General features: G+C 61.0%; 44 protein-coding genes and 1 pseudogene (1 of these 45 running past the window's edge). 26 read left to right on the top strand and 19 right to left on the bottom strand.

The window, feature by feature from the left end; all coding sequences use genetic code 11:
* The 4 genes from BMX78_RS14850 to BMX78_RS14835 all read right to left on the bottom strand — a co-directional run.
* Positions 1 to 415, bottom strand: partial view of a Pvc16 family protein gene (locus tag BMX78_RS14850; RefSeq protein ID WP_091420647.1) — the beginning only. Its footprint begins 776 nt before the window's first position; the window shows 415 of its 1191 coding nt (coding positions 1-415); the start codon lies at positions 413 to 415; its stop codon lies off the left edge, out of view.
* A gap of 787 nt (positions 416 to 1202) precedes the next feature.
* Entirely contained in the window at positions 1203 to 1844 is a 642-nt protein-coding gene (locus BMX78_RS14845; protein ID WP_139204969.1) for a hypothetical protein, read from the bottom strand.
* Between the two features lie 62 nt (positions 1845 to 1906).
* Positions 1907 to 2410, bottom strand: a complete 504-nt coding sequence (locus BMX78_RS14840; RefSeq protein WP_091420640.1) for a phage tail protein — start codon at positions 2408 to 2410, stop codon at positions 1907 to 1909.
* A gap of 1 nt (position 2411) precedes the next feature.
* Positions 2412 to 4310 carry a phage tail sheath subtilisin-like domain-containing protein gene (locus BMX78_RS14835; protein WP_091420638.1) on the bottom strand — a complete coding sequence of 633 codons (1899 nt, stop codon included), beginning with the start codon at positions 4308 to 4310 and terminating at the stop codon, positions 2412 to 2414.
* 182 nt (positions 4311 to 4492) lie between these two features.
* On the opposite strand from BMX78_RS14835, the gene BMX78_RS14830 reads away from it, so the two are divergent.
* The 7 genes from BMX78_RS14830 (at position 4493) to BMX78_RS14800 (ending at position 16500) form a co-directional block, all read left to right on the top strand.
* On the top strand, positions 4493 to 4909 hold the full coding sequence (locus BMX78_RS14830; RefSeq protein ID WP_139204967.1) for a Het-E N-terminal domain-containing protein: 417 nt from the start codon (positions 4493 to 4495) through the stop codon (positions 4907 to 4909).
* Between the two features lie 83 nt (positions 4910 to 4992).
* A complete protein-coding gene (locus BMX78_RS14825) occupies positions 4993 to 8082 on the top strand; it encodes a tetratricopeptide repeat protein (RefSeq protein ID WP_091420634.1) in 3090 nt (1029 codons plus the stop codon).
* Positions 8083 to 8537: 455 nt separating this feature from the next.
* Entirely contained in the window at positions 8538 to 9350 is an 813-nt protein-coding gene (locus tag BMX78_RS14820; RefSeq protein WP_091420631.1) for an LGFP repeat-containing protein, read from the top strand.
* A 784-nt stretch (positions 9351 to 10134) separates the two neighbouring features.
* Entirely contained in the window at positions 10135 to 13458 is a 3324-nt protein-coding gene (locus tag BMX78_RS14815; RefSeq protein WP_091420628.1) for a CHAT domain-containing protein, read from the top strand.
* Between the two features lies 1 nt (position 13459).
* Entirely contained in the window at positions 13460 to 14149 is a 690-nt protein-coding gene (locus tag BMX78_RS14810; RefSeq protein WP_091420625.1) for a hypothetical protein, read from the top strand.
* A 420-nt stretch (positions 14150 to 14569) separates the two neighbouring features.
* Positions 14570 to 15814, top strand: a complete 1245-nt coding sequence (locus BMX78_RS14805; protein WP_170850832.1) for an aminotransferase-like domain-containing protein — start codon at positions 14570 to 14572, stop codon at positions 15812 to 15814.
* Positions 15811 to 16500, top strand: coding sequence for a M20/M25/M40 family metallo-hydrolase (locus BMX78_RS14800; RefSeq protein ID WP_091420621.1), 690 nt, complete (start codon positions 15811 to 15813; stop codon positions 16498 to 16500). The genes BMX78_RS14805 and BMX78_RS14800 overlap by 4 nt, the downstream gene beginning before the upstream one ends.
* A 429-nt stretch (positions 16501 to 16929) precedes the next feature.
* Here BMX78_RS14800 and BMX78_RS23695 read toward each other — a convergent pair whose 3' ends face one another.
* Positions 16930 to 17301, bottom strand: a complete 372-nt coding sequence (locus tag BMX78_RS23695) for a DUF4192 family protein (protein WP_091420617.1) — start codon at positions 17299 to 17301, stop codon at positions 16930 to 16932.
* A gap of 890 nt (positions 17302 to 18191) precedes the next feature.
* Here BMX78_RS23695 and BMX78_RS14785 point away from each other — a divergent pair.
* From BMX78_RS14785 to BMX78_RS14760, 6 genes are all read left to right on the top strand, one after another.
* The gene (locus BMX78_RS14785) at positions 18192 to 18395 is read left to right on the top strand and encodes a hypothetical protein (protein WP_091420614.1); all 204 of its coding nucleotides are present in this window, start codon (positions 18192 to 18194) and stop codon (positions 18393 to 18395) included.
* A gap of 1132 nt (positions 18396 to 19527) precedes the next feature.
* A complete protein-coding gene (locus tag BMX78_RS23275; protein WP_211482578.1) occupies positions 19528 to 19839 on the top strand; it encodes a hypothetical protein in 312 nt (103 codons plus the stop codon).
* Positions 19840 to 20019: 180 nt separating this feature from the next.
* Positions 20020 to 21279 (top strand): hypothetical protein, encoded by a 1260-nt coding sequence (locus BMX78_RS14775; RefSeq protein ID WP_091420612.1) that lies wholly within the window; start codon positions 20020 to 20022, stop codon positions 21277 to 21279.
* 58 nt (positions 21280 to 21337) lie between these two features.
* The gene (locus BMX78_RS14770) at positions 21338 to 24055 is read left to right on the top strand and encodes a hypothetical protein (RefSeq protein WP_091420610.1); all 2718 of its coding nucleotides are present in this window, start codon (positions 21338 to 21340) and stop codon (positions 24053 to 24055) included.
* A gap of 260 nt (positions 24056 to 24315) precedes the next feature.
* A complete protein-coding gene (locus tag BMX78_RS14765; RefSeq protein WP_139204965.1) occupies positions 24316 to 25137 on the top strand; it encodes a hypothetical protein in 822 nt (273 codons plus the stop codon).
* 560 nt (positions 25138 to 25697) lie between these two features.
* A complete protein-coding gene (locus tag BMX78_RS14760) occupies positions 25698 to 26258 on the top strand; it encodes an AfsR/SARP family transcriptional regulator (RefSeq protein WP_139204963.1) in 561 nt (186 codons plus the stop codon).
* 494 nt (positions 26259 to 26752) lie between these two features.
* On the opposite strand, the gene BMX78_RS23150 is transcribed toward BMX78_RS14760, so the two are convergent.
* The gene (locus BMX78_RS23150; RefSeq protein WP_170850831.1) at positions 26753 to 26890 is read right to left on the bottom strand and encodes a hypothetical protein; all 138 of its coding nucleotides are present in this window, start codon (positions 26888 to 26890) and stop codon (positions 26753 to 26755) included.
* A 62-nt stretch (positions 26891 to 26952) separates the two neighbouring features.
* Between BMX78_RS23150 and BMX78_RS14755 the strand changes: the two genes are divergently transcribed.
* Positions 26953 to 27207 carry a hypothetical protein gene (locus tag BMX78_RS14755; RefSeq protein WP_091420602.1) on the top strand — a complete coding sequence of 85 codons (255 nt, stop codon included), beginning with the start codon at positions 26953 to 26955 and terminating at the stop codon, positions 27205 to 27207.
* A 332-nt stretch (positions 27208 to 27539) separates the two neighbouring features.
* On the top strand, positions 27540 to 28664 hold the full coding sequence (locus BMX78_RS23690; protein ID WP_091420599.1) for an FHA domain-containing protein: 1125 nt from the start codon (positions 27540 to 27542) through the stop codon (positions 28662 to 28664).
* 337 nt (positions 28665 to 29001) lie between these two features.
* Here BMX78_RS23690 and BMX78_RS14745 read toward each other — a convergent pair whose 3' ends face one another.
* From BMX78_RS14745 to BMX78_RS14730, 4 genes are all read right to left on the bottom strand, one after another.
* The gene (locus BMX78_RS14745; protein WP_091420596.1) at positions 29002 to 29517 is read right to left on the bottom strand and encodes a hypothetical protein; all 516 of its coding nucleotides are present in this window, start codon (positions 29515 to 29517) and stop codon (positions 29002 to 29004) included.
* Between the two features lie 4 nt (positions 29518 to 29521).
* A complete protein-coding gene (locus BMX78_RS14740; protein ID WP_502686299.1) occupies positions 29522 to 30184 on the bottom strand; it encodes a hypothetical protein in 663 nt (220 codons plus the stop codon).
* A gap of 49 nt (positions 30185 to 30233) precedes the next feature.
* The gene (locus BMX78_RS14735) at positions 30234 to 30443 is read right to left on the bottom strand and encodes a hypothetical protein (RefSeq protein WP_211482577.1); all 210 of its coding nucleotides are present in this window, start codon (positions 30441 to 30443) and stop codon (positions 30234 to 30236) included.
* Between the two features lie 103 nt (positions 30444 to 30546).
* Positions 30547 to 30750 carry a hypothetical protein gene (locus tag BMX78_RS14730; protein WP_091420591.1) on the bottom strand — a complete coding sequence of 68 codons (204 nt, stop codon included), beginning with the start codon at positions 30748 to 30750 and terminating at the stop codon, positions 30547 to 30549.
* A 220-nt stretch (positions 30751 to 30970) separates the two neighbouring features.
* On the opposite strand from BMX78_RS14730, the gene BMX78_RS23145 reads away from it, so the two are divergent.
* From BMX78_RS23145 to BMX78_RS14700, 5 genes and pseudogenes are all read left to right on the top strand, one after another.
* On the top strand, positions 30971 to 31144 hold the full coding sequence (locus BMX78_RS23145) for a hypothetical protein (RefSeq protein WP_170850830.1): 174 nt from the start codon (positions 30971 to 30973) through the stop codon (positions 31142 to 31144).
* 128 nt (positions 31145 to 31272) lie between these two features.
* Positions 31273 to 31770, top strand: a complete 498-nt coding sequence (locus tag BMX78_RS14720; protein ID WP_091420587.1) for a Gmad2 immunoglobulin-like domain-containing protein — start codon at positions 31273 to 31275, stop codon at positions 31768 to 31770.
* Between the two features lie 106 nt (positions 31771 to 31876).
* Positions 31877 to 32947, top strand: a pseudogene (locus tag BMX78_RS23685) (DUF3616 domain-containing protein).
* Between the two features lie 302 nt (positions 32948 to 33249).
* Positions 33250 to 35088 carry a sensor histidine kinase gene (locus tag BMX78_RS14705; RefSeq protein WP_091420580.1) on the top strand — a complete coding sequence of 613 codons (1839 nt, stop codon included), beginning with the start codon at positions 33250 to 33252 and terminating at the stop codon, positions 35086 to 35088.
* An 11-nt stretch (positions 35089 to 35099) separates the two neighbouring features.
* Positions 35100 to 35756 (top strand): response regulator, encoded by a 657-nt coding sequence (locus tag BMX78_RS14700; protein ID WP_353615443.1) that lies wholly within the window; start codon positions 35100 to 35102, stop codon positions 35754 to 35756.
* A 31-nt stretch (positions 35757 to 35787) separates the two neighbouring features.
* Here BMX78_RS14700 and BMX78_RS14695 read toward each other — a convergent pair whose 3' ends face one another.
* Positions 35788 to 36498, bottom strand: a complete 711-nt coding sequence (locus tag BMX78_RS14695; protein WP_091420576.1) for an AfsR/SARP family transcriptional regulator — start codon at positions 36496 to 36498, stop codon at positions 35788 to 35790.
* Positions 36499 to 37163: 665 nt separating this feature from the next.
* The gene (locus tag BMX78_RS14690; RefSeq protein WP_091420573.1) at positions 37164 to 37868 is read right to left on the bottom strand and encodes a hypothetical protein; all 705 of its coding nucleotides are present in this window, start codon (positions 37866 to 37868) and stop codon (positions 37164 to 37166) included.
* Positions 37869 to 38560: 692 nt separating this feature from the next.
* Between BMX78_RS14690 and BMX78_RS14685 the strand changes: the two genes are divergently transcribed.
* Together BMX78_RS14685 and BMX78_RS14680 are read left to right on the top strand one after the other, a co-directional pair.
* Complete coding sequence (locus BMX78_RS14685) at positions 38561 to 39130, top strand: hypothetical protein (RefSeq protein WP_091420572.1); 570 nt, start codon at positions 38561 to 38563, stop codon at positions 39128 to 39130.
* A 267-nt stretch (positions 39131 to 39397) separates the two neighbouring features.
* Positions 39398 to 40189: an AfsR/SARP family transcriptional regulator gene (locus BMX78_RS14680; protein ID WP_091420569.1), complete on the top strand. Its 792-nt coding sequence runs from the start codon at positions 39398 to 39400 to the stop codon at positions 40187 to 40189.
* Positions 40190 to 41647: 1458 nt separating this feature from the next.
* Here the strand turns inward: BMX78_RS14680 and BMX78_RS14675 are convergent.
* The 4 genes from BMX78_RS14675 to BMX78_RS14660 form a co-directional block, all read right to left on the bottom strand.
* Positions 41648 to 44383 (bottom strand): hypothetical protein, encoded by a 2736-nt coding sequence (locus BMX78_RS14675; protein WP_139204958.1) that lies wholly within the window; start codon positions 44381 to 44383, stop codon positions 41648 to 41650.
* Between the two features lie 903 nt (positions 44384 to 45286).
* The gene (locus BMX78_RS14670; RefSeq protein WP_139204957.1) at positions 45287 to 45664 is read right to left on the bottom strand and encodes an amidase; all 378 of its coding nucleotides are present in this window, start codon (positions 45662 to 45664) and stop codon (positions 45287 to 45289) included.
* A 6-nt stretch (positions 45665 to 45670) separates the two neighbouring features.
* Positions 45671 to 46339 (bottom strand): hypothetical protein, encoded by a 669-nt coding sequence (locus BMX78_RS14665; protein ID WP_091420562.1) that lies wholly within the window; start codon positions 46337 to 46339, stop codon positions 45671 to 45673.
* Positions 46340 to 46360: 21 nt separating this feature from the next.
* Entirely contained in the window at positions 46361 to 47077 is a 717-nt protein-coding gene (locus BMX78_RS14660) for a hypothetical protein (RefSeq protein ID WP_091420559.1), read from the bottom strand.
* Positions 47078 to 48032: 955 nt separating this feature from the next.
* Between BMX78_RS14660 and BMX78_RS14655 the strand changes: the two genes are divergently transcribed.
* The gene (locus BMX78_RS14655) at positions 48033 to 48374 is read left to right on the top strand and encodes a hypothetical protein (RefSeq protein WP_139204955.1); all 342 of its coding nucleotides are present in this window, start codon (positions 48033 to 48035) and stop codon (positions 48372 to 48374) included.
* 206 nt (positions 48375 to 48580) lie between these two features.
* On the opposite strand, the gene BMX78_RS22780 is transcribed toward BMX78_RS14655, so the two are convergent.
* The 3 genes from BMX78_RS22780 to BMX78_RS14640 all read right to left on the bottom strand — a co-directional run bounded on the left by BMX78_RS22780 (position 48581) and on the right by BMX78_RS14640 (position 53893).
* Positions 48581 to 49168, bottom strand: coding sequence for a hypothetical protein (locus BMX78_RS22780; protein ID WP_139204953.1), 588 nt, complete (start codon positions 49166 to 49168; stop codon positions 48581 to 48583).
* A 789-nt stretch (positions 49169 to 49957) separates the two neighbouring features.
* The gene (locus BMX78_RS23680) at positions 49958 to 50962 is read right to left on the bottom strand and encodes a serine/threonine-protein kinase (RefSeq protein ID WP_353615445.1); all 1005 of its coding nucleotides are present in this window, start codon (positions 50960 to 50962) and stop codon (positions 49958 to 49960) included.
* A gap of 1605 nt (positions 50963 to 52567) precedes the next feature.
* Positions 52568 to 53893, bottom strand: coding sequence for a hypothetical protein (locus BMX78_RS14640; RefSeq protein ID WP_091420550.1), 1326 nt, complete (start codon positions 53891 to 53893; stop codon positions 52568 to 52570).
* Positions 53894 to 54081: 188 nt separating this feature from the next.
* Between BMX78_RS14640 and BMX78_RS14635 the strand changes: the two genes are divergently transcribed.
* The 3 genes from BMX78_RS14635 to BMX78_RS14625 all read left to right on the top strand — a co-directional run bounded on the left by BMX78_RS14635 (position 54082) and on the right by BMX78_RS14625 (position 57465).
* The gene (locus BMX78_RS14635) at positions 54082 to 54963 is read left to right on the top strand and encodes a hypothetical protein (RefSeq protein WP_139204950.1); all 882 of its coding nucleotides are present in this window, start codon (positions 54082 to 54084) and stop codon (positions 54961 to 54963) included.
* A gap of 513 nt (positions 54964 to 55476) precedes the next feature.
* Positions 55477 to 56574, top strand: a complete 1098-nt coding sequence (locus BMX78_RS14630; RefSeq protein ID WP_170850827.1) for a DUF4238 domain-containing protein — start codon at positions 55477 to 55479, stop codon at positions 56572 to 56574.
* Positions 56575 to 57189: 615 nt separating this feature from the next.
* A complete protein-coding gene (locus tag BMX78_RS14625; RefSeq protein WP_139204948.1) occupies positions 57190 to 57465 on the top strand; it encodes a hypothetical protein in 276 nt (91 codons plus the stop codon).
* Positions 57466 to 57671 lie beyond the last annotated feature (206 nt).

Raw genomic sequence — 57671 nt, 5'->3', positions numbered from 1 at the left:
CAAGGGTGCGGTCTGGACCGGTGGCGACGGGGGTCGCGGTGCCAAAGATGCCGTTCTCGTGCAGCGCGGACATCAGCGCCGAAAGACCCGCGTGGACCACCTCGTCTTCGGCTCCGGTCTCGGAGAGCTCGCCCGCGTCGGCGGTGAGCAGGTAGTGCAACGCCAGTGCCAAGGGCGGGCGTCCGCGCCGGGTGATCCAGCCGCTCGGCGGGGCCTCCATGTTGGCGTACGCCGGGGCCGGCTCGAGCCTGTAGAGGAACCAGTTGAGGCGGGCATCGTCCCCCGGCCGGTCCAGCGGTCCGACGGTCACGCCGACCGGTGACGCGACGCCCTTAAGGGCCTCCGTGGTAAGCACGCGCAGTAGCTCGTCCACCCCGGCGATGACCGGTGGTCCGGGTGTGAAGAGGCTCACCATCCACCTCCCCGCCTTGTGGCGGACGCGGCCTCGAGGATGTGGCAGCCCGCGAACGGGTCGGGTGCCGTCTCGGGTGCTGTAACCACGACCTCGATACGGCCGATTTGGACAGGAGGCGCCGCCGGGACGGCGGGCCGCTCGGCCGGACGCTCAGACCCCTGAGGGGCCGGAACAAACGCGGAGGCAGGTGTCTGCCGCGGAGCGGCCGCCGGAGGATCTGCCGGCCCGGACCAGGGATGCGGGTCCGGGGTGTCGACCTCGTCTGGGGCCTCCGGCTGGAGGGTGCGCACGGGGCGCGTTGGCACCGGCTCGCGGAGCCCTCGGGGCGTGGCGGGCGCACTAGGGGTGCTGGGGGTCGTTGATGCCGTGCCGGTCGGCTCGGAGGTGCTCCTAGTCGCGTGGACCCTTATGCCGGTCGTTGAGCGGGCCGCGGTGACCGTCGGTCCCGGTACGGGCACGTTGTCCTCCGAAGCCCACGGAGGGGATGTTCGAGCCGGGGCGACCGTCGGTCCCGGTACGAGCGCGATGGCCTCCGAGGCCCTCGGAGGGGATGTTCGAGCCGGGGCGATGGGGACGGAGGACACCCCAGCCAGGTCGGGCGCGTCCCTTTCTACCTCTGGGCCGGGGTCTGCGTCCGTGTCGCGAGGCGGCACCGATCGAGGGACGGCCGCAGCGACAGCCCATGTGTCGTGCACGCGCGCCGGCGGGAGAACGGCACGCGCGACCAGGCGGGCGATTGACCGGGGGACAGCGGGAGGCGCTGCGGGGTGCGACGCCGGCTCGGCGCTCATGGCAAGGACCATGCCAGGGTCGCGAGCCGCCGCCGACGGTGGTCCGGGAGGGCCTCGATCATGGCCAGGTCCCAGCCGTATCGCGAGGCCAGGACGTGGACGTCGCGGTCGAGGTCGGCCGGCACCGCGCCGAGGGCACGCAGGACGAGCTCTATCACGTCGACGTCGAGCTCGAAGTGAGTCCCGCAGCCGGTGCACTTCGCGTGCAGCGGGCCACTGAGGGATCCCTCGACCCGGGCGAGGTCCTCAAGCGTTCCGCCCGCGGTGACGGTGCACCGGTTCAGGAGGGCGACGGCGTCGTCCCCCGATGCCAGGAGGTCCCGCCACGTAGGTTCCCGCACCCTGGAGCCCGGCCCAGTAAGGGCGCCGGGCGGGTGGTGCTCGGGGATGTCGTCGCGGGCCAGGGTGAGTGTCGTCAGCTCGCCGCAACGGTCACAGGCCACGGAGTGCTCTAGCGGCACGCCGAGGACCTGCTCGCTCACCGTGAGCAGGGCGCGGTCGGCCAGGCCGACGGGCAGGTCCGCAGGGTCATCGACCCCGGCCAGGGCGAGGTCCGCGGCCGGCGGCCAAGTGCGCAGCACCGCGACGGCCTGCTCGAGGAGGGTCGGCGCGTCGTCGAGGACGGTAGCCAGCGCCACCGCACGACTGAGCGGCGCAACCTCCCTCGAGACCAAGACCACAGGCGCGCCCTCCTCAAGCATCAGACGGCCTGCTCGGCCGGCTCGGTCACTGCGACGTCGCGCTCCCAGCCTTCGAGCTCAATCTTGATGCTCTGGATCGCGGTCGCGGCGGTGGCCGCGTCGAGGGCTGGCAGGGCCTGGTACTCCGAGACCCAGCACCGGTAGAGCTTGTAGCTGAGGACCTTCTGCCCGGCCTCGTTGAAGACGTCGACGATGAGGTCCTTGCGGAAGTCCTTGAGCGAGATCCCGGGCTGGGACAGGCTCGAGACCTTGGTCGCCCATGCCTCGAACGCGAGGTCATGGGTGACTCCGCGCTCAAGGGTCACCGCGTCGTAGGTGGTCAGTCCCGGGCTCTTGCGGTCGTGGCTGGGGTCCCCGCCCACGCGGTGCGAGACCGGAGCCGTGGACCGCTTGAGCGGCGACATCTTCGAGAGCCCGGCCACGTACACCCCGTCCCACTTCACCCGGAACATGTGGCTCTTGTAGGGGTCGAACCGCGTGGCGTTTATGCTGAACTCGGCCATGTCACTCTCCCGCCTGGCTGAGCTGTGTGATGGTGATCAGGACGAACTCGGCGGGCTTGAGCGGCGCGAAGCCAACGACGACATTGACCCTGCCGCTGTCGATCTCGGTCTGCGGGTTCACCGACGAGTCGCAGATGACGAAGAAGCTGTCCGACTCCGCGCGGCGCTCGGACTGCTGGAAGGCGCCCTGGCGAAACAGGCCGCGCATGAACCCGCCGACGGCGAGTCGGAGCTGGGCCCACAGATCCGGGTCGTTCGGTTCGAAGACGGCGAACTGCGTGCCGAGGTACAGGCTCGCGGAGAGGTAGTCGGTCAGGCGCCGCACAGGGACGTACTTGGAGTCGCTCTGCAGAACGTCGCTGCCCGCGAGGGTCCGGGCGCCCCACACTACAGTCCCCACGCCTGGGAACGTCCGCAGCACATCGATGCCGAGCGGGTTGAGGTCGCCCGACACGTCGTCGTCAGTCGGTGCGGTGAGCCCGAGGATGCCGCCCACGCCCGCCTCGACGCCAGCCGGCGCCTTCCAGATGCCGCGGGTGGCGTCCGTGCGGGCCATCACGCCCGTCACGGCGCCGCTGGCCCCGAAGCCGTCCGGGCCGGCCTCGGCGGTGACGAGGCGCGGCCAGTAGACGGCACCGTGCGCGCCCTGCGCCCGCAGCAGGTTCGACGCCGTCTTGAGCTGAGCGGGGTTGAGGCCGGGCTGCGGGTCGATGACGAAGAAGGCGTTCTGCCGGCGGCAGTAATCCAGAGCGGTGTTCACCGACGCGGTGTCTGCAGTTGTCACGCCGGGCAGGCACAGCATGTTGAACCGCGGGAAATCGAGCGCGGTCAAGGCGAGCATACCCTGGCCCGGCGTCGCGGAGACGATCTGCGCGGCGCCGACCGTCGAGCCGTCCGAGCCGTTCGCGAGGGCGGCGGGCAACGCGATCGCGGGCCGGTAGGGACCGGCCGCGCTCACCTCGGCACCTCCCCGTGCCACGCCGAGCCCGAGGTCCGCCGAGGCGTCATTCGTGCCGATCAGCCCGACAACGACGGCACTGTTCAGGTCCGAGGTCTTGCTGGTAAGCACGAGCCTGCCGCCGGAGATGCTCGCTTGGACCGGCCACGCGGAGCCTGGTGCGTTGATGTGGTCCCGCACCTCAATGAGGGTGTGTCCCTGGGGCGGCGACTCCCCAGGGAACAGCACGTAGTCCGTGGCCGGCCCCTGGTCGACGGAGAGGCGCAGCGCCTTGCCGCTCACCGAGACGTTGGTCGGTGAGAGCGCCCCCGTCGAAATGCCGGCGCTCGGAGCTGGGGCTGCGGTGCCAGTCACGGTAGCGGTTACCAGGTTGCTCGCGCCCAGGACGGTGCCCACATAGCGGGTCGACGCGGGGGCCATCGTCAACTCGGCCCAGGTCTCTTTGGTCGTGACGCTGGCCGGTCCACCCTGGACTCCCGACGCCCACTCGGTGATCACCAGCGTGAACCGGTCGGCGGGGTAGTCCACCGCGGGGACCACCTCGACGAAGAGACCGGCCTGCGCAGGGGTGCCCGCGCCCGTGCCGTTGGCCCAGCCGCCCCGCGACCGCGCGCTCACGTCGACAGTCAGGCCGTTGACTGCCGGCAGCGCCCTAAAGGCGGTCGCGGCCCCAGAGCCGAGCGCACGCACGATGATCGCTTGGCGACCGCCGTTGGCGAAGAAGTGGCCGACGGCGTGACCCATCGGCTGGGCGGTGCTCATCGGGTCGCCGAACTGACGCAGGTAGCTCGCGTAGCTCGACAGCCGCACCGGAGTGTCCCCCGGACCTTTGCGCGCGGCGCCGACGAAAGCGGTGACAGAGGTCGACACCCCCGTGATCGTCGCGTTGCCAGACTTCTGCTCGCGAATGTACACCCCGGGATAGGTGGTCTGCACGGACACGGTGGCCTCCTGATCAGCTGCCCAGCGTCGAGATGGGCGCCGACGTCACAATACGGAAGCAGGCGTTACTGCGGCGTTACCGCGTTGCGTTGTGGGACGGAACAAGAATCATGCTCTCGACTGCATCCGTGTGATCTGCGACGCTGGTTCTAATCGGGTAGGAGCAGACAAAGGGGTGTGTGGTGGATCCGGTGACATTGATAGTGGCGGCGTTGGCGGCGGGTGCGGCCAGAAGCGCCGAAGGCGTTGCCGAACAGAGTCTGAAGGACGCCTACGCAGGGCTGAAGGGCCTGGTCAAAAGGTTCTTCCGAGACCGGCCAGCCGCCGACATGGTGTTGGAAGAGCACGCGACGGACTCCGCAACGTACCAGGTCCCTTTGGAAAAGCATGTGCGGGAGAGCGGAGCCGCGCAGGACGCCCAAGTGCTGGAGGCTGCGAAGAAGTTGCTGGCACTGGCGGATCCGGAAGGAGCCCGTCGCGGCGAGTACATTGTGGGAACTATTAAGGCCGACCGGGGTGGCGTAGCGGTAGCCCACCTCCAAGGCGACGTGCACGCGGGCTACAACCCAGATGTGGAAAATAAGCCGGACCCCTCCTAGCCCGCCAGGACACCGGACCCGCACCTGACCCGGGCAGCACCAGGGACCTCGGACGCCGATTCATTTTCGCTGATCGGGGCGGAGTGGCCATCGGCCACTACTACGACAACCGTACAGTGCTGCCGCGGCCGGTTACCTGGCCGGCCTCGCTGGGGATACCGCCGAAGCCGGCCGCCGGTTTTCAGCCACGGATCCAGGCGCAGGAAATCCTCCGCAAGTGGGAGGACCAAAGCAGGGAACGCGGACCGGGCGCTGTCGGGACAGTGCTCATTGCCGGTCCTGCCGGGGTGGGTAAGACTCAGTTGGCGGCCAGCGTGTTTGAGGATGCCGATACTGATGTTGATTTGCGGTTGTGGGTCACTGCGGAATCGCGGACATCGGTGGTGACGGCCTTTGCCGAGGCCGCGGACCGCGTGCAGGCACCGGTGCCAGAAGGCGCGGATGCTGACCAGAAAGCTATGGCTTTTCTGAATTGGCTCTCGGTCACCGAGCGGTCCTGGCTGGTGGTATTCGATAATGCCAGTAATCCGGGGCAGTTGGCCGGGTTGTGGCCGACGGGTCGGGGGCGGGTGCTTGCCACCACGTACCGTCAGGACGCCGCCCTGGTTATCGGTGCCGGAACGACCGTGCGTCTGGGGGTGTTCACACCGGAGGAGGCCCAAGCCTATATCGAGCGGCGTATCCGGGACGCCGGCGGGAACGGGCTCCAGACCGTCCCGTACGCTCTGGACGAGGCTGAGGAGCTGGCCCGTGATCTGGGGTTCCTGCCGGTCGCCTTGGCCCAGGCCGTCTCCGTCATCCTTTACCAGGGCATCCGGTGCAGGGATTACCGGGCGGATTTCGCCGACCGCGCCAAGCGCCTTTCGGAACTGTTTCCGGATCGCTTGCCTGCTGACGAGTACGGGCGCACGGTGGCGACCACCTGGTCTCTGGCCATGGAACAGACCGGCACGCTCACTCCGGCGGGTCTGGCCAGCCGGTTGGTGCAGCTCGTGGCCGTGACGGATCCCGCAGGGGCCCTCGAGGCGATGTTTCTGGCCGAACCCTCCCTGGTCTTTTCGGGTCGCGCTCTCCGCCCCCAGGAATCGGCAGACGACGCCCCGTCGTCCGTGGGAGCCGAAAAGGCCCGCTCGGCGTTACGGGATCTGCACGCCTTGTCCCTGATTGAACATCAGACAGGCTCCCCGGCGACGGTGCGGATGCACGGGTTGACCCAGCGTGCGGTCCTCGAGTCGATAACGGCACCGGAGGTTGAGAACGCAGTCAGAGTGGTCGCGGACTCGCTAAACGCGGTGTGGACGAGCATGGAGCGGGACGCGCTGGCCTTGCTGCTGTCCAACACCGAGCACTTGATTGGCGCAGCTGCTGACGCGCTCTGGATTGGCCGTCCTCACACTGTGCTTTATCGGGCGGGGCTCAGCATGCTTGATGCGGGAATGGTTGTTGCCTCCATCCGGCACTTTGAATGGCTATCCGACCAGGCCAAAAAGAGGATGGGCCCCGATGACCCGAACACCCTAGCCTCCCGCAACAACCTCGCCCTCGCCTACCGGGAGGCCGGAAACCTCGCCCACGCTATCGAACTGTTCGAACAAACCCTGACCGACGCTGAGCGGGTACTGGGAAAACACCGCACCGACACCCTGACCTACCGCAATAATCTCGCCAGCGCCTATCAAGACGCCGGAGACCTCGCCCACGCTATCGAACTGTTCGAACAAACCCTGACCGATACGGAGCGGGTACTGGGGAAAGAGCACCCCGACACCTTGCTCTCCCGCAATAATCTCGCCGCCGCCTATCTGGAGGCCGGAGACCTCGCCCGGGCGATGGAACTGTTCGAACAAACCCTGACCGATACCGAGAGGATACTGGGGAAAGAGCACCCCGACACCCTGCTCTCCCGCAACAACCTCGCAGTCGCCTACCGGGACGCCGGAGACCTCACCCGGGCGGTCGAACTGTTCGAACAAATCCTGACCGATAGGGAGCGGGTGCTGGGGAATGAGCACCCCGACACCCTGGTCTCCCGCAGTAACCTCGCATCCGCCTATCGGGAGGCCGGAGACCTCGCCCGGGCGGTCGAACTGTTCGAACAAATCCTGACCGATAGGGAGCGGGTGCTGGGGAATGAGCACCCCGACACCCTGGTCTCCCGCAGCAATCTAGCCTCCGCTTACGGGGACGCCGGAGACCTCGCCCGGGCGATGGAACTGTTCGAACAAACCCTGACCGATACCGAGCGGGTACTGGGGAAAGAGCACCCCGACACCCTGGCCTCCCGCAACAACCTCGCAGGCGCTTACAGGGACGCCGGAGACCCGCGGGCGACGGAACTGTTCGAACAAACCCTGACCGATACCGAGCGGGTACTGGGGAAAGAGCACCCCGACACCCTGCTCTCCCGCAACAACCTCGCATCCGCCTATCGGGACGCCGGAGACCTCGCCCGGGCGGTCGAACTGTTCGAACAAACCCTGACCGATAGGGAGCGGGTGCTGGGGAAAGAGCACCCCTCCACCCTGGTCTCCCGCAGCAACCTCGCATCCGCCTATCGGGACGCCGGAGACCTCGCCCGGGCGGTGGAACTGTTTGAACAAACCGCGAGCGATGCCGAGCGGGTATTGGGGAAAGACCATCCGGGTGCCCTGATCCACCGCAACAACCTCGCATCGGCCTGCCTGGTTGCTGGAGACCTCGCCCGGGCGGTGGAACTGTTTGAACAAACCGCGAGCGATGCCGAGCGGGTATTGGGGAAAGACCATCCGGGTACCCTGATCCACCGCAACAACCTCGCATCGGCCTGCCTGGATGCTGGAGACCTCGCCCGGGCGGTGGAACTGTTTGAACAAACCGCGAGCGATGCCGAAAGGGTATTGGGGAAAGACCACCCCCATACTTTGGCCTACCGCAAAAACCTCGCCCGCGCCTACCGCGAGGCCGGACACCCGGACGATGCTATTCCCCATTTCTATCGGATTCTGTTGGTAGTGGCCGTCGTCTTCTCGACCGCCGCCTTGGGCTGCATCGTTCTGATTGGCCTGGACCTCTCCGTAGGAAGGCCGATCTCCGGGGATCTGCTTATCGGGGGAGTGAACGGAATTTTGGCTGTCGTCTTCTGGGTGTGGCACGTTCGATCCCGACGCCGCCGACCAGGAGCCGGAGCGCCGTAGGCCGGTCTGTCGGATCAAGTGGACCGGCGACCGCTCCTTGCGATATTTTCCGGTCGGCTCGCCAGCGGGGACTCCCGAGAACCAGAGAAAGCCCTACCTCCTGGCGGAAGACCCTGAATTGTCGTTGATCGAACTGGCTATTGCGTTCGTCCCTTCTACACGGGACCCGCTTCCTGCAGCTCTGCATCCTGTTGTGCGCGTCCCGGTTTGCTTCCGTAGGGCCCCCGTTTCTCTCGCCCAGGGGACGGAGCGCGTGGGAGCGAGAAACGGCCTTCAATGCATAATCGGGCTGCGCCAGATAACAAACGCGAAAAGCAATCTAAGCAAACAATGCAAACAATGCTTGCTTTCGGCGATGACTTAACTGAGGAATAGGCGCCGTTTTAAGTAGTGCTTGACTAGTCCTTTGCAGAGGCGCAATCTATGAGCTTCATTCGCTCAATATAGGAAGCGTCATGACCACCAATTTGCATGGCTATACGATCTTTGGCGCCATCGAAGAAAAATGGAAGCAGACAGGAGGACGAGACGGCCAACTGGGGCTCCCGGTGGGCAACGAGGCTCCCACTTTTGACGGCATAGGACGTGCCCAGCCGTTTGCCGGGGGCACGCTCTCTTGGCGTCCAGAAACGGGCGCACATATGGTTTATGGACTCATATTCGAACGTTGGGCGAAGCTGGGTCGGGAACAGTTCGGTTATCCGGTGAATGACGAATCGCAGACTACAGATGGACGCGGACGCTACAACCACTTCCGCGCTCTTCAACTGCAGGGACACCCGGACGCTTCAATCTTCTTCAAACCTGGAGTCGGCGCGCATGAGGTCTACGGTGCCATCAGACACAAATGGGCTGAGCTCGGATGGGAAGGAAGCTCGCTCGGTTACCCCTGGCATGAGGAAACAGACACACCCGACAGGACAGGCAGGGTGCAGCACTTCACGGGTGGCAAAATCACTTGGAATTCCAATTCGGGAGCCAACGCGGGTCCTATAACACCGGCGCTGACCATGGCGGCAAGAGCTGAAGGGAACGCGCGATTCTTTTCCATCAACGGCTCCGGTTTTACCCCCGCAGCGAGTGTCACTCTTGAATACGATATCGATGACGGAAGCTCCACATTGGGGTCGGTTCAGACAGCGACGGGCACTGACGGCAATTTCAACGGCAAACGTATCCCCATCACGAGCCCGAATGAAATAAATTTTGCGCAAGTGAAGGGTACTGATGACGTCACCAAGACGAGCGCGACAACATCGACTGAATAGGCATTAGCCGGCCCTTCCTCGGCCCCTAGGGGGTTGCTGAGGGTTGAATCTTCCGTGTTGGTGGCCTCGGTTGTCGCGCTGGTGCCGGCGGCGTGCTCATCCCCGGCCCTGGCGGCTGGTTTCGGCGGGCCGTGCCCCTTGCCGCCCTCTGGCGTTCCCGAGCTGGTGGCCGCGCTTCTCGCCCTCCGGGGGGGGCGAGTGAAAAGAATTGCAGTAAATGCTTGTTCTGTTTGTGTTATTTGGTTTGTTTGTCGATACCGGAGGCTCTAGCTTTTTACATCACGTCACGCTGTTCCAACATCCGTAGGAACTACTAGCGCGCCTATGTGGTGCACGGTAGCAGCTAGGAGCTGGTTTCAGAAGGGCTCGCGCTAACACCTTAAAAGATGCCCGCGTGGCCTGCTATCGAAGAATCATTTGAGTATGCCCGCGTAGCGGCGTGTCCACCGGGTGGTGCCTGCGGTGGAGCCCCAGGGGCCGGTCCGTACCAAGCCCGGAATACTGCAGCCCAAGCCCGGAATACTGCCGCAGGACTCGATTCCCATGCGGACCTAGGCCCAGTGGAACGATGCACTCCCCGGGGCTAGTCGAGATCGATCTTCGTCACGGCTTGCCGCTGAGCCATCGTTAGCTCCATGAAAACGGGTATAGCCCCCATCCGCTGCAGCTGAAGAGAACCACGCCGCTACGCGGAGCTTTTCATCTGAGGCAACGCGGACTCTTGTGCCCGGGCGTATTGTTGGGGAAGTATTAGCGACAGGATTGCTCTGATCAGGAGCTGTTCATGGATGAAACGCCACAGCAATCGGCAGCCTTCGCATTACCGTGTTACGTCGGCAGCAGCTTTGAAGCGGCGAACTTGGCACTACTGAATCACGCCCCCGCGGATGCCGGGGAGTCGCTGAGGGACTTCGTGTCGAGGTACCCCCAGATATTGAACTCCTATGTGCTGCAGGGGGCTTTGGCGGCTATACCTGTCGACCATCGGCATGACGCGAATCCGAGGTATGTGTCCCTTGCTCTCTTAGAGGCGGTTGCTCGCCGCCTCCGCCACTCTCCCGAGGATTATCCAGTGGGACTGGGGCCTATTGAGCAGATTTGGGAGGAGGTCAGGCTGCGCCACATCAGTTCGCGGCACGCTGAGGAGATGATGGCGGAGCCGTCGCTGATGTGGCAGCTGTCCCTGGCGTACGTACGGGCTCTTAGCAGGTATGCGTTTTTGGAGATCCAGCAGCGCGAGCGTTGGCGCGACGGCTGGATTCTCCAAGAGATGCTGCTGACTGCCGTTACGCCGTTGTGCCACCCACCATCTGACACGGGAGAGCTTCGCCCAAACCTAGGTTTCGCCTTTTCGGACATGTACGAGGAAACGGTCAGCGACTGGCTTCTGGCAGCCCTGCCGGTGCTCATGACAGCCCCTGATGGACGCCTCTACCGGCGCGCTCAACGCCTCGGTGATGTACTGCTTTCGCGCCTGCGCAGCACGGATGATACCGAAGGTGTTGGCAGGGTCCTTTTCCGGTTAGCCGGCCTCAGCCTCGATCCCTACAAGGGCCTGCCATTGACACAACCCCAACAGCGAGAGCAACTTCGCAGACGGCTAGAGTTCGCACTCGATTCAGCCGAAAGGGACCAGCTCAACTGGGCAGAAGCTGACATGCCCGAGATGCAGCAAGCCCTTAAAATAGCAGCCCAACAATACGCCGAAGCGGCCTCGCTTCGACTCAACGCCGAGAGAGGCCTATCACTGAAAGGACTGTTCGACACTCTCTATATACAACGCCAACTCGGCGAACCAGTGACCGACACCGATCTCAACGAAACCGCAACGCAAGCCCTCGCCTACCTAGATCCGGTCGACGACAAGCGCCACATTCTCTCCATCCAAGCCACCCTCGAACAGACACCCCAGCGAAACAAATTCACTGACGGACACCAACCAAGTAAATCTCGGCGCAACATACAACCAGCAAGTCTGGCCTACGAAGAATCGCTATTCGGGGCGCTAGCCAACGCCCCCGCAAAACCAATACCGAGCCTACGCGCGCTCACCGCCTTGCATACGCAAGCCCGCACACTCGGTGCTGGCCAGCTCGAGAATCTGTGGAACCGGGAGCTCACCATTCTGCAATCCGTTGACCGAGAATCCGTTTACCGAGTTCCCGGAGCGTTCTTCCGGGGCGATGCCGACAAGTATCAAAGCGTTCTCGAACTGGCCGCGCAGGTCCGACAAGCCAAAGCTCAGCAGACAGCCGACAGGGAAGACGTTGCCATTGCTCTTCTTGAGGCGACTCCTGTCGAACCGGATGGCGTCTGGAAGCCCCTCCGGGAGACGAGAACCTGGTATCTGTTGACCCTTGGCATAGGAGCAGCGGTAAACAAGGTCGACACTCAGCCCAGCGAAAGTGTCGGCTGGTACAGCTACAGCCTCCAGCGCGCCCTCAGACTGGATCTGGAATCAGTGGTGGCTGACCTTGTTCGCCGAATGGGCTGGATAGCTCGAGACAATCCGACTTCCGAGGTGGCCGCCCGTGTTTGTGCGTATCTTTTTCCTCTCACGAAGGCACTGCTCGGCTACGGCGAGCCGGTGCAGTATGAGTTCTACCGCACATGCCAGTTTGCACTGGCCGCCGGCACCCGTGACGGCATCACTCCCTTGACTGCAGCGGTCCTTCGACAGATGACCAAGGGGTGGGCATTTGCGGCAACTCTTGAGGCCAACGAGGGCTACGCGGTGACGGCTGATCCTGAGGGTCAGAGGCAGCTGCGGCTCATCCGAGAGCTGGAGAATAGCGAGGCGCTCACCGAGGCCGCGTCCGACACGGAAGTATCGGTTGGCTTCGATGACGATGCCCTGCTAACAACCTACATCAGTGAACGGGAGGTGCGTTCCGGCGCGACAGCCCAAGAGAAGTTGTCGAACATGCAGCGGGTCTTTGACAAGTACGTCTTCGACGAGTTTACGCGCAGCGCAGGGGACGAATCCCGCGTCCTGTCTTTCGGGGAGATCCATGGGCTATTGGGACCAGACACGGTACTTGCTGACATCGTCCTCGGAACCAATCCTGAAGGACGGCTGACCGTCTACACAATGCTTTACACCAGCGACCATCAGTTCGTCATCGGTAGCGTCAGCAACCTCCCCGGTCTCATAGAGTGGCATGGGGATGGTCGCAAGTTGTCGCGGCACGCACTAGCAACGACGGTCAGTGAAGTTCGTCAGCTGATCACCAATTATCCAGGCCCCGTCCGCAACGCCACCCAGGAGGCGGACTATGCGCTGCATGAGATCACTAAACTCATCTTTGGCACCCCGGACGGAATTGAAGAACTGGTGCGGATCGGCCATACAGGACGAAACCGCCTCATTGTAGTACCGCACGGGCCTCTGCACTACTTGCCATTCCACCTCCTGCCAACCTCGCAGGGGATACTGGCCGACCACTTCACGGTCACGGTGCTACCAAATCTGGCCATGCTGCGCCCCCGAACCCGACGTCAAGCCTCCATCGTCGTCCAGTCTTTCGGAATGTCCTTCGCCTCCCAACCCTTCGGACTGCCGACGATGGAGGCATCTATCCCAGAAGCCGAAGCCATTGCCAGTCGGTTCGGATTGATTGCCTGCACTGACGAAGAAGCCACCAAAGAACGTTTCCGAGAAGCTCTACAGGAGAGCACCTTCGCGCACCTGTCTACACATGGTCGAAACAACGCAGCTGGAGGAGCCTTCCATCATGTCTACCTGTGGCCCAGCGATGAGCATTCCGACGGACGCCTCCACGCCTACGAGCTTCTCGACCTTCAACTCGACCAACTACGCCTACTGTCCTTGTCGGCATGCGAAACCGCCTTGGGACGGTTCGACCTTCTTGACAACCTTCGCGGACTCCCGGCCGCCTTCTTTCTGCGCGGGACACAAACGCTGATCGGCACCCTCTGGCCAGCCGAGGTCGAGGCGTCCCAGCTCTTCTTCACCACCCTTTACGAACACCTCCGAGTAGACCCTCACGCTGTCGTTCCCGCCTTTGCTGCAGCCCAAAACGCCACACGTGCCCGCTATACCCAGTATCGCGACTGGGGCCCCTTCTACCTCGCCGGAGGACGTTGATATGCCGATTGACTTGCCCGACCTTGAATGGTCCGAAACCTCTTTGGTTTCCGAGGAACGAATCACCAAGGGTGTGCCGAACCGGGCACCCGATGGTGACCTCGAATCGAGAATCCTCCTAGGCGGACCAATCTGCCGACCGCTGGAGCAGATCCTGCCCGCCGGCGACCCAGCCCTGGTCGCTCTTACCGCCGAACAAGACAGTGTGGCTTACACCATGACCGACCTTGCCGTTACCTTTGAAGGCGCCGAAGAAGAGCGGATCGAAAAGGTATGGGTCCAAGTCAAACTCACTGCCACCCAAACGTCGCAACCACCCATTGTGTGGTCGATGACGCCCGACAAGGTCAGTAGCCCTGTAGAGATGTTCGCCAGCGCCGACATCAAAGCCGACCTCAAAGTGTTCACAGCTGGCGTGACCACCTCCCGAAAGACGACCGGTGAGGCGACCTTCCTGGAAGCATTGAACCTTCTCCGTTCTGACCCCGTCTGGGAGTTCAGCAGGTCGGGCGCCCACGAAATCCGGGGCGCGCACCGGCTCGTCCTCGTCGTACGATCGCCAGCGGGGATTGCGGTCGAAGGACGACTATCAATAACGGCTTCGATTCGCAGAAAGCATTGGAACATCATCCCCTATCGGGTGCTGCTCGCTGGCGGTCTGGACACTTCAATTTTCCCTATTCGCTCCTAGGTTGACCCGACGCGCCTCGGTCCCTATTTCGGTGGGGTCAGGTGCGACGGGCACCCGCCCTGGCTCGGCCGCTCTCCCTGGGCCGGGGCGTTCCCGCCCTTCTGGTGCCCCGTTCGCGGGGGCCGGCGGCATCGGCGGCACCTGTGCACTAGCGGCGCGGGCGATTTTTCCTGTGAGTGGCTTTCGCCTGGGCGTAGCGGATGACGCCCTTGATATGAGGGGTGAGCCGGATGATTGCCTGGATGATTTCCAGGACGGCAGAAACGTAGCCCGCGTTTGATGGGAGATTGCCTTAGTCGAAGCCCCGGCCCCGAGTATGCCGAAGGAGCATGCTAAACGCTCCTTTTCGGTCTTAGACAGCATATGTAAGGCGCGCAATACTGAATGGAGCATCCCATTCCCGCTCTGAAAGGAACGATCATGCCCGTAGCCGCGGAAGTCACCGCCGAAGCAGCCCTGGCCAATCGAGTGCGGTCCGCCCGCCCCTCGGAGGTGCGCAAAGTTTTCCGTGCCGCCCAGCGTCCAGGCATGATTTCGTTCGCGAACGGCGCCCCCTACCTAGGTGCCCTGCCGTTCGACCAGCTGGCCGTCTCCGCACAGAAGATCCTCGCGGAGACCGGTCAAGTAGCCCTTCAATACGGTGCAAGCCAAGGCCTTCCGGCGCTACGCAAGCACATCACCTCGCTCATGGAGCTGGAAGGGATCACGGCAGAACCGGACCAGGTGGTGGTCACCGCCGGCAGCCAGCAGGCCCTGGACCTGGCGGCCCGCATACTGGTAAATCCCGGCGATGTTATCTTTGCAGAGGCGCCGTCCTACGCCGGCGGCATGGCCGTCTTCAGCGGCTACCAGGCAGAAATCGTGCACATTTCCATCGACGCTGACGGCCTGATCCCTGAAGAGCTGGAGCAGGCCATTGCCAGGGTCAGCGCTTCGGGCCGGACCGCCAAGGGCCTGTACACCATTCCGAACTTCCAGAACCCGGGCGGCGTCAACCTCTCAGCCGAGCGCCGCCGCAGGATCGGCCAAATTTGCCGCGACAACGGGCTGTTGATCTTCGAGGACAACCCCTACGGGCTGCTCGGCTTCGACGGGCAGACCCTGCCGGCCATCCAGCCGGACTTCCCGGACATCACCATGTACTTCGGCTCCTTCTCCAAGATGATCGCCCCCGGCCTGCGCCTCGGCTGGGTCCTGCCGCCCGCTTCCCTCTTCGAGCACTTCATCAACACCTCCGAAACCACGCTGCTCAACCCGCCGGTATTCAACCAGATGCTGCTCAACTCCTACCTGGACAACCCGGCCTGGCAGGACAAGCTGGCGGAATACCGCGGCCTGTACCAGGAGAAATTCCTCGCCCTGCTGGAGACCCTCGAGCAGGTCATGCCCAACGGCACCACCTGGAACCGTCCCAGTGGCGGCTTCTACCTGTGGGTAACCGTTCCGGAGGGCATCGACACCGACGCCTTGGTGCACGAGTGCATTGAGCGCGGCGTCGTTTACGTTCCGGGCACTGCCTTCTACACCAACGGCAAAGGCCACAACGAGCTGCGACTGTCCTTCTGCCTGCCCACCATCGAGCAGATTCGTGAGGGCGGGGCCATCCTCGGCGAAGTCTTCACCCAGGCCGCCGAGGCTGCCAAGGCCGAGGGGCCGGCAGCATGACCACGGGGACGGCCGACGGTCTCAAAGCCAGGGCAGAGGCTGCCCTGGCCGCTGAGCTGGACCGCGTTCTGGCGTTCAGCCACAGACTGCACGACAATCCTGAAACCGGCTGGGAAGAGGTCAAGGCCTCTGCCTGGCTGGTAGAGGAACTGCGCGCCGTGCCCAACGTCCGGGTTGCCCATGGCCTGGGGAAACTTCCGACCGCGGCATGCGCCGAGGCGGGAACCGGGACTTTGGTCCTGACCATCTGCGCCGAATACGACGCATTGCCCGGTGTAGGCCACGCCTGTGGACACAACATCATCGCCTCATCCGCACTGGGTGCCCTTATTGCACTGGCGCCACTCGCCGATGAGCTGGACCTCACCGTCCGGCTGCTGGGCACCCCGGCAGAAGAAAACGGCGGCGGCAAGATCGTCATGCTCGAACAAGGCGATTTTGATGGCACCCACGCCGCGATGATGATCCACCCTGGGAACGTGGACGAATCCGAAATGCACCCGTTCGCCTGCTCCGGCTTCGCCGTCAGATATGAGGGGCGTGCCGCGCATGCCTCTGCCAGCCCGCACGAGGGTATCAACGCCCTGGATGCCCTGACAGTGGCGCTGACCGCTATCGGCCTTGCCCGGCAGCAGCTGGAACCCGGCCAGCAGATCCACGGCAGTTCTGCGCTGGTGCGTGTGTAGGCGTGCAGGAGGAGTTGTTGTGCCCATTCGATGCGTGACCATTTCGGGGCGGCTTCGGTTTGGGCGAACAGGATCTGCTGCATAGGTTCGTCCACGCCTGGGATGTCGGCGATGAGCCGGTCTCGGATTGCCGGGAACTGCAGGTTCGCCACCAGGGCATGGCAGTCCTCTTCGCTCGGAAAGGACGCGGAGTCGAGAATGTCTGCCCAGAGTTTCCTGCCGTTCTGGAGCGCGTCGCCCGTTGGTTGGGAGGCGATGGTTTCCATGTGGTGTTCGACGGCGGTCGCTTTCGCTTCTGCCTGGCCGGTGGTGGGGAGGGTGATCCGGTCGGTGGGTTCGATGTAGCTGCCGCGGTAGATGAATTCGGCGTTGATGGCGCTGGTCTGGGTGGAGTTGACGGGCAGGGCGAAGCTGGTGCCGGGTTCGCCGTCATAGGGGGAGAAGGTTTCGTCTCCGACGAAGAGTCCGTCCCGGATGGTGATGCCTTGTTCGGCAAGGACACCGGTGAGAGCGGCGACTGGTGCCGGCCTGCGGCCTGGCCTGCCCAGGCTGGGCTGGTTCGCTGGTGTAGACAGCGAAGAGGATGGATGTGGCGTTGGTGTCGTTGGTGAGGTAGTGGGCGACGGTGCGAGCGTAAGGAAGTTCCTGACCAGTCTGTTGGGGGAGGTCGATCCGCAGGGTCGCCCCGATGCTGTTCTCGTTGAGAGTGATGCAGACCAGGCTTTCCTGTGGCCAGAAGCCCAGGGTGTGGCCGATGAAGCTGAGGACATCTGATGGTGTTGTGATCGTGAGCTTTTCCATGATCCCGGTTCTCCCTTCACCCTTTGTGTTGTCGTGGTTTGTGCGGTTGTTGGTTGTGGGCGTCGTTCTGGTAGGGGACCACCCGCTGGGCTGAGCGGCCGGAGTGCAACTTGGGGAACCGGCGCCGGGGCGAAAACCTCATCCGCGGGGACTGCTTCCACGATGTCTACGGAGAAGTTTTCGATTCCGGGGTCGGCGCGGTAGCGCCCTGGTTGCGTGGAGGACCCGCCCAGCGATCATGGGGCATATCAGAATGACAAGCAGCGATACAACTTCCACCTGTGTATCGAAGCGAAGGAACGAAGCAGCATGACTTCGGCATCATTCCGTTCGCGGGGCGCCTCTTTCGTTGTTCCCGCCCATGCTAGGTCACTCCTGGCCGGCCACAGAGTTATGGACGTGTTTCGCCCCGAGGCTGTTTGATCCCTATTGGCTCGCGGGTGCCTGCGGTGACGGGGGCCGGTTTCCTTGAGAGAGGGGACGGAAGCGTGGATGCCCTCGTGGACGTCAGGCCTGCCCATGAGTACGGCAGATAATTCTGCTGCGACAGCGGCAGATCGATGTTTTGGTTCGCGGGCGGCTTCGATTGCGGTGATGACTATTCACGGCCTCAGCGCCACGACGTCAGGGCCGCTGCGCCGGAAAATGCGGTCGCTGTCGACGCCTTTAGCTCGGTTTGGCTCCCACTGGTCGCGTATCGGCTCGGATCACGTTTTTGTGGACTCTCCCAGTATTTGTAAGGACTCCAGTGCAGTTCCATGCTTCCGCTGCATTCATGGAGAAGTGATCCGAAGCTGGCCGCTACCAATGGTGTTGGCGCGATAGGAGCCAACCCGCCGAAGCGGCACTCCCAAGGGGTAGGGTGTGCCCTAATCGACGAAGGGGTCACGATGAGCTACAAATATCGAACTGTTCGGGTTCGCGGTACCGAGCTGGTGGGAACAATTGCGAGGAAGCACGGGGGTGCGGCTGAAATCTATGAAACGTCCAAAGACCTGAGCACATCAGTAGTTCCTGTGTTCTTCGAGGCAACGGGCGAGATCCGTTTTTTCGACAGGTCAGTGCTGGAGGACGTTGTGGCACCAGCCGGTTAGCCCGCCTAGGCGTACCGGGGCGGGCGCGCCGGCCCGCCTGTGGGACCCATTTCAGGGCCAATGAGGGTGTGCACAATGTCCACACTTTCGCCGTGGAGCAGGTCGCAAATCGGTTGGACTGCCTCGGATTCCGCATGTTCTCGCAGGTTCCCGGTCTTTACGAGGGCTGGAAGGTAGTTCGAGTCCCACCTCGGGCACAGCATATCCCCTCGTCAGAGGGGTTTTTGCTTTAACGTGTTGACATGGCTTGTGGTGGCGTCCCTCTGACGGTTGGTTGGCCGGGTTTGGCCCGGCTGCCGCGGAGCCTATTTAGGTATGTGGGGTGGCGGGTTCAAGTCCCTGGCTGGTGGGCCTTCCGCCTGCTGTGAGTGAGTTCTTGCGGTTCCTCGTTCCGGTTATGTTGAGTCAGCCGGTTGTGGCTTAAACCTATTCATGGGCCGGGGAGCGGGGACAACATGACCTCGCAGACTTTTCCTTTCGGAGCTTCATGGCGGCCCTTCGCGGGTGATCGGGAGGGTGCTGCTGGGGCGTTTGGCGTGCCAAGGAGGGTGTTGACAGTGCCAACACTGATATTTGATTTATGGCGTTGCCGCGGCTGTCGCTTGATCAAGGCAACTGCGACGACATCCCAGCCCCAACATCCATCACTTAGAGCCGATGACCGGACGGCATACTGGCGTCCCGACAAACGTCCGCGGAGTTTCTTTGACGCGCGCTGCAGGGGCCGCGCAAGTCCGGTAGGGGCTCAGCGCTGTTTCGCCGATCGCAACTAGATAGGGGATGAAAGGGCGCAGGAACTCTTGGAAGGACTGCCTGGAGGCACCGCCGTAGAACCAAGCCCACCTGGTTCGGCCAAGCTGGTAGCTCCGACAGGGCAGCCCAAGGTGGGCGGCATCATGGCAGGGCTTAGCCGGTGGCAAAAGTGGCGGCTTGCGCTACCAAGGCGAGGCGGCCCTGGCGTATAGAGGGTAACGCTCCAGTAACACTCAGCTTATATCGTGTGATCATCCGATAACTGGCTTTCAGCGTGGACCCAGGGACGCCGCCATCGACACCGGAAAACCACAGTTTCTGGGCTCCTGGCGCTGCACCGGTAGTTAGGGCGCCCGGCCTAATCGAAAGGGAAACAAAAATGCCACTCGGCGACGGAATCCGAGGCAACATTGCTTCGGTTGATCCCAGTGAAAGAGCTCTCCTGCGCGACGCATTTCTTGAACTGAACAGAAGGTTTTATCCGGGCAATAGGGGAGACGGCGTACCAGGCGGCGTCAGTTGGTGGTTCAAACAGGACGAAGTCCACCAGGCAACGCATGTCCACAACGGACCGGCGTTTCTACCCTGGCCCAGAGAGCTTGTTAAGAGATTTGAGCAGTTGCTCCGGCAGGTCAACCCCTCAGCTGTCCTTGCACTATTGGGATTGGACGCAGGATCCGGTGTTCTATAACCCCGGCGACCTATTACCCCGGCGACGATAACTGGTGGCTCGGCACAGTCACCAACGGCCAACTGAACTGGACCATGGTGGGCAACACCGCCGGCTTCGCGGGGCGTTGACGAGATGCGCTGTACAGACAAATCAACAGGACCGACACCGTAATTTACGGTAATCTCCGGAGGAGAAATCATGCCGTTCGTGCCAGGCTTCAAGCCGTCGACCCACGCGCCCCTGTTCCGGAACAGCCCGTGGCCCACAGGAACGAACCTCACGATTCAGCTGCCGGGGTTGCCGACGATCAATGTCGATGCAACCAGTTTCGGTCTATGCGGCGGAATGTCCTTTCTCGCCCGGGACATCTTCGAGGCCGGAACGCCCCAGCTGCAGGGGAGGAATTCGCAGCGTATCCCCGTTGCCCTCGCCGGATACATCATGAGCCGCCTCATAGACAGTTTCAACAGCCCGGACATAGTGGCCCGGTGGCTGGCCTCCACCCAGGCTCTGGATCACGGGACCGTGCTGCGCGGACCCGGTCTCTTCGCTGCCACAGTGGCGGAATGTACGGCCGTGACGGACGACATTGATGCCGGGGTGCTGTGCCCTATCGGGGTCATCCTTGTGGAATCGTTCGCACCGTGGGCGGTGTTCGATAACCATGTTGAGCTCGTTTACGGGTACGAGCGCTCAGGGACCGAACTAACGTTGTTTGTTTATGACTGCAACAGGCCGGGCATGGACGACCGCACCATTACCATCGATGACAGCGCCCCGCGCCCGGCGAAGACAATATCGACGAATGCCACTGACGGCGACGGAGCACGGGCCGGGACAGTTCGAGGCTTTTTCCGTGTGCCCTACGTTTTCAAGGATCCGGCGCACGCTTACATTGACGACGCCGTGACGTCCATTGCGGTGGTCCCACCGGTCCGCATGGAGGCAGGAGAACAAGCGACCGTGACGGTGAACGCCCTGAACCGGGGGTCGACCACCTGGACGCCGGGCCAGGGGTACAGGTTGGGCAGCCAGGCGCCCCAGGACTCCCTGACGTGGGGTCTGAGCAGAGTGGAATTGCCCGGTGGATCTTCTGTTGCTCCCGATGGGACCGCCTCGTTCACCTTCAGGATTTCCGCCCCCGCCGGCGCAGGGGAATTCGGCTTCGCCTGGCAGATGGTCCACGAAATGGTCGTCTGGTTTGGCACCCGCACACCCCGTCTGCCCGTGGCCGTCGGCAGTACGCAGGGAACTGTCTGCACCCAGTTGCACAGACAGTACACTGCTGTGCGCCGGGAGGCCGCCGAAGTCCAAGCGGACCTGGACGCGGTTGACTGGTCCGATCCGTTCACGGCACGTCGCGAGGCTGCCGCGTTGGCACGCCGCCTGCGCGGACTGAGGGCGCAACTGGCGAGTATTGAGAACGAACAGGTCGCAGCCGGCTGTGCGCCCGGTTAGGGTCCCAAGCCCGGGGCACTGAAAAAGGTCTCGTCCAATTCATCGTTGAGGAGTCCCCATGCCGACCTCGCAGGAGCACCAAGACCAGTACTACCGTGTGCGTGCCGGAATCCTCGGCCGTCATTTCGCCATTAATACCCGCAACCGGGTGAACCTCCTGAGCATCGACAACGACCTGACTGCGCCTCCGGCCGGTTCGTCGGATGTGACGGCGCGGTGGAGCGTTGCCGAACACCAGTGGGAGAACCCGCTGTTGTGGTCGGCCCGTCTCCTGCCGGCCCTCGCTGCCGTGTACCAGCTGGGCAACGCCAGTGCTGAAAAGATCCTTTTGCTGGCACTGGAGTCGATCGGGTCGCTGTACAAATTCGGGGGCACCAGCGGTTTCGCCGGCTACATGGTCCGGTGGGATCCGGTCGTCTCCGACAAGCCGTATCTGGCTCCGGGAACCCTGTGCAGCACCGAATTCCTCATCGACCCGACGACCCTGAACTATTCCTACAGCGTGCCTCATTGGGATCCGCGCCATGCACAGAACCGAACCGATCCGACACTGCGTACGCTGCTGCCAGACAGTCAAATGTACGACGAGTATCTCCAGACGGAATCGCGCTACTTCTTCGACTGCCGCCGCTGGGAACCGTCGATGGATGAGATGGTCGGCATGCTGACCATCTACTCGGTTCTTCATGAACTCGTCCCGACTCATGCCGTCAGATCCGCAGTCATCGAGCAGGTTAAGATGCTTGGCGAGTATCTCGCGGAACATTCCTACATTCTCGTCCGGCCTTCCGGCGGTCTGGCCCGCAGGGGAAGCGCGGGGGCGCTGTCCGGGTTTGAGTATGCTTTCGACCAGGCATTCGGACGCATTGCCGGGCAGTCCTTCGGCCGCCGTACTGACTTCGTTGGAGCCATGATCCAGGCCGGCTACTGGAGGGTACTGCAGGGCCCTGTACTAAAACAGGAGCCCGCGATTGCGGCGGCCGGGGCACTTCTGTCACCGCTGCTTCCAGCACTACTCGCTGCCGATGGCGGGCTTTTGTCAGGGATCCTCGGGCCCGTGCTCTCAGGCAGCGCTGCCGTCACCCCGGCATCGGTGAAGACTGGATTGCCGTTCCTGCTAACAGCGATGCCGCGAAGTCTGGCGATCTACAACCATCGCGACGTCTTCGATACCGACGAGCAGGAGAGGAGCGGTCCGGCCATCGCACAGCTGCTCGCGGCTGTGCCTCAGCAGCTGTGCTTGGAAATGATGTTCGACATTTTCACAGTCCTGCCTGCAGATGCGGCAGGAACAGTACGTTCCTTCCTCCCGTTCGTCGCCCTATCCTCACTAGCGGACCCGGGGTCGGTCGTCGGCGCAGCCTACCGGCGGCTCATGCAGGGACATCTTGGCTCTCCCGTCACGACCGGAATGACGGACGGACTGGAAAGCTGTTTCGCCTCGGCCGTCGCGCTGCTGCTGGGGGCACCCGAGGCCGAGGAAGTGCGACTTGTCCAGCTTCTGGAGGCCCATTTCGAGACCCTGAACGCCCTGGGTCCAGGGGGGCTCGTCGTGACGGGGGCCACCGAGAAGCTCGAACCGGGACTGGACTATTTCGCCGGGCTGAGCCTTGCCTGGCTACATGCGAAGAGGCGAGCCGATCGTGGCGACCCCATCCGGACGGCAGGCTTCCCGCTCCCCCCGACAGGACCTGCGTGGCCTCTCGTAACGGTGCCCCTTGCCGTGGTAACCGCGCTGCCGCACCTCAAACAAGCTATAGGCGGCCCGTCCGGCCGGGACATCGATCTCTTCAGCGAAGATCTGGGCGGGAAGCTCCACAAACCAGCCGTACCGGCTCCTGAGCTGCCACCGGATCATGGCGGGGCACTCATCGTTGACAAGACCGTTCGCGTACGGGACAACGACGGCGACGTGGACACCGGAGTCACAATCGCTTTCGGGGACGAATTTGAGGTGCTGGCCACCGGCACCATAACCGCCCCGGAGCTGTTCGCCGCACCGAGCGACGCGACCGGCTGGTACGTCGTCGACGACGCTCGCTTCGCGCTGCACGCGGGCATTGACCCGGTAAACGCCCGAAAATACGCCTTGATCGGACGGCTCGGCGGCTACTTCTTTGTGGGAACCCATCTTCCGCGTCAGCCGCTTTACTACCACTATCCGCTGCGCCTGTACCTGCGGGTCAACAATGATGACCAGACAAGAGGAAGCGGCAACGGCGCCTTCGATGCACACGTCAGGGTCTGGCGGAGCGCACCGAACAACGCCTCCTTTGTCCGCCAGACTGTTCCCGACTTCATGCTGCACGGCGGACTGAGTGACGTAAGCGTGACGCTGCGAAACGACGGCACACGAACGTGGACAACAGCAGATTTCTACGGCCTCGGAGCCCAGGCCCCGCAAGACAATGTCATCTGGGGCTCCGGCAGGCAAGCACTCCCGCACAGCGTTGCGCCGCGTGACGAGGTGACGTTTGCATTCAGCATTCTGGCGCCGCCGCCGGGCGGTGCCACCTTTCAATGGCGGATGGTGCAGGACGGAACGGAATGGTTTGGCGCACTCACACCCGCCGTGCAGATCTATCTTGAAGCTTCAGCTGAATGCCGTGCCATTCGGGCACGGATACTTGACCTGGAAAGTGAAATCGCAGGGTTGCAGGCTGACCTGCAGTCCGCTCCGCCGGGGCAAAGGGGCAAGATCAGCGCCCAGATTCGGATTATCCGCGGCCATATTCGGGATGAACGGCAGAGGTTTCACGCCATCGGGTGTGCGTGACCCCTCGGCTAATAGCAGGACTGCTCACGCCGTTCGGCAACAGTCAGTAGATCCAAGTACGGTTCGGGAAGGAGCCCATCACATGCCAGCCGAAACGCGTGAGGCATCGCGTCGGTCCAAGGGTTATTTTTGGCCGGCGCCAGCGTGGACCGCCGTCGTCGCGGTCCCGGTCCTGATTATGGCGCTGCTCCTGGCCGTTGCCGGTATCAGGGTGGCCCAACGCCGACTCCATGGGGTGGGCCCTGCTGACGGTCGTCATCTTGGCACTCATTCCGATTGTGCTGCTTTTGCTTGACGGTATTGCCCGCCAGCGGGGAACTATAGAGTGGCGCGGGCTGCGGCTCTCGTTCGCGCAGGCTGCGGAGGGCGCCACCTCGGGTGCGGTGGTTCCGGCGAATGCGACTCCTGGGACCGAACTCCTCGACTCCGGCATGCACAGCCTGTTGAGAACGGCCCGGGCGGCGTCCCGCAACCGCATCATCGTGGTGGACCTCACCGACGGAACGTCCTGGTGGGAGACGCGTCTGCTCATGGTGCTTTCGGTCGCCTCAGCCCAACCCGGCGAACACGCCATCGTCTTCTTGGCGGAACGCGGCCAACGGGGGCACCTCTTCCTCGGCTGGGCGCATGCAGACATACTCAGGGAGCGCCTGCTGGATTCAAGACCGCATCTGCGGTTGGCTTATGAGGCCGCTGCCAAGGACGCTATCCGGGGCGCTGCGAGCCTGCCACTGCTGCCACCTAACGAACCCACAACGGGCCCACAGGCTGCCATAGACGAACCCCGGGCCCTGGGAGACCCTGACGCCCGCAATCTTGCCCAGCACATACAACGCCTGGAGGCTTCCACGGGTGCCGTTCCGGGCAGGTATCCGCTTACCGCCGCCACAGTCATCGACTGGTTCTATCCTGTCCTCGTGACGGAGACCGTCGAACGGAATGCCACACAGGAGCTTTGGGTAAAGGCGGTGCTCGGCACGGACGCCCGGTATATTGCCGTCACCGACGGCCAGGTTTATGTGGGGCTGCTGTCCCGGGCCCAGGCTGTGAACTCCCTGCTGGACGGACTGCTGAAACGCTGAAGGTTTGGCTCGAACGGCGGGCTTCTGCTCGGGTGCCGGCTAGGCCAGCCCGTCGCTGTCGCGCGGGTTATTCACCGGTTTCAGCACATGTTTGTCATAAATTCTGTAAAGTATTGTCACTTGGTGATTGGGTTGTGGGTGTCGAATTCCCGGTTCACTCGCTGGAGAACTTACATCGTGCAACTGTGCAGGGTTGTTCTGAGTTCCTACAGTATTCGAGAGAGAAAGCTGGCACGCATTCATGGGGGATATGGAAGGCACTATGGTGATCCGGGCGTGGGCTGAGCCTGACGATAACGCGCCGTTCCGGGCACGCCTGATTTCGAGCCAACCGGGGACAGGGGCGGAAACTTTGGAAGTGGTTGCAGGCTCAGCCGGCGGTTCAGCTCTGGCTCGACTCAATGGAATCAGCCTAGAGGCTTTGGATTCGGGCTAACCCTTTTTGGTGCCCCTGGTGGTGGCAGCACGCGAGTGCTAAGCGCCAACACCGACTGCTCATGAGACCTCTGGGAAAGCAACAGAACATGCTTTGTTTACCCCGGTGGGTCATCAGATTAAGAATGGCCATTGATCCCGCACCAAACTGCGGATCGTCATTGCTACAGCTGTTCCAGCTCTTCAGGCCCGAGCTGAATTTGGGGGGTACCACCATGGGCAACGACGGCCAGGGACAACTTCAGTTAAGTCTGCTTCGATCGTGGCAAATTCGTTGTGAGACCGGCATCGGACACGTTGTGGCGCGGCAACAACGGCTCATCACGGCGCTGGCGATCACCGGTCCCCGCCCCCGCCGCTATCTCGTCGGTCTTTTGTGGCCTGAGAATTCCGAGGCAAGGGCGCTCAAAAGCCTGCGCGTGAGCGTGCATTTCGTCTCCCGACAGGTACCCGGCCTGTTGATAAACGGCGGCACCGTGCTGTCTCTCAGCGAACGCGTCGAGGTGGACCTCCACCGGGTCCGGGACCAAATCCGGGAGGTAAGCCTTGCCGGGCTCAACGGAAACGTGGCCTCATGCCTGCACCTGTTACGCGACGCGGAATTGCTCCCCGGCTGGACGGACCATCATCGTTTGTCATGGCGCTTCACCTTATTCCCAGCCTGCTACGGTCACCGGCCGCCCTGATGCTGCAGCACCAGAATCAGGAATCTGCGTGCTTATGCATAAGGTTTGGTCAAGATTGCCTTCGTTGAGCATGGCTGACCTGGGCCCTGGACGGAGCCCGCGGACGTACGCGGGCTGTCACCAGACCGGCGATCACGTGTTTGCCCGTAGCGATGGATTCTGATGCTCGGGGGGCATCCCCAAGGTTCGTGCAGCGCCCGTCCGAGGCCTGTCGGGGATTCTCTTCGGGCATCAGTCCCCTGCCCTGTGCATCGCCAGTCTCCTCACCGCTAAGTCGTCCAGAGGGCGGCCGATCCCATTGCGCCCTGAATAGGTTCCGTCGGTCCAGCTCCTTCCGAAGCAAGTAGAGCCGCAGAGCCGTTACTGCCGCGATATTGGACATGCGGCTCGAAATTTTCGCGCTTGGCCCGGCCTGCGCAGTAACACCGCCGTAACGCTGGAAATGTTGAAATCTCCACACGCGCGTACCTTTAGCCCATTGCGGTGCGGTGCGCCTACTTCTTGGAGAGGGCTACGACATGAGCAACCCCGGAGATGACGGCAGGCTCCCGGTAATCCATGTTTGCGGGTTTGCCGTTGGCGGATTCTCCATCAACAACGCGGTGGACGATCCGTCTTACGGCTTCAGCCAAGGGTTCGTCCACGTCCGGCCGACAGCGGTGGCAGTGCCAGGTTCCATCAGTTTGAATCGCCTATGCTGCGTCTGATCACTGACCATCCGTATAAGGTGCCCGTTCACGGTGAATGGGCCTTCCTGGAGCGGGTTGAGACCGGCAAAGTCAATGCGGTGTCCGTTGGGATCTATCGCTTTTACGCTGACTCTGCAGCGACATTCTCGAAGGATCCTGTGGATTTATCCTTCGAACGGGCAGCAAAGGACCTATTCAAGCTGGTGAAGCTTGCCAACAACAGGCCGCTGCCTTGTCAGCTCCCAGAGACCAACGGCTGATAACGGAGCTGTAACGTTCACCTAGTATTCTTCTCAAAGGCGGCGGCTCGCAGAGTGGATCGGAGGAAGACCAGGGCCGACCTGGGAGCCAGCAACTGGAGTGCGCTTCATGTTTCAGACTAATACCTCGGCGCACCTCTCGAGAAGAAGACGAAATCGTTTTCAGGATAGTTATGGGCTGGAGTATTCCCGTCGCATGCGCAGGTGAAACCTCCAACTTCCAGACAGTTGAGGTGGCGGTAGAGCGTTGTGAATGAGCTAAATCTCCTCATAGAAGAAGAACCGTATCAAGGTGAAACGACGGGGCTGGCGCTTCCGGCCGTGATGAGACTGTGAGTCTTCCCAGTTCGACCCCAAGGTTCGTTCGCAGAACCGAGGATGGACGAAAGCTGGCTGTTCCTCTTGATGGGGCACCCGTTCTCGGCAGTTCCGATGATGCCGACATCCGTTTGCCCTACAAAGGTGTAAGCGGGCGACATGCTGTCGTCGAGTCTTTCAATGGCTCCATAGTTCTACGTGACCTCGGTTCTGCAAATGGCACATGGGTGAACGGAGACCGAATAACCACCAGAAGACTGTTAAACGGCGACAGTGTTCGAATCGGCACGGTCTCTCTGGAATTCAGGGACGCAGGTTCCAGGACTCCACCTAAGTCATCAGGACTAGCCAGGGCTGACAGTTCCTCGGGACGGTACTCAGAAGACACTCCACATAAAATTTCCGGTCGAGTACGACTTCCACGGACCTTAGCCGTAGCCACACTGATAGAAATTATCCTCCTTGCCGGAAATGCTGTGATCACATCAGCAGCGGGATGGACTGGTTTAGGTTCATGGCTGTCCGTCCCGTTGCTCGGCGTCCTCGCCGCTGGAGTGGACGTTCTTAAACAAAAGTCTGTATCGGAAGCCTCGGCAAGCAAACGGTCGCAAGCGCAAGCACGGGGTCATGAACCGAAAACGATGCCAGCCGCAGCACTGCTAATTGGAGTGCTTGTGATGGGGGGAGGAGGACTGGCGGCGATGACGGGCGTCCGTTTCATATCAGGATACGTCACAGGCAACGAGGACGGCGTTGAGCGGCTCATCGGACCAGCTGAAGTGACCGCAAGCGGACTTCGCATGACCGTCACAAGCGTTAAACAGACCCCGCATTTCACCCGAGTCGAATTAGTCGTACAAAGCAGCATCTCGCACAGCCTTGAAGTGATGCTGCACGGGGGAAACTGCCTTCTTTCTTCCCCCGATGGGACCACCATCGAAGCTGACGATGGTCGTAGTCGCTGGAGTTCCGGGATCCCGCCTGGAGCAACGCGACGAGGCACAGTAACGTTTCAGGAGCATCTCCCTAATACTCAAACCACCGCGTCGCTAAGTTTCAACCACATATTTGGATCCGGATTCGAAGGACCGAGGTCAATCACAGTGCCGAACATTCAGTTGAGATCGCTCCCAGGTTAAAGGGCCGTTCTGCATATAGTTTGTCGCAAATTCGGCCGATCGTTTGCATCGCAATCCTGTAAAAGTCCAAGACTGGGGCGTCCTGGCCGGGTCTAGAACATTTGTTTCAGCACAGCGTCGTTAGGAGTAACGATGAAACCGCTGCGTCGAATTTTCGCGTCCTTCGGGCTGGCGGCCTGTGCGAGGTGATCAAAGCCAGGATCAGTTTAATACGGAGGAACGGCTCCAGATTGAAAGAAACGGTCACGGTGTCGGAGGGGAAAACCTTGGGACTAATTCCACCCATCTCGCGTTTCAACATTCGTCGGTTGATCTCCTATCAGGACATCCGTCTTGCCTACGAGGGCGACCAGATGGGCATAGACGCTGGCCAGGTCTGTGTCGGCCGCCACCCGCTGCTGCAGGCAGTCGAGGAATTCTTGATGCGTTCGACCATCACACATGCCGCGATCAGGCCCTTTGCTTCCGCCACTGCCAGTACCTGACGAGCGATGCTCTCGGCCTCCTGGAATACAGCCTGTCTTTCTGCGATCACCGCGTGCAGCAAATCATTGCTGCGCTCGAGGACCATCCTGGCAGTCGCTTCCTGAACCTTGCGGACCGTCGGCCTGCCGAGGAACACCAGGTCCTTATGCTGCACGCTCCTGGCGGCTCCGATCAATGTTGCCCGGCAGGAGGCAATCTGGGAAGCGGCCGGGAGACGATTGTTCGCCAGTGTCGTTTCGGCTTGCTTGAGCCAGGCGAGAACATTGCCGGAAAAGCCCGAGCGCCGGGCTTCCAATTGGTCTATGAGGTGCGGCACCTGCCGCGGGAGCGAAACGATTTCCTCGTGCCGGACTACGTTGAGGGCCATCAGGCTATTCCGGAGTCAGGTAGTAGCCTTGCCTGTCGTCGCGGGTGATGGCCTCGTAGGCATCCTCCGTGATGGTAAGACGTACTCGGACAATGCTCTCGGAGTTTGCATGTTCCTTGATCTCACCCGACGTGACGATCACCTGCAGCGAAGGCGATATCACGAGCTTCGTCGCCATGAGCGCGGTCAGCGATGCCTTCATGGCGGTCTCCAACGCCTGGAGTTGTTCAGGGGTTGGATCCCCTCTCATAGAGGCCGTGACGGTCTGGACCGCCACGACTGTCAGCTCGCCTGAGAGCTGCGCCGGACTCAGGAGGAAAGGGGAACCGCCTCCGAATAGTGCCTTGGCGCCCTGAGCTACAGCCTTGGAGACTTTTGCTACCTCTGCGCGGGGCAGGCGGATATCGGATCCGCTCAACCCTTCGTCCACGGCCTTGGTGATTTCAGCGGCGGTCGGTTCGCTAATTGACCGTCCGTCACGTTTGTCGGCTATTCCCTCGACTGTCGAAATGAGGAAGGGAAGATCGACCGTGACCTCCGGTAGCCGGAACCGGGGCACCGGGAGGTGCCTCAGCAGCTCGTGCCGACTATAGGCTTCCACGATCCTCACCGCTTCCAGGTCCGCGCCTACTCTTGCCTGGGCGGCATCAGCCAGCAAAGCGCTGATTACCTCCCCGAGTCTTGGTATCGTATTTGTCCGTTCTGGATGACCGCCATCAAGCCTCGATCGCGGCGGGCGCCTTCATCGGTTGTGACTTGATCGAGTCTTCAAGGATGCCGAGGATCTTCTCCAGACCAGCGGGCAGTTCTTCCTGGACGGCGCGGATGTGCACCGCCATAGAATACGTGCGGTCAACCTTTGTCCCCGTCTGAGTGTTCTTCTGGTACGAAGTCGACACCTTGAGCTTGGGGTAAATGGAGTCCACGAAGCTCCGCTGGCTGTGCAGGGCAACTCCCCGGTCTCCGGGCTGTTAAGCTTCGACAAGCACAGCAGCCTGCCGTTGCTTTTGGATGGGATCCGCGAAGACATCAGGCGCCTCTGCTGGCGCCGATGCCAACCGCCGGCTGTTCCTGGTGCCCCGGGCACATGTCACCAAACTTCATGCCTCCGGCGGCACGGTCCATACCATCGAAGTCGATGTAGCCGGGCAGCGCGGGTTTCTGCCAGCCGGACCGGCTTGCCATGTAGTGCTGGCCGCCAGCGCCATCGAAAGCACCCGCCTCGCCCTGCACTCATTTCCGACCGCATTGATGAGGCGGATCCCATGGCCCACGTCCGCAGCGACTTCACGGTGAGGATCCACCGGTCGGCCCTTCCCCAACTGCCGGCGCCTGTCCAGACCACCGCGATGCTGGTGCGCGGGGCAGCACCATCCGGCCGGTTCCATCTGCAGGTCACAGCGTCAACAATCGGGCAGGATCGGACGCGCTCCTGTTCCGCATGCTCCCGGACATGGACCAGGTCAATGAGCATAAGGTCAATGTGGACCCGGACTGGATCACCGTCACGCTACGGGCCATCGGCGAAATGCATGGCGGCCAAGGCGCCGCTGCCCCCAACACCACGGGAAGTTGGATCAACCTAAGCCCATGGGAGAACGACGAATTCGGGGTGCCCCGGGCCTAATCGCATCGTTGGACGCTAGGCGGCGGGTAAGTCAGGGTGATAACGCGGCAGTAACGGGTGGGATGCTGAAGTCTTTCTGTGCATACCTGGCCGCTAGATCCTTCCAAAAGTGACCCTAAGGAGTTGCTATGGCCCCGCGACTGATTGAAGTGCGACAGCCGAAGCAGAACGACGTCATCGGCAGCGACTTTACGATTGCCGGTTTCGGGACCGGATTCGAGGCGACCGTTCTATGGCAACTGCTGGACGTGAACGGTCAGAGCGTTGCCCAGGGAAACATCCAGGGCGCCGGTTCCATGGGAGTCATCCGGGACTTCGGCCATCAGGTTTCGGTGGCTGGTTACACTGCCCGGGCGGCCCACATGACGCTTCAGGTCTTCGGCGACGATCCGTCCGGCATTCATCCGCCGGGGCCCGACGTTAATCTCGTTCCCATCACCCTGTTTACAGCATTGGAAGGCTTCAGGCTCTATGAAGTCGCGTCAGGCGATACCCTGACCAAGATCGCCCGTCAACAGGGTCAAAACACGACCGTCGATGACGTCTTTCAAGCCAACCGGGACCGCATCAACAACCCCGACCTCATCTTTCCCGGTCAAATCCTCCGTATCCCGCTGCTCGCCTAAAGCCACGATGATGGAGCGCAGGCCATGACCGGCCGGCCTCAAACAGACAACCCGTCCGGAAAAATCACGTTGGTCCTCGACCAGCCCAGCACCCTCGATCCAAGCGATGACCTTAGGGACGGATTGTCCGCCATCGTCCGCCAAGGCAGCCACCTCTGGGTCGCCAACGACGAGACGACGAGCCTCGAACGTTCACCATCGAGGGGGACCACGCAGGCGGCCATCGCAGTTTCGACCTCACGAAGTTCCTGGAGCTGCCAGGGAGCGGGGAGATCGATATCGAAGGCCTTCGACATTGTGGATGACACGCTGTGGCTGCTCGGTCATACAGCTCGGTCCGAAACGGATCAATGGTAAACACAGCCCAGGCACTGAAGGCCCTGACGACAGTCGACGCCAACCAGCGCCGGCAGGTGTTGGCCCGGCTCTCGACCAGAACCCTGCGGGCGGCAGCAGGATTAGCGGCCAGCAAAACGCTTCAGTGTTCGGCCCCGGGGAAGGCAGCAGCGGGGGCATGGGGGATCTCTTGGCAGAGGACCCTCACTTTGAAGGCTTCATACGGACGAAGGTAATTCCGGGCAAGGACAACGGCTTCAACTGCGAGGGGCTCGCGGTGGCCGACGACCGGTGTTTATCGGCCTGCGCGGGCCGGTGCTGCGCGGATGGGCCGTCATTATCGAACTCGAGGTTGGCAACGGGCCAAGCGTCGAGCCGCAGCCGACCTTTCCCGGGGGCCGCCGCTATCGCAAGCACTTCTTCGATCTGCGCGGATTGGGCGTGCGGGATCTGTGCCGTCACCAGAATGACCTGCTCGTCCTGGCGGGGCCCACCATGAAGCTCGATGGCCGCACCACCGTTTTCCGCTGGCGGGCCGCACTGATGTCTGACGGCGAAGCGATGCGAACTCAATATGCCGTTCGGAAACGGTAAGGACCGGGCCGAGGGGATCACCTTGCTGGAGGACGGCAGGTCGGTGCTGGTGGTCTATGACACCCCCGCAGGCAAACGCAAGACCGGAATCACGGTATCCGGGCCGACGTCTTTGACCTCAGTGAGTAACAGACTCTGCGACTCCATCACCAGCCGAAGAACTCTAGGCGTAGTAGAAGGCGATGATGCCGACGAAGGCGGTGAAGAGGGCCGCTGCAAGCAAAGTTGCGCTGGCGAACGGCAATAGGCCACTCCGGTCTCGCCAAAGCCAAGGTTACGAGGCACATCGCAAGCGCCGCCGGGGTCGCCGCGAGCGTGAAGAGGTTCGGTGCTTCACCGTACATCTGGAGCTGACAAGAGCAGACTTGCCTACGGAGTGGTGCTCTAGTCGGCGCCTTGTTCCTTCGCTGCCGGATCCCTGACCGTTGTTTTCTGGAAGATGGCTCGGAGCAGGGGCGGGTTTTGACACGGTCTCCGGTGCAGTAACGCATGGATAACGCTCGATGCTGTCTACTTAGTGCAAGCGCAAGCCCGGGGGACGGATTCTGTATGACTTTCCGGCAGTTCTTGGGTGTACTGGCCGCAACGGCTGCACTTGTGGCCTTGGTGCTGGTCAATATCGACTGGTCTCCGGCCGCCGTGTCTGACCCTGCACGCACCTTGTTTTTGAACGCCCAGGGGATTCTGCGCTGGAGCCAGAATCCCGACCGAACGCCGTTTTCGGTTCTGGAACTCGTATTATTCCTCGCCGTCGGCCTGGCGTTCGTCGCAGCGGGGACCACTGCATGGCACAGCAGGCCCAATCGGAATCCAGGCCTGCTGCTCGTGGTGTCGGGATGGATGTGGCTGGCGGCCGGCCTGCGGCTGTCAAGCCATCCGCTGGCCTTCACCCTCGGGGTGACACTGACTTTGATGTACCAGCCGCCGTTGCTGCAGTTGGCCCTGTGCTTTCCCGGGGGCGTACTGCGCAGTGCGTGGGAGAGTCGGCTCGTGACGTTTTTCTTTGCTTCCTGGCTGTTCATTGCGATCGCCGGGTGGGCGTTCTTGGACCCACGGCAACAGATTCCCGGGCATGCCTCAAGTTCCCAGAATCTGTTCCTGTTATGGAACAGTCCGGAGATCACCAACCGGATCGGCAACACGGCGAGGGTATTCCAAATCTGCGTGGGCCTTGCGGTCGTGGCTGTCCTGGTTGCGCGGTGGCGCTCCGGGACAGCGGCCTATCGAGCCGCATTCCTGCCACTGTGGCTGGCCGTCATCCTGAAAACCGCTGCAACCATCTGGGTTTCTCTGGCGGTAGTGCAGCTATCGGGGAGCCTCTCGCCGGCAGCGCTGTTATGGCAGTATCCGGCGACGGCGGTGGTGCCCTTTGCGGTGTTGTTTGGACTATGGCGCTACCGCTTTGCCCGCGGCACCCTCGGCGAGGTCATGGTCGAAATCGGCGCGGCACCTGTGAGCGACAAGCTCGTCCGCGTCTTGCGCCGCTCGGTTCACGACCCCACCCTGGCACTGTGGCGTTGGTCCACCGAAGCCGAGCAGTTCATCGACGACGACGGGCGGCCACAGGTCCTGCCCAGTGACACGTCGGGCAGGGCTGCGGTTGTCCTAGAACGCAGCGGCAGGCCCTTCGGTGCTCTGGTCTTTGATGAGACGCTCAAGGACCAGCCGGAACTCCTCGCCGCCCTAAGCAGCGCAACTGCCCTAACCTTGGAAAACCAGCATATGGAGCAGCAACTGCGTGAACAGCTGATCGAGGTTCGGCGCTCCCGGGAGCGCATTGTCACGGCGGGGGACGACCGCAGGAGGCAGTTGGAGAGGGACTTGCACGACGGCGCGCAGCAGCGCCTGGTAGGAGTCGCCATGGCGCTGGCCAGGGCGCGGCGGGTGCAGGATCCGAAGGACATACGCTTCCTGGTGGAGCAGGCGGGCCAGGACTTGAACGAGGCCGTGGCCGAGCTGCGTGAGTTAGCACACGGCGTCTACCCGCCGTCGCTGCGCGAGCGCGGCCTCCTCGCTTCTGTGACCGCACTCGCTGAACGCGCGGCGTTGCCCATTCAAGTCAAGGCCGACCTTCCCCTTCGGCCACCACCCACGGTGGAGCTGGCCGCCTATTTCATCTGCGCCGAAGCGGTCACCAACGCCGTCAAGCACGCGGCGGCCACTTCCATGGCCATTTCCCTGACAAGCACCACGAAGGAACTCTGCATGACTGTTACCGATGACGGGCGGGGCGGGGCCGAGTTTGGACCGGACGGTGGCCTGCTCGGCCTGACAGACCGGGCGGAGGCTTTGGGCGGCGTCCTGACCGTTACCAGCCCGCCTGGGCGGGGAACCAGGATCAGCGCAGTCCTTCCCTTCGTCAATGATGCCGAGCGGTCCTTGCCGTGACCCTGCGGGTGGTGATCGCTGATGATTCGGCCCTGCTGCGGCGGGGAATGGCCTTGCTGCTGGCCTCCGAAGGCCTCGACGTCGTCGGGGAAGCCTCGGAAGCACAGGGCTTGCTCGACCTGGTAGCAAACCACCGACCTGACGTGGCGGTGGTGGACATTCGCATGCCGCCGTCGTTCACCCTCGAGGGCATCCGGGCGGCGGAACAGATCCGCCGAGACCATCCGGAAACCGGTGTGTTGCTACTTTCCCAGTACATCGAAACGGACAACGCTATGGCCCTTTTGAGCAACGGGGCCCGCAGCCTTGGATACCTGTTGAAGGAACGCGTGTCGGACGTGGACGGCTTCCTGGACGCACTGCAGCGGGTTGCCACCGGAGGAACCGCCATCGACCCGGACCTGGTCACTCGCATGGTCTCCCGGCCGCGGACCGCTGACCGCTACAGCCAGGATTTATCCAGTCGGGAGAAGGATGTACTGGCGTTGATGTCCGAGGGCCGCACCAACACTGGAATAGCCTCGGCACTGTCCATGGGCGAGCGTACCGTCGAGGCCCATGTTCGCAGCATTTTCCTCAAGTTCGGACTTCACCCTGAGCCGGAGGACCACCGGCGGGTGCTGGCAGTTCTGACTTACCTGCGCGCCGGACATGATCCCCGGCCCTGAGCGAGGACCGGCCCGGGGGCCGCCCTCGTTGTCAGGATGCACTGAGCGCCGAAACGCGCGCCTGCAGATCCGAGCGCATCAACTGGCCTAACTGAAAACTGGGCTCCTGGCCGAACGTGTCCCGGCAGAGGCTACGGAAACGGCGATAGGAACGTTGGGCCCCGTTGATGTTACCGGCAGCGAGTTCTGCCCGGATCAGCAGAATTGTCGAGCTTTCGCGCAGAGGTTCGAGGTTAGTTGCGGTTATCGCCGCTGTTTCGGCCGTCTCGGCATCGCCCGCGGCGAGCGCCCGCTCGGCTGCTCTGTCCAGCGCGATAACCCGCAGGTGCCGGAAACGCTCCTGTTCGTCAATAACCCAGTCCTCATACCATCCGGGAAGCAGTTCTCCGGTCCGCAAGTCCTCGAGCGGAACGGGATCCCCGTGGGCGTATGTCAGGCAGTGCTGCAGGATGTGGAAGTCAACGGCCACTGTTGGGCCGAGGGTCAGTGGGTCGTCTACGTCCCGCAGGAGGCCCGGGAGTTCGTGTGCCACATGCCACAGTGCCACCCGCATGCTGGCTGCGGCCTGGCGGTCGTTGCTGTCTGGCCAGAGCAGTCCCGCAATGGCCGTCCGCGGTCGTGGCCCAAGAAGGGCCAACGCGGTGATCAGGCGGCGTTGCCGGCTCCCAACACGCACCAGTTGGCCGAGGCGTCGCAACTGCCAGCAGCCCAAAAGATTCAAAGTCCACGTAGTTTCAGTCATTGCCAGACCCTTTGTACCCTTGTGGTGAAAGTGTCCTCCCAGTCTGCTTCTGGGGCAAAGAACGCGCTTCCGTGCTGTCACTTAATGTCAGCACCGCGGCCCTCGATCCTTGAACGGCGGCAGGTGATGTTGAAGCAGGTTAGCTTCCGGGCTGCGGGGGTTATTGCCTGCCGGAGGAAGGAACGTCGCCTTCAACGGCTCCGCGACATCCGCGTGGCCGGGCCGGTGGAGGTGTTGTGGGCCAAGTACCGCTGGTACTGCGAAGAGCCGGACTCCGACTGTCCTTCTTTGAATCAACGCCGCAGGTTCCGCGGCCGTGCGCCCTCCAGGGCTCTTGAACTTTTGGACGCTCGGAGGAGATCCTGCAGCCAGCTGTTCGGACAGCGTTTCCATGTCTCGCAGCCGCAGTGAGAAATGTCTAGGCCGCCCAGCCCCGAACCGTTTCAAGTGCAGACCGACGCTGGCAGGACCTGTGATTCCTCATTGAACTGAGTTGGCGCATCCACAGAACCTACCGCGGTTATGACACTGAATAATTGACACTACGCCTTTCTGGCCGTTTTCCCTTTCGTGCCGCATGGAGCGCACACCGGAGGCAAGCGCATTGAAGTATTCATGCCCTGCGTGCTTTGTTCCCTTGCTGCTCTAACGCTGATCCGGCGACTCTATGGCGCGATGGTGTGATTAGTGGGATGCCAGATGCCGTCGGGACTTGAACGGTCCGCCCACTGAGCCCCCGTGCCGGGGCTGATACGCCACGGCTGGCCGTCCGCCAAAGTCACGTCATATGTGGCTCGTTGGCTACCAAGACTCAGATCGAAACTGAGGATAAACCGACAATCGCACGCCGTGCTTGTTACTCGGATATTCCATGCTTCGACTTGGTCACTGGGGTCAAGCTTGTGGGGCAGAGGCATGGGAGGTGCGGTCAGTTCGGGGGCGGGCCGCCCGGATTCTGGCTGTGCTTCCGGGCTGTCCCCCTTGTCGAGGTCGATTACGTAATAGGACTGCGTGACGCCGCCGCATCCTCCCGGCAACACCGGGACGGACACAGCCTTTGGCGCAGCCCGCTCGACTACGCGTGCGTGGATCGCGTCGATAATGATTGACTCAGCATTCTGTTTTTGGAGAGTGAGAACGATTGCGTTGCCCGACATAGGGATGCCACCATTTTCCCTTACCCATGCGTCGAGCCCGCTGCCCCGAGCGCTGTAGGGCAGAGCAGTGAGATCGGCTGGGGCCTTTGGGAACACCCATCCTTTGGAGCCCTGACAGAAGTTGCCCGGATCCATACGGGCCTTCACCGCGACCGCATCGTTTCGGCTGACCACGAAGTCCTTACTCCATCCGCCGCCCGATTCCGCCGCCACGATGGATCCTTCAGTACTCGCGGCGACAGGAGGCTGAGGCTCTCTTGTAACTGACAAATTAGGGGTAGGGGATGGCACCACAACAGGTCCAAGGATTCCCCAGCTGAAGTTCAGGACCGCCGTTAAGCCAGCTAGCACCGGAACGGCAGTTGCACAAATCACCCAACTTCGCTGCCACCATGGTTTTGTGGACGTCTCAGCAGGTGCTCCCAATTCCGGCCCTTTACTGTCCTCGGCGCGATCACGTTGATCGGCAGCTTTGTCGGCCATGATTCCTCCCTGAATTGCTGCCACGTCGTTTTGCGGCAGGCGCGACACCCGAAAGTAGTCGGCAAGGCGTTACCGGCGCGTTATTGCTCGTTCACGTGCAATCCTCCTTCCGCATCACTGGCGGAAGGAGGTTCTAAGGATGGGAGAGGCCGGGCTCGGACTCCTGGTTCATTCCAGCCCGTTGCACCTGCGAAGGCAGCGGCCAGGGATCGACTCCCACCCCAGCGGCAAGATCTGGGTCCGTGGCTGTCGGAGACTTGGAGCGTCAGCAGGGACCCTTCCCTGCTACTCGGTCTCTGCCTATGGCGTCAGAGCAGCGTTATTTCTCGCCTTCCTGGCGACCCGGCACTGGGCAAATAGCGGGAGGCTTTCTGGCAAAGGGATCCTACGCCGACTCCGTCTGATGTCATCACCTGGCCGAGGTGGCGCAACGCCTCGACGATCTGCTCAATGCCATGCAGGCTGAAGGTTCGGGTGACGCGGTCATCGAGGAAGAAGACGTACGCGCCTACCAGAACAGGCTGCGGACAGAGGGCTTCAATGCTGTGGAGCTGGAAGCGGCCCGCGCGATCGGGATGAGTGCGGAAGAGACCGCGGCGAGCTCACATGCTCGGATCAAAGTAGCACCCGCCCGGGGCAGGTTCTTGGAGGGCCTGCGAAGCTCGTCGATGGCACTTCGCGGGCTTGGCACCGTACTGAAGAAGTACGACATGGAGTTGATCTTCCAAACAGAGAACAGGGACATTTCCACAAAACTGGCCCGCGTCTTCAGCTCGTTCATCGACATCCCGGTAGAGAACCCCTTCGATTATCCGGTCACCATCGAGTTGCACGCCCGACGCGTTGGCGTAGCACCCGATTGGGTCCTCACCGTGGATCCCGTTGCCGCGCATCATGCCGTCGACAGTCGTCGCGGACGCAAGGCGAGAATCGAGCTGGGCGACGGAAGCCACGGTGTGCCCCTCTTCTATGCCACTCGCCGTCTTGGGTAAGCTGCCTAAGATGCCGCTTCTGTCCGCTGGCCGCCCTGCGACGAATGACGGCTGGTCGGAAGAAATCATTTGCCACCGTGGGACCGGGCTCTATTGCACTTGAGGCGGTTGCCAAATTCATCTTCATTGACACGCTCAGCGCGCTTTTCGGAGAGTGCGCTCTCCGGAATCAGGATTAGGGGGAAAACGACATTGACATAGTCCATCGACTTGAGGATCCTCATTGTTACTGCTGAATCTTTTTCACCGAACTGAAATCAGGTTCCCATGGGCAACGACGGCTGTGGAGAATTGCAATTGGAACTGCTTCGATGCTGGCGTCTTCGCCAGGACGAGGTGGTCGTGCACGTCGCAACGCGTCAGCAACGTCTAATCGCTGCGCTGGCCATCAAGGGTCCAAGCCTCCGAAGCTATCTTGTTGGCCTGCTGTGGCCGGAGTATCCAAATGCCAGGGCGTTGGAAAGTCTTCGCGTCAGCATGCACTTGGTTTCACGGCAAATACCCCGACTGATTGTCAACGACGGCGCAATGCTGTCGTTGGATAACCGAGTGGAGGTGGACCTGGAGCGCGTCCGGGCCCAAACTTTGGCACTGAGCCAAGGCGGGCTTGAAAGTGACGCCAGCTCCACGTTGCGTACTTTACAAAACGCAGAGTTACTGCCCGGTTGGTATGAGGACTGGGTCGTTTTCGAGCAGAGCCGGCTGCAGCAGGACCGGCTTCGCGCTTTCACAATTTTTGCAGGGGACTCCCTGGCCCATGGTCATCCTGAGATTGCAGGCGCAGCAGCGGAGGCGGCACTCGAAATCGAACCCCTCTATGAGAACGCCGTCCGACTCTTAATTTCGGCCGAAATTCAACATTATAATCCAGCCGGCGCTCTTCGAGCCTACGAAAGATATCGGCAGAAACTGGAGCAGGACATGGGCCTTCGGCCTTCAGCGTCCGTTAGAGGGCTCGTCGCTGATGTCCTCGAGCGTGAAAGGCGCGCAGGGAAGGATCGCTTAGTGCCGGCCGCTGACGCCTGGTTGGATAGAGAGCCATTGCTGGACCACTCGTAAGACCTCGGCGGAGTCAGCGGTGGTAACGGTGTTCTGACTATTATCGAGAGTTTTGCTGTAGGTTATTCTGGCTCTGAATCCCTGGTCATGGCTCGGCTCATACCATGTGCGGATAATCATGGTGTTTACCGCCGGAACTTCAGGGGCGGCTCCGGAATCCTCGTCAGAGTCTGACCAAGGGGCGTTCTTCATCATTGCCCTCATCGACTCCTTATCTGTGCGTTCCTTTAAGAACCGCCCCGAACTTTCTTCGTACCGACACGATCCCCTTTGAACCTGCCACTCTGGGCGATGCCTCGCTGAAAGGGAGCGTACTTCTTTATGGCTCCTTTTATCCTGCTGCTTAAGTGTCAGGAATTGGTTCACATTTTCCGAAATATTTGTCAAAGATTCGGCAGGCTCTTGATCAATGCAACTCACCGGAGGCACCGGAGTTATTAGAGCGATTCTGCCGGTACACACTAATGCTTCTCCGTAGAAGCTGGGGGAGGCGTCGCGGCGCCTTGCTCAATCATGCACTGTTACCTTCGCACAATTGCTGTTTTCCCGATTCCCCCGTCCAGTAGGGGCTCAGGGGTTCGACGTGCCGTCGGCCTTGGAAGATTATTTTCCTTGTGAAGTTTCGCGTCCCGGCCGGCGCCGTCATATCCAGCAGCAAGATGCATCTGCCCGTCTACTTCCTCGAAGAGGACCAAGACTGTGGCATCGATGCCGATGTCTCATGGTTGTGTGGCTCCCCAAACAGGTTGTGACGGATTCTCCCCATTTCGCCCGCGTCGAGATCCTGTCTGTCGGTGAGCAGCTTACGCAGCCTTTCCAGCCACTCATGCTCGCCCCAGCGGCGCTTTCTGGTTCTGGAGGGAAGGATCTGGATGAAATGCCCGGTGCTCGGCCGGCCTGTGCTGTCGATGGACGAGCAGGAGGTAATAGCCAATGGATGATGAATATGACGTGTCGCGCATGGGACGAGCCACGCACAGAAAGCCACTGATGTGACTTGGCCCCGTTGCCCGACAGGGGAGCGCGACGGTTGCGTTCAGGATACTCAGCCTCGCCCCGCTTTGAGGATGTTTTTTTGATTCACCCAACGTCGGCCAGGACCCGGGGGTGTTTTTCGACCCGCCAGCCGCCGGCGCTGTAGGCGAAGTTGTCCACCACTTTCTCTGGGGCTTTGGAAGGTGCCGCTGCCGTTGTTCAGGGACACCCACACCCCGCCCTCTCCGAAACCGATGATGTCGGCCCGGTGAACAAAAGGTCGTCTGCGAAGGTCGGTCCCAGGGTTGGTTGGTATCGACGGCGAATAGGACGGACCTGGTGGTGGCGTCGCTGGTGAGGTAATGGGCGACGGTGCCCGCATAGAAGGGTCCCTGACCGGTCTGGCGGGGGAGGTCCATGGTGAGTGTGAAACCATCATTCCCATAGCGAGACCAATACAACCTCAATGTTGATCCGCACCGGTTATTCCCCCGGCAAGGTTTCCCATTGTTGCAGAAATTCATTGCGAGCCTCCGTATATCTGACTGTCCTGAAGTAGTTTCCATGAGTGGCGACTAAAGCCTGATAGGAGTCGGGTTCTATCTCAAGGGCTGTCAAGTCCAGCCTGGCGTCGGGCTCAGCGTACGAAGTGACAGGGAACCCTAGGTAGTCCGTCCGACGCCAGATGTTCAACCAGACTTTTGCGGCCTCTGCGTCTCCGTCCGTTCTTAAGAGGTTGACTAGCTGGGCGTGAGGTGCGTCGGGCGGGAGTCCTGACGGTGTCGGCAGGTCACGCCTCTTCCATGGATCGGGGCTGAGTACCTTCGGGCTCATGACGCCGGGAGTACCAAGGACAATGGGTCCTAATAGGTCTGGGAAGAACCTTCCGAAGTATGGGCGCAACTGCACACCGAACGTAAGTAGCCGGATCTGGGGCAGAAGGTGCCCCCAGCCGTTGGCGGCGAGGTGGTAGAGGGCGGCTATGCCAAGGACCCCTCCCAGGCTATGTGTTGCCAGCAGGATGCGGCGTTCGCTCGCTCCGACTTTGGGTTCTGCTGGATTATCCGCCATGTTCTCATTGGTTAACCATTGGATTATTCGGTCAGCAAGCTCTGGTACTGCCCGTTCCGAGTAGCAGGCGGGACCGAACGGGTGGCCAGCTCGAGGCAGCCATGCCACTAGGTCCCAGAGCAGTCCCAGCGGTCTATCCGCTCCCTTGGCCGCGCTAGCAACACATGTACCGATAATTAACAGCCCGGCTGCTGTGAGCGCGCTGGTGGTCATCCACGTGCCGGCACGTGCGACCTTAGCCCAGTTCGGCAGTTGCTGCAGCCACTGGTGACCTTCGCCGTTCTCGTGAAGGATCGTCAGCGTTAGTACTAGAACTACACCGACTCCGGTGGCTGCCGCGGCGACGAACACCACGGGCTCCCCCCGCTGGAGCAGGGCACTCCGACGGCGAACAGCCCAGATTTCCCGCTCATAACGATTTTCAGCGTCATCAACTGCTGGGTCGGTGATCCACTGGCCTCTTCCTTGGCTGAGCAGCATCACAGAACCCAGTAACAGGACAGCGGCAAGGACAACAAGGACCATCACCCCACCGGAGGCCCAGTACAGGAATGGAACCCTAATCGCGAGAGCATCGTCCTTGATCAGGTCCCGGAATAGCGGATGCTCCGTGCTCTGTTGCCAGAGGAGTGTGCCGCTCTGAAGCCAGTTTCCGACACCAACGACGATGGCGCTGGCATAGACTGCCGCGAGCAGGAGGCTAAGGAACATCATCGCCGCTGGACCCATCCCATACCAGGCTTCCGCCTTTCGCCCCAGCGGCCGAGTGGGCAGGCGTTCACCCTGACTCAATAGGGATGTGGCCACAGCAACCGTACAGAGCACGCACAGCCCGAAGGCCGCGCTGACTGGGATAGGGGTTGTACTCCACCGCAAAAGGACAATTACGAGACCAGCCACCCCAAATAACCCGATCAGGGAACCCGAAACCTGTGCTGCTTTCTTGCCAAGGCGCATGAAGCACCCCGATGTCGCGAGTATCGTCAAGAGGGCGACCAGTACGGTGGGCATTAGTTGTGACGCCGTAAAGGGCACCGTCTCGTTCAGGCCGTCCGCTGTGCTGGCATTCCCGACAGCCCAGAGGTAGAGGCCGGTGCTGAAGATGAGCATAGCTATGGCCAAGGCCATGCGAGACCATCCAGGCGTACCAGTCTGTCCATCGTCGGAAGGCTGCTTGTCCTTGGAAGGTGCGCGGACGCTCATCGCACCCCACGCCATGACTATCCAAGTTGTGCCCGCCAGTACGACGCACGAAAACACGAGCACAGCGGTCGACCAAGCGCGAATCTCACCGCTTGAAATTGACATGAGGTCGGCAGCGAGGAGAAACGCCATGAGCTGGATCGTTGCCGCAACGTGCAAGACGCCGGTTGGCGAATTGTTTCTGCGAATCCAGAGACGTGGTGCTGCGAGAACGAAGGAGTCCTTCAACATGTTCTCCAAGCGCTTCCGCTGCCACCTCCCGGCAACAGACGATGTGGGGGGCACTCGTAGCTGATCCCGGAACCGAGTGCGGAAGCGCACGTCGCTGGACAGGCTTATAAGCGCGAGCAGGGCCACAGCGAAGATAGGCAGCGGGGATACAGCTGCAAGTCGCTGTCCTCGCCTTAACTGCCTTAGTCCATCAAACCAGTGAGGCAAGTTATTGCACATCTGGTGTATGCCGTCCTCACGAACGCGGAAGCACTGGACGGCGATAAGATCCATGGAAGCGGTGGCCACCGCGGATGCTAATAGAAGCGTCAACAGCAGACTAAAGAGCCGTACGAGTGCCGCGCCAGTCCCAGGATCGACGCCGTCTTCACGACGGTCGTCAGCCTTGAGGACTCGGCCCCAGTAGGCGACGTTGGCCAAGCCGAACGGTGCGATAAGAAACCACCCTATGTTGTAGAGGGCGCGGCTCGTCTTCCCTATTAGTCCTGCTGGTGCAAAGCGGTCTAGTTTGCCCCAGCTGTACGCTTCGACGGTGGTAGGGGAGTCCGGAGGAGGCGTTTTGATCCGGTAGAAGCCCGCCAGCTTGTCGACAAGCTTGATGCCGTTGCCCTCCGCAGGCACTACCTCTCCGGGCTCGACACAGAGCATTTCATTCGGAGGAGTATTGCGGACTCCATGTACGCGGAGTTCCAGAATTTCTGTCGCTGAGGACACGGTCTCTCCTTGAGAGTTACCCAGCACTCCCAGGTCCCATCTCCTTAGAAGCGGAACATCTTGGGTGAGCAGTTGGGGGACATTGATCGTAGGGTGCGGCTTAAACGAAATAGGGAGAAGGCGCCCCGCACTCTCCCTCCACAGGCAGTGTCACCTTCACTGTCCCCTCCCTTTCCCGTCGACTAGTGATGGCGATTAGGGTGTCAGGCATTCCGCAACCTCCCACTACTTGTTTGTACAGACCGGAGCAATACTCCTGCTGGCTCACTAGACTCCCTGAACCGTTACTGCGACGTTATTGGTGATAATCGAAAGGGTGGCAACGCCTTCGAAGCGGGGACTTGTGATTCCAAGGACATGGAGCACCGCCAGCCGTTTGAGGTGACTGAGCAGTCGAGGGACCCTCATTGCGCGACACATCGAGCGGGTTATTCCGGCATCTCGACACTCGGCCCTGGTATGACAAGCCTGCGAATTTTTTCCCTCCCGTTTTCCGACCGGCTTACGGATCTGGTCGAGCCGACGCTTCCAGGTCACGGAAGGAAGCCGATGCCCTACGAGATCGGATGCGATCGTACGAGGATGGGAACATAGGGGGCGACGACCTGAACGCCCACCGGCAGGTTGGTGGTCGTCAGTCCTGCCGGGACAGCGACGGCAGGAAGGTCGGCAACGGTCGCCAGGCCACTCCAAATGGACTGGCTCAGGTAGGGCGTTGGTCAGCCGTTGACTAGGATCGTCCGCAGGGCGGGTTCGGGGCTGTCGTCATGGAAGATCGCAAGGACGTTTGAGACCGGGCACAGGAGGTGAAGAACGCCGCCCAGCGGACCTTGAGTTGGGTGCGGGCTTCCCTATCGAACGACCAGTCCCGCACTGTTTGGAGGTTCCACAGGGCCCACTGTGTCAGTGGATTCGTGTCAGCGGAAGGCCAGCACGGGCGACCATACCCGCGTAGAAGTCGATGGCCTGCGGCGGCTCGAAGGCGGCGGTGACTCCGGCCACAGTTTGCTGGTACAGGGGGTCGGTCTCGGACAGTGGCGCCGGCGGGGACGTTTCCTCGATGGTTGCCCCGGCTGACCTGAGTTTGGCGACCAGCGAGGTCAGGACCTCGACCACTGTCGTGTCGACTGGGCAATAAGGGTCATCGAAAACGACGGCGATCCGGTAGCCGCCCAACGTCTCCTGGCGCGGCCCGGGCCCGGCTGACCTTTCTCCGGTGCGGGAATCCTCATATGAACTGACTCGCCCGCTGGCCAACGGCCCGACGCCGTCAGGTGCCACCGCTTCTCAGACGGAGTAGCCGGGGTGCGTGGCGAAGGCGCCGTCGATCACGACGTTCGCTCTCTGTCGAGCGAGCTCTCGCAGCGCACTCGTCGTGCGAGCCCCCTGCGCGTAGTACCACCACAGGTAAAGCGCGCCGTACATCCACGCTCCGTTGTAGGCCCAGGTGGAGTCCGCGCCGTCCTTGCCCTCTCCGAACGTGGAGCCCTTGGGGAACTTCGCGTTGTGCGAGAGTGCGTCGTGCCGCGACTCGTGGAGTAGCGTTTCGGCGCGTCCGGGTACATGCTTCTGGTAGAAGAAGCTCGAGTAGAGCTCGACCGTTCCACCAGAGTTGTACGCGACGTACGACCCGTTCGAGCACTTGGCGCGCAGGTTGTCGATGTGCTCGCGGACGTAGCGCCGAGCCCAGTTCAGACACGCGCCGGCATAGTCGTCGTTGAGGTAATCGCTCGCGGAGTAGGTGAGGGCGTAGCAGCCGTTGAACGCTCGGGCGAGGGGCAGGTCGGTGTTACAGCAGTCCTCCCACCCGAACCCGCCTGTCCAAAAGCTCTTGTTGCCCTCGAACCGGTATGTGGCCCAGAAGTAGTCGACGTATACCTGGCTGCAGATCGATGAGCCATAGAACGCATCGCCCGATGCCGTCTTGTCGGGAACAGTCGCGTCGCAGATCGCCATGATTATCTCCTTCTTCCTGGGTCACTCGCCATACGGGGCAGGCGTGCTGCCGCGCGGCGGCTTAATGAGTTTGGGATCGTGCTGCTCGGCCTCCTCGACCGGGATCCGGCGCAGCTCGGCGATCCAGCCATCGCCGCGCTCCTGGAGAATCGACCGCGCGCGCTGGACGGCGTCATCGCGGCCGCTATCCGCGATCGCGAACCACGCGGCGCGGCGCATTGCGACGTAGTCGGACGAGGCGATCGTCTCAAGCAGGGCCTCGGTCGTATCGACGTCGCGTCGCAGCAGTCTCGCGAGCCCCTCGATCGCGGTGGTTCGCAGAATGACCTCTTCGGTCACGGTGCTCAGCCCGTGTCCGGGGTCTTCGGACTGCTCCTCCGGGATAGGACGACGCACCAACTCAGCAAGGTAGTCGCCAGCGACGGGATGCTCCAGGTCGATCGCGAGCTGCACGAGCGCCCAGCGCTCGATGTACGCGGACTCGTTCAACGCGTCCAGGGTCTTGAAGACGAGAATGACGAATTCCTCGTCGTCCCGCTGCCCGCGCAACGCCTCGTGGTAGGTCTCATCGGCGCTGGAACCGCTCGCAGTCATGACAGCGACGATGTCTGTGAGTCGGCGATACAATCGATCGTCGCCCGAGACGTCGGGGAAGGTCCTCCGCTCACGGATGTTCAGCTCGTCCCTGAACTCTCCCATGCCGCCGCCGCCCAGTCGTGGAGTGTCGTTGTGCGGCATCGTACAGTCCCTTCGTCCTTCGCCCGGTGAAGACGGTTGTTCGGAATGGTCTAGTCAAGACTGTCATCATTCCGCTCGGAGAACGTTGAGTTGAGTGATGGAAGGCCGGCGACCATGGCTGCAAAACTTTATATTCCATGAAAACCCCTCCGGCGTTACTTGGGCGTTACTGCGGCCTTGACCGAGCGTTCCCACCTCTTCGCCGTGGCTCAACATCCTTCGGCGGGGACTGTCCGATACTGCCATCCGGCATGCGACCGCCTCGCCGCTGAAGATGCGGTGGTCTCCGTCGGATCGCACGGGATCCCCTGCAGCCCCTTCTTTGAGTCCAAGTCGGGTCTGAGGATCCATATGTCGGAACGATGGTGGTTCCGGGGTTTCCTTGCTTCCGTGGCCGCCCCCACGTGTCCGTTAGGCGGGTCGGAAGCTCGCCGGCAGAGGGCACATAGTTGTTGATCGCGACCACGAGTGTGAGGCCCGTACGATCAGATGCCCGCCGGGGACAGTAACGTTACTGGCGACAGGTCATTTCCACAGGACCATCTGCTGTGACATCTGACTGCCTCTCGGGAACGAAGGATTCCTGGAACGTCCTGAATCGAGAACCCTGCCGCCTGACTCCGGGAAGGGGTGGGCAGTCAGGGCACATGGCCAGCAGAGTATCGGGAAAATTTGTTGTTTCCTCCCATTCACGCCTGAGGGAATTCGTGCCAAGGTAGCCGTATTCTGCCAGCAAACGACAGGTGGATGCGATGGCATTGGGCAAGACGCAGCAACGGCAACCTGGTGGGCGGGACTTCTGCAGAAGTGGCCCCGATCTCTGTTTTGGCGGTTACTAATTTGTGTTCCCGGCATCGTCGTATTGCTGATTTCGGCGTTTATGGACAAGACCTCCCCAGAAGCCATCTGGTTGACACTCGCATTTGGAATCCTGGCTTCGCTTTTGCCTGCCTGGATGGCCATATATGTCCCTCTCAAGGACAAGCTCAAGTCGCTGCTGGAGGCACGTGATGAGGTGCTGGAGCCTCTGAAGCTGGATCCGCCGGACGCGACGGCTTCCCTTAAATGGCTACTGCCCCGCTGGTCCCAATCCATGGTCTACGGGCGCCAGACGGTGGACCCCAAGCTGGACGCATGGCTGGACTCTTCCAAGCCCATCATGATCATTTCCGGTGGACCGCTGGTCGGAAAGAAGAGGATGGCCATTGAATGGGCCGACTCCCTCAGCCCGGAGTGGGAGACCGGCTGGCTCCGCCCCAACAAGGAATCCGGGGCAGTAAAACGGATTGCCGCATAGGGCGAAAACACGGTCGTGGTGGTGGACGGCGTTCCGGCCCATTTCGCAGAGCTTATACATGACCTGGGGCGGCATAAGTCTCCGCCGGATGTACGTTCCCGGGCAGGGAACTCCTCTCTGCACCTCAAAAACTTCGCGGCCTCGCCGCCTCATAAGTGCGTCCGTCGTAGTCCCATCGGTTTACGACTTCTCGCGGTCCTCCGCTCTCAGATATCATCCTTCGCATTACTTAGGCCGCGGGCATAACGCCGAAAATTTTGCCATGCATGATTGGGCACCGCATCCCGATCGTCAATAGCATCGGCCGTGCGCATAAATATTTGCACTATCTGACTTCTATGGGCCGAACGGCATACTCGTGCTATAGATAAGGCGGCAACCTCCTTTTCCGGTAGGGTAAGACGTTCCAGGGTCATAGCAGCCATGTCTAACACGTCAAGTAGGCGCTGGAGTGCGATCACGGTTCCCATTCTTTCATCCGAATTCGGGGTAATTTCTGTGCCTTCAGACGAATTGATGATAGTCACTAAGTTCCTTATATCTTTATCGAGAAAGATGTCGCGGCTAAAGTTGCTTAGGAGTTCAAGCAAGCGATCTTGCTCAGCGCGACGTTTATCCTCTTTCCACTGACTGACTCCCCTGCTAGCAGAAATTACGACGACTATGGCCACACCAACCGAAATAAGGAATGATGCAACTGAAACCATAAGTGACCAGAATTGAATCTGTTCCGAGGACAAACCATCCACCTCAATCCCCATAATTTTCTCATGCCCTGCAATTGAGTGGGTCAACCAACACGGACACTTCATTGTCATGCAACCGCCCTATGCCGACCAGTCCCGGCTCCGCCCCAGCAAAAGTTTCGTGACCCAGATGACAACCGCCCGGATGGACGAAAAGAAGGTGTTGACAGTGTCAACACCTTGAGCATCGGATCGGACAGTACATCGGTCGGACTGGCTTGGATTGGCCATAAATTCTGGTGTTCCCAGTCTTTGCACGGGTTGGATGCGGTTCGAGTCCCACCTCGGGCACAGTGTTTTCGCAGGTCAGAAGCTTTTTGTCTTTTTACTGTTGACAAAGCTTGACGCGTTTACCTTGCGAGTGTATGGGAAAGTCGAAGGTTTCCACGTCAGTTTGCCTCCGGCGCCCTTGGTCTTCCGAGGGGTGGGACCCCCGTTCCTAACCCGCTACAGTTATGGAGCTGTCCTAGCTCTGCGCCGCCCAGAGTTGTAACCCGGCTGAGGGGCTAACGGAGGGGACATTGACGGCGAGTCCGCCTGTCCCGGATCCCTTGTATCTATCGATTTCTATGATTTAGTCAAATGTGACTTGGGAAAGCCACGGAGGGGACACCACGCGTGGCCGATCAAGCTATCAAGTTCTTCACCTGTGGACAATTCCAATTCCATACCGTCTCTTAGTCATCAGCGGGGGCCAGATGGGTACCGCCGGAAGCGAAGGTTTTTATGCTCGGGTGACGAGTCCCTCGCCTGAGGGTGCTCCCATGTCCGCACGGTTCAATCGAAGCCCACGGAGGCCACGCCGGCTATCCTGCAGCCTATCGTTTCTTCCCCTGACTAAGAGAAGGAGCGGATCGTAGTGCGTAGCCGTTGGGATAGCGTCGGCAGCGATGCCTCAACTGGTCGGCCTGCCAAGCGTCCGCTTTTCTTATGACGGACGATAATCTCGTGTTTCGTTCGAACACCAGTTGGGCGCGCGCAGACGGCAAGCACGGACCGCCCCTTGATGCCTTCGAAGCAGTCAGCGTGGCCCGAGTGGGCAGCGATCCGAGTCCAGACCCGTGCGCTCTGCGTGACTCGAGCAAGCGCATAATCTAGGTCGGCGGCTGATAGGAAGCGCTCAGCTGCTACAGGCGACATTGCCTTTTCCACCGCAAGGGTGATACCCCGAGGAGCGTGAGGAGCAATTGTATGAAGGCGAGACGGCGGCCCTGCCACAACTTGGGCAAGAACGTTCGCAGCTGTGGACCCAACAAAAGGAGGGTGGCCTGCAATAAGCCAGTAGAGTGTGGCACCGAGTCCATAAATATCGCTTGCTACAGAACAAGGTTCACCTTGGGCGTCTCCTGCGAGCATGGCGGCTGCCACCTCTGGCGGCATCGTCGCGGGGGTTCCACCAGAGAGCGGTGCACCACCGCTCGGCCGCAACTGCGAGGCAAAACCCAAGTCACCTACAAGTGCATCTCCGTGTGAGTCCAGAAAAAGGTTCCCGGGCTTGATGTCATTGTGGACGAGACCGAAGTCGTGCATCCTGGCAATGCCGCGACACGCGTGGATGACCCACCTAACCGCAACCGAGGGAGAAACACCGATCCCAGGTGTCAGGAGATTATCCGTCGTTCCATGCCGCGCTATCTCGGTAACTACGTATGGCAGCCCATTGACCAAGTCGGCGTTTCGGACCGGCAAAAGGAACTTGCCGCTTAGACGCGTGAGGAGCTCCGCTTCTTTCCATACCTCGTGTGGGGCTACTTCTGTAAGAATCTTAAGCGCGCTCTTTTGCTTGAGGTGGTGATCGAACACCTCGTACACGACTCCCTGCCCGCCGCTGCCCAGCGGCATGATGACCTCATAGCGGGAGGCCAGGATGAATCCCATCGGGAGAGAGTTTGCCGGTGCAGGTGTCGTTGCAGTCACAGATACAAACATAAGGGACAATGAATCATGCGCGCGCTTGGTCTTTGTATTGACATTCCGGCCTCGAAGAAACCCACGGTCAGGGCGGTTGTGCTGCAGGATTCCTTACCCGCGGACCAAGTGCCTACCTTGTCCGACGTAATTCCTGCGGACTGCTTCGAGGTTGTGTCAACCAGTAGCGATTTGGCAGGCCAGCTAAAGGAACTAAGCGCGGCCATCACTGGGCGCATTGAGTCCCTTAGACCTGATATCGTCGTTGTCCGCCGAGCGGACCGGCCCCCTAAGGCGAGCAATCAGGATGGGCCTCGCTTTCGCCTCATGTCCGAGGGGGCGGTCGCTGCCGCGGCGCGAATGCTGGTAGGGAAGACAACTATCCGCACAGGCAAAGAATGCGGTCGTGCTTACGGGACTTCCAAGTCCGACGTTGAGGTGGACGCGGCGACCTTAGTCGCGAAGCGGCAGCTCTTTCCTGCGGCGGCCGCGGCCCTCTGTGGACTTGTGGCGGACAGAGATTGATGTCTCCGGCGGTCCTTCCGCACCTGCCTGTACCGGTCGACCATAATGGGCTCATGAATCGCAGGGCTAGGTCGGGACACGATGCGATCGATCTCCTTTATGCCGTGCAAAGCTATGCTGGCTCCTTTGGAGGTCAAGATCTCTTGGCCGCCGCTGAACACGCGGCACAATTGTCATCTCTGAATGGTTGGAGGCTTCTGGCAGCGGACAGTTCGGGTGAGAGAATCGTTGGGGTGGCCTCCACTCTTGGAGAGTGCTACCTTGCGGACACGGCATGGCGTCACGATGGTGTAGCAATCCTTTTAGTCGCGGGAGCCATTGCCGGTCAGTTTGGGCTGGCACGAGCTGCGTGGATCGCTAGGTCGATGGGCGCGTCCGAGGTCCACTGTGCATATATCGGCGGCTGGGAGGGAGGCATTCCCGGATGTGACAGTGTCCAACTGTTTCCCAGGAATGAGGCAACCAGAAACGTCCCTGACGAAAACTCACTTTCGCGTTTCTAGCGTGTCGGTGGAGCTGAGATTGGTGGTCCGCCGTCGTTATGTGTGCAGTTCTTCCGAAGCGCTACTTTCAGGGCGAGGTCGAGCGAGGATCCGCAGGGCCCTTGAATCGGTGTCCGGCTGCACTCTTGGTTATCAGATCCGGTTGAGTACCTCGCAGGGTTTGAGCCGCGTTGAACACGAGGAATCCTCTGTCATACCAGATTCGTTCAGCCGGAAATGGAACGGGCCGATGACAGTATAGCTAGGCCTCGAACTCGAGATCGGGCTGCCGTTTTCAAATTTCTGTTCGGCTACCGTTTTTGAATCGCACTTGACGAAGTAGATCTTTCACTCGTCCCAGAGGCCGCAACAGAACGACGCCGCGCGCTGAATGGTTTGAGAGTCATGCTCTTACTTAGCGATCCGCCGCCAGACTTCCAAACAGAATCAACCCCGCTGAGTAGCGCATCACGCGGCGTCCCCGATCGGACGCCGGGCATCGTTTCGGACTGTGTCCGATCCCGTCGAGCCATTAGTGCCCCTCCAAGTCCTCTTCGTTCTCATATGCTACGCCAAATTCGAACTTTCGCTTCGTTGGGAGTTGCACGTTCATGCAGAAGATAATGAGCCACGTCACATTCACGAGCGCCAACACGAGCAACAGCCCCCATGCGTACTCCCAGATCCATGGCTGTACTTTGACAGCAGCTAGGCCAGCCATCACGACCAAGGAGAAGGCTGCGATGGTGAGCATGTGCCGTAGAGGCCGGAGCATCCTTGCCAACATGGGATGCTCCGGCGTCCGACTCATCCATGAGATAAGGAGTGCGGGGCCAACTAGCAATATTGAGGCTGCCGGTGAAGGAATCTCCGGCTCTCCTCGAATAAAAAAGTCATCAAAGAGACGGATGAACGATGCTGTCAGGCTGGCAGCAAGCAGGGCCCAGACAGTCACGATTGTAAACGAAAAGACGCCTTGTTTGGCGACAGCTACCTCGGCGCGCAAAATGCCGATTGCGTCGGGAGTTGAGGGATCTATACTGACGTGGGCTACCCGACCCGTCGACGCCTTGCTGGCAAATCGGTCTTTTTGGTTGTCACCTGCCCCTCGGAGTTCGACTAATTTAAGATCGCGAACCGAAAGACCGGCAGGAACTTCCAACTCCACGTGATGACTTGCTGCAAAGCCGAGGTCAGGAACTGCCTGCGCGATGACGAGCCGGCTCGTCCCAGGGTCGTTCGTCATTGGCTCGTCTTGATCCAGGGCGTACTTCATTACAACGCGGCGACCTGCCAGTTGATCATCAACTTCAACCAGTAGAACGAAGTTCCTCGTCATCTGGTCTACGAGAGAGTCGAAGGCTTCTAGATCATCTTGCTGTTTCGGTGACAAATCACAGCCGCTGAGAATTCCTTCGCTCCAGGTGACGTATTCAGTCCAGATGCTCTCGGAATCAACCGGATCACACGCCGCGATCTTGATGAACAAATCGTCCCCGGTGGCATCTTCACCGGGCGCTGAGGAGAGGATGGAAGGCTGCGACGCCTTGAGCATTTGGGCCACTATTGCTGAATTATCCTTGCGACCAAGAACGGGGATGGCCTTTCCATCGTGACTAGCGTCAAAACGCTGTTTGGTCCCCTTTTCTAGCACACCGAGCGGCACCAGCATCTGCTGATAGGCACCGCCGCACACCAAGTCCTTTGGGACGGTCAGGTCCAAGGATACGTACCGTCGCGTCGTTCCGTCGGCGTCCAATCGTAAGGAATCGACTCTACGATTGACCCAGCGGCGCGAGTCCTTGAGGAGCCGTCGAAGATTCTCGCCAGTGGTCGCCTGGTCGTATGCAAAAGTCACGTGAGCATCCTTACACATTCCTGAGCCGTCGTTGGGAACAAAGCTATTGCAAAACGCAGGAACGGGTGGGCGGGCCTTTTAGGTGAGGCGCCAGTCATTGATGAGCCAACATATGTGTGTTCCCCTCCTTCTTGACCGTGCCCGCGAAAGTGACCGGCAAGCTGTTGAGCTTCTGCAATAATCGCCGCATGACGCGTACTTTTTACTCTGATCGGGTGAATGGCCAGGTGCCTCGAATCCGCGAGCAACTGCCAGAGGCTACTTCAAAGGGCCTCCAATCTCTATTCGAGACCAAAGCCCAAGCCAACTGGCTTGCCAACGAATTTCCTGAGCACTGCGCTGACGGCAACGGCGTGAGCGGAACTGACGTAGAGGCGCTCTGGAGCAATCTTGGTGCACTTCTTCCGAATCTCAGAAAGGATCCGTGGGGCAACTTGAGCCCGACTCAGACTGATGAAGTCCTCTTCGACCTCATCGAATACGCGGCCAACAGGATTGCGAAGCCGATCCAGGGGCGCTGGCACGAGTACATGAAGCACCACGAACTGACCTTTGACGAGAAAGCCGGGCGCAAGTCTTTTCGGATGGACGTGAACGACATCCTTCACCGGGGAGGGACGATGTACGAGCTGACCTCGGACATGCAAATTGTCAGAACCGGAACCCGTCCCGTCCAACAAGTGATGGAACAGTTGATCCCGGCGACTGGCGACGAAGAGTTGGACGGGCTGCTCCAGCACGCTAAAGAACTCTTCCGGTCCAGGGATGAAAAGAGCCGAGGTCTTGGCCTGGACAAACTGTGGGATGCCTTTACGCGACTGAAGACAATTGACGTGCAGGGCAACAAGAAACAGAGCGCTATTGCCCTGCTCCGCAACATCGAGAATGAGGCTTTCCGTGAGATCGCGAGTACGGAAATGTTGGCTTTGACGGACTTGGGCAACGACTTCATGATTCGCCATCACGAAACGGGCACCCACTCTGTGCCCCAGGAAGCGTATGACTACCTATTTGCAAGGATGGGATCGCTGATTGTTTACCTTCTCAAAGTTAGTGATCGTTTGGGCTGACTCTTTTGGGGAACGCTCAGGTGGAGGCGGTGTGGATGACAACAGAGAAAAGCGCGAGCCTTGAATCTCCGACGTAGCTGATCGCGTGACAGGCACCACTACACCCAGTGCCGGAAGCCTGCCCGTGTTTCAAGATGGGGGTGCTCCCTTGGAGAGGACTGCCGACACAATCCGACTGAGCTGCAAGCGTCCTCACTTGCTACTTGACTACGAATATCCTCATCGACTGGGTTCGCACCCGTCGAGGACTCGGAGGGGGCATCCTCGTCATGTTGCTCGCTGTCCCGTGCTATTACCTCACGAGCATCCGCCGCCGCTGATGGACGATGTGCTTCCGAGTTCCTGTACGTCCCTCTTGTTATGCGGATCTGGAACGGCGTGAAGATCGGTCGGTCCGGTCATGCTCACCCGGCTGATCTGAGTCCGTGTATGGGACGGCATGTCTGCCACCGCTGCCAAACAGCGGAGTGCGTTGACGCGGGAACGTTGGCGGCAGGGCTGATAATAAAGAGCATGACTGACCTTCTCCAGCCGCATGCCTCCGAACGGGAGGCCGAACGTCGAGCACGGGAATGGCTGGGCAAACTCGATCAACAGTCGGCAGTCGGCAAGCGTCACCACATAGTTCCCAGGTTTCTCTTAGCGAGGTTTGCGTCGGCGGACGGTAAGTTGAGAGTCCGGAGCAGACGCGACGGCAAAGCCTCGACGCGCTCGATTAGCGACCTCGCCGTACGTGACTTCTACACCGCAGTCACCGACAGTTCGGGGCTCGACTCGAGCCTGGAATCCCTTCTGAGCACCGTAGAAGGCGGGACCGCAGAGATTCTCCGGCAGCATCTCGACTTCGGCGCCTTCGTAAAGCCGCGCGCTTTCACTCTGCAGGAGCGTGCCACCCTCGATGCGTTTGTCGCAATGCAAGCAGTCCGGGGCATGCGCATAAGACGCTCGATTGAGGTCATTGCTGACTACACCGTCAAACTTCTCAATCAGGACAAGATCACCGAAGAGGACATCCGGGACCGTGACTTCGTTCCCCACCCCAACGAACATCTCAAGATGTTCGGAAACCTCGCTCAACGAGCTGAGGAGACGCTCAAAGGTCGTTCTACCTCGCTTATCCACCTCGACAAGCCGCTCCTGATCATCGGAGACGAGCCAGTACTTATCGAGGCCGAACAGCACGAATCAGTCAATGGGAGTAAGTCGAAGCCAAACTTGACGTCCGAAAACTTTGTCCGTCTGGAGGGCGGTCGCGGGTTCGCCAATGCCGAAGTCATTATGCTCCCGGTGGGGCCGGCTGTTCTGTTGGTATACGGTCCTCGGGGTCGCCGCAATCTTCCCGCCGAGGTCCACCTCGCCGGTGTGGAAGCACAATCCTTCGCAGAGGAACTCAACCGGCTCATGACCAGCTCGGCGATTGACTGGGTTGCGGCCCGGCCCGATCACCCGTCATTCGAATCATTGAAGGTGCCTCCGCCGCAGCCGCTGCTCACTGTGCGTGATTACGGATCGTCGGCGGCAGCGCGCCTGAACTCCACTCCCGCACGACGTCCGATCCGGAGGCTACGGCATGAGGACATCCTTGAAGTGGCAGAATCTGAACAGACGTAGCTAGTGACTGGACTGCTTTCAAGACTTGCGGTTTGAACGCCCCAGAGGCGGGATACTGGATAAAGCCGACCGGTACCGTGCGGTTCGAAGAGGCTGCAGTCCAGGGGGAGCGCACGTTTTCGTGCTCTCCGGCGACCTGGAAGTAGTTGCTCTCAGACAGCGCCACGGTGACGTCTCTGGGGTCGCGCGAGCGCTTGGCATCAGGACAGGATCCAACACTCTGGTGTGTCACTCTGGCAGAGGTTTGTAACCTCGGGAGCAGCGTTGTACGGACCACCAGCTGGTTGGGTCCGTTGCGGGATCGACCTCGTAGCGTGGTGCGCCGCTAGTATCGACGTCGTCCGGAGCCACGAGGCCGTTGCGGGCTCGAGCGGGTTCAATGTTTGTGAAATACGCCGTGTTGACAATGTCAACGCTTCTCGCTTCGTACCGGGCAGTACACCGGCCGAATTGTCTTGGATTCCGCATGTTTCCGCGACTTCCCAGTGTTTGCAAGAGCTGGAAGGTAGTTCGAGTCCCACCTCGGGCACAGTGTTTCCGCAGGTCAGTGGCCTGTCGGACGGCCGGGTGTGAACAAAACCACCAAAAGTGTGTACACGGGCGAGCCGTTTTTCTTTGGCCAGCATCAGTACACGCACCAAAAAGGATGGTTCCAAGTCCTATATGGTGCGATGGCGGGATCCAAAAACCCGCGCTTCGCAAGGCCTCACCGTTGGCACACTCATTGAAGCCGAGACGCTGAAGAGGCTTCTGGACGCAAATGGCCAGTCCTTCGAAATCGCGCAGCATGCCATCCTCTCCAACGAGAAGCGCACACCGACAGGGGCTGAGGTCATCCAGGAGCACAGCGACCTGCTGATCCATCCGTCGAGCGGAACCACGAAGACGTGAGCTTCCCGGTATTGAAAAGGCTGAGGACGAGGCAATGTTCCTCACCCATGGGGAGTTCAGCCTCATCATGGAAGGGATGGGGGAGCGCTACAAGGCCTTCACCAAACTTCCTGTGGGGTTACCCGCAAATCGTGGACAGTTGATCAGGCGGCTTGTGCCGGCTGAAGTTTATTGCTGGTAAGGAACTGTTCGTGTTCTACCGGCGT

Origin of the sequence: Arthrobacter sp. OV608, assembly GCA_900110595.1 — a bacterium.
Lineage (GTDB): Bacteria > Actinomycetota > Actinomycetes > Actinomycetales > Micrococcaceae > Arthrobacter.
This window is presented reverse-complemented; position numbering and strand designations above follow the sequence as displayed.

What these genes read in the sequence shown, in the direction of transcription:
- BMX78_RS14760 (WP_139204963.1), top strand. Translation starts at nt 25,698, where the DNA reads ATGGCCATTGATCCCGCACCAAACTGCGGATCGTCATTGCTACAGCTG.
- BMX78_RS14680 (WP_091420569.1), top strand. Translation starts at nt 39,398, where the DNA reads ATGGGCAACGACGGCTGTGGAGAATTGCAATTGGAACTGCTTCGATGC.
- BMX78_RS14745 (WP_091420596.1), bottom strand. Translation starts at nt 29,517, where the DNA reads ATGGCCCTCAACGTAGTCCGGCACGAGGAAATCGTTTCGCTCCCGCGG.
- BMX78_RS14660 (WP_091420559.1), bottom strand. Translation starts at nt 47,077, where the DNA reads ATGCCGCACAACGACACTCCACGACTGGGCGGCGGCGGCATGGGAGAG.
- BMX78_RS14820 (WP_091420631.1), top strand. Translation starts at nt 8,538, where the DNA reads ATGACCACCAATTTGCATGGCTATACGATCTTTGGCGCCATCGAAGAA.
- BMX78_RS14630 (WP_170850827.1), top strand. Translation starts at nt 55,477, where the DNA reads ATGACTGACCTTCTCCAGCCGCATGCCTCCGAACGGGAGGCCGAACGT.
- BMX78_RS14785 (WP_091420614.1), top strand. Translation starts at nt 18,192, where the DNA reads ATGAGCTACAAATATCGAACTGTTCGGGTTCGCGGTACCGAGCTGGTG.
- BMX78_RS14635 (WP_139204950.1), top strand. Translation starts at nt 54,082, where the DNA reads ATGACGCGTACTTTTTACTCTGATCGGGTGAATGGCCAGGTGCCTCGA.
- BMX78_RS14755 (WP_091420602.1), top strand. Translation starts at nt 26,953, where the DNA reads ATGCTGCGTCTGATCACTGACCATCCGTATAAGGTGCCCGTTCACGGT.
- BMX78_RS14815 (WP_091420628.1), top strand. Translation starts at nt 10,135, where the DNA reads ATGGATGAAACGCCACAGCAATCGGCAGCCTTCGCATTACCGTGTTAC.
- BMX78_RS23145 (WP_170850830.1), top strand. Translation starts at nt 30,971, where the DNA reads ATGGACCAGGTCAATGAGCATAAGGTCAATGTGGACCCGGACTGGATC.
- BMX78_RS23695 (WP_091420617.1), bottom strand. Translation starts at nt 17,301, where the DNA reads ATGGAAAAGCTCACGATCACAACACCATCAGATGTCCTCAGCTTCATC.
- BMX78_RS14655 (WP_139204955.1), top strand. Translation starts at nt 48,033, where the DNA reads ATGGCCATATATGTCCCTCTCAAGGACAAGCTCAAGTCGCTGCTGGAG.
- BMX78_RS14805 (WP_170850832.1), top strand. Translation starts at nt 14,570, where the DNA reads ATGCCCGTAGCCGCGGAAGTCACCGCCGAAGCAGCCCTGGCCAATCGA.
- BMX78_RS14840 (WP_091420640.1), bottom strand. Translation starts at nt 2,410, where the DNA reads ATGGCCGAGTTCAGCATAAACGCCACGCGGTTCGACCCCTACAAGAGC.
- BMX78_RS14720 (WP_091420587.1), top strand. Translation starts at nt 31,273, where the DNA reads ATGGCCCCGCGACTGATTGAAGTGCGACAGCCGAAGCAGAACGACGTC.
- BMX78_RS14810 (WP_091420625.1), top strand. Translation starts at nt 13,460, where the DNA reads ATGCCGATTGACTTGCCCGACCTTGAATGGTCCGAAACCTCTTTGGTT.
- BMX78_RS14705 (WP_091420580.1), top strand. Translation starts at nt 33,250, where the DNA reads ATGACTTTCCGGCAGTTCTTGGGTGTACTGGCCGCAACGGCTGCACTT.
- BMX78_RS14770 (WP_091420610.1), top strand. Translation starts at nt 21,338, where the DNA reads ATGCCGACCTCGCAGGAGCACCAAGACCAGTACTACCGTGTGCGTGCC.
- BMX78_RS14695 (WP_091420576.1), bottom strand. Translation starts at nt 36,498, where the DNA reads ATGACTGAAACTACGTGGACTTTGAATCTTTTGGGCTGCTGGCAGTTG.
- BMX78_RS23275 (WP_211482578.1), top strand. Translation starts at nt 19,528, where the DNA reads ATGCCACTCGGCGACGGAATCCGAGGCAACATTGCTTCGGTTGATCCC.
- BMX78_RS14775 (WP_091420612.1), top strand. Translation starts at nt 20,020, where the DNA reads ATGCCGTTCGTGCCAGGCTTCAAGCCGTCGACCCACGCGCCCCTGTTC.
- BMX78_RS23680 (WP_353615445.1), bottom strand. Translation starts at nt 50,962, where the DNA reads ATGCCGCTGGGCAGCGGCGGGCAGGGAGTCGTGTACGAGGTGTTCGAT.
- BMX78_RS14800 (WP_091420621.1), top strand. Translation starts at nt 15,811, where the DNA reads ATGACCACGGGGACGGCCGACGGTCTCAAAGCCAGGGCAGAGGCTGCC.
- BMX78_RS14665 (WP_091420562.1), bottom strand. Translation starts at nt 46,339, where the DNA reads ATGGCGATCTGCGACGCGACTGTTCCCGACAAGACGGCATCGGGCGAT.